Source organism: Micromonospora sp. HUAS YX12 (genome assembly GCF_040215685.1).
GTDB lineage: Bacteria > Actinomycetota > Actinomycetes > Mycobacteriales > Micromonosporaceae > Micromonospora > Micromonospora tulbaghiae.
In genome coordinates this window covers 1687128-1743895 of the sequence record NZ_CP157974.1, presented here as the reverse complement: position 1 = coordinate 1743895, position 56768 = coordinate 1687128, and the positions used below count along the sequence as shown (strand labels likewise).

The following is a 56768-nucleotide window of genomic DNA, read 5'->3' as shown; positions in this document are numbered from 1 at the left end:
CTCTGCCTGGGCGCCCCGGAGGACGTGATCGGCCTGCCGCTGCTGGAGGGCGGCCTGCGCCTGGTCGACTTCACGGCGAGCCCGAGCGAGCTGACCGAGCAGGAGACCGACAAGATCCCGCCGCTGCTCGCGCTGCACTCCGGGCGGCTCGCCCGCGGCCTGCTGCGGGTGCAGGGGCCCGGCTCGGACGCCGGCCGGACGGTCGACGCCATCTCCACGCCGGTGCTCACCGACGGCGCGGTGGCCGGCTCGCTCACGTTCCTCTCCGCGGTCTGACCTCTCCGCGGTCTGACCCGGCGCACTTCACCCGGGCCGGTCCTGCTCCTACGATGGGCCTCGGCCCCACCGTACGACGACATCCCTCGATGCCCGAGGACGCCCCCGTGCCCCGCACCCCACAGCCCCGACGCCGCCACCGTCCGCTGGCGCTGGCGACGCTGCTCGCCCTCGCCGCCTGCGGCACCCCGCCCGAGCTGCGGGCGCCACCCGCCGCCGCCACGCCCGTCCCGGTCCCGTCGGCGTCCGCCACGCCCAGCCCGAGCGCCACCCCGACCCCACCGGCGCCGGTCCTCCCGCCGACGCTCTCCCCGTCCGTGCCGGCCTCGGCGGTGCCCTGCCGAGGGCGGCCGTCCGGCGACCGGATCGTCGCGCTGCTGCGCGGATCCGCCGGCGTGCTGCCCCGCGACGTCCGGGTGACGGTGGCGACCGGTCCGCTCTGCGCCGAGGGCTGGCAGTACACGGTGCTGACCGTCACCGGGCACGAGGAGCTGCAGGTGGTGACGCGCGGCGAGACCGGCACGCCGAGGCTGGTCACCGCCGGCACGGACGTGTGCGGCGTCGAGGTGCGGACCGTGGCGCCGGCCGGCATCCGTACCCTGGCCTGCGGCGGCACGCCGGGTGCGTAGGCTGGTCGGCATGCCGGGAACACCGCCGACCCGCTTCGTCTACCTGGGCCCCGAGGGCACCTTCGCCGAGCAGGCCCTGCGTACGGTGCCCGCCGCCGAGCGCGGGGACCGCACGCCGGCCCGCAGCGTCGGTGAGGCACTCGACGCGGTACGCGCCGGGGAGGCGGACGCGGCGCTGGTGCCGCTGGAGAACTCCATCGGCGGCGCGGTCGGGGTGACGCTCGACGAACTGGTCGAGGGCGACCCGCTGGTGATCACCCGCGAGGTGGTGCTGCCGGTGGAGTTCGTACTCGCCGCCCGCGTCGGCACCTCGCTGGCCGACGTCCGCTCCGTCGCGGCCCACCCGCAGGCGTCCACCCAGTGCCGGGGCTGGCTGCGGCAGCACCTGCCCGACGCCACGGTGGTCGACGTGCTCTCCAACGGCGCGGCCGCGGCCGGTGCGGCGAGCGGCGAGCACGACGCCGCCATCTGCGCCCCGATCGGCGCGACCCGGCACCGGCTCACCGTGCTCGCCGACAAGATCGCCGACCACCCGGACGCGGTCACCCGGTTCGCGCTGGTGTCCCGCCCCGGCCCGCCCCCGCCGCCCACCGGCGACGACCTCACCTCGCTCGCGGTGTGCCTCGCCCACGACCGGGTGGGCGCGCTGCTGGCGGTGCTGATGGAGCTAGCGGTTCGCGGCGTGAACATGACCCGGATCGAGTCCCGCCCGACCGGCGAGGCGCTCGGCCGCTACGTGTTCTTCCTGGACTGCGCCGGGCACGTCGCCGACGTACGCCTGGGCGAGGCGTTGCAGGGGCTGCGCCGGGTCTGCGCGGACGTACGGTTCCTGGGGTCGTACCCCCGGCACCGCTGGAGCACGGCGGCGGGTGACCAGCAGGCGCCGGCGCCGCCCGGTCTCACCGACGCCGACTACGCCGACGCGGCGGCCTGGGTGGCCCGGCTGCAGGCCGGCGAGCTGAGCTGACCGGCCCGGGGCGACCTCGGCGGACGCCCCGGGCACCGGAGGGTCACTGAAGCAGGCCGCCGAGCACGCCGCCCTGCTGCTGGGAGCCGCTGCCGGCCACCGGAGGCTCCTCCGAGGGCTGGACCACGACGAAGCCCTGACCGGCGAAGCTCATCGTGAACGCCTCACCGGTGCTGCGGCCGAGCAGGGTGCCGAGCCCGAGCTGCTCGGCGCGGTGGTAGCCGGTCTGGAGGTTCGCCGACCAGCAGACCGCCGCCTGCGGGTCCACGTACGTCGGCGCGTCCACGTTGAGCACGACCGGGGTGCCCTTGGTGGTGATGGCGATCCGGCCGTGGCCGGTGAAGACGCAGTTGAACAGGCCGGACGAGGACGCGAAACCGGCGCCGCCGACCATCTTGATGTCGTACTGGAGCGTCGAGTCGAACGCCAGCACGCTGGAGCCGTTGATGGACAGCGCGTCGCCCGGCTCCAGGTCGATGACGTGCACGTCCTTGGCGAAGTCGGCGAGGAAGACGTCTCCGCGCCCGGAGACCTTCATCAGCGGCACGCCCTCACCGGTGAGCCGCTGCTTGATGAACTTGCCGATGCCGCCCGAGCCGAGGGCCTGGAACTGCACCTGCCCCTGGTAGGCGACCATCGACCCGACCCGGGCCATCGCCTCGCCGTTCAGCTCGATCTTCAGCATCTTGGAGTTCTGCAACCGCATGCCCGGCTGCTGGGACTCCTTCTCAAGGTTCTCCGCGGAGAACAGCGCGCTGCGCATGGGTTTTCCTCCTGCATCAGGATGTGCCTGATCCGCAGGTTAGGGGACCGGCGCAACCGGCGGGATCAGCCGGGCGGGGACGCGCCGGAGGCCGGTCAGCCCCAGCCCAGGGCGTGCAGGCGCTCGTCGTCGATGCCGAAGTGGTGGGCGATCTCGTGCACCACGGTGATCGCGACCTCGTCGACGACGTCGTCGTCGCTGTCGCAGATCGCCAGGATCGGGTTGCGGTAGATCAGGATGCGGTCGGGCAGCACACCGGAGTAGTCCCAGCCGCGAGAGGTGAGCGCGTGCCCCTCGTACAGGCCGAGCAGATCCTCGCCCGGCGGCGGGTCGTCCTCCACCAGGATGACCACGTTGCTCATCAACCCGAGCAGTTCCTCGGGCACCTCGTCGAGCGCCTCGCCGACCAGTTCCTCGAACCGGTCCCGGCTCATCTCCACGGCCACGCGGCCCGGTCACTCCCTCCGGATCGGGCACACGGCACGGCGAGGGCGTCCCGCAGGACACCCCCGCCGTGCCGTACGCGATGTCAGGCCAGACGGGCGTTCAGCGTGATCTGCGCGCCCGGCGACAGCAGCCGGGAGATCGGGCAGTTCTCCTTGGCCGCCTCGGCGAGCTTGGTGAACTCGGCCTGGTCGATGCCCGGAACCTGGCCCACGGTCTCCAGGTCGATGCGGGTCACGGTCATGCCGGCGTCGGTCTTGTCGAAGTGCACCTTGGCGGTGGTCTCCACCGCCGTCTCCTGGGCGCCGGCGTCGGCGAGCTGCTTGGAGAGAGCCATCGAGAAGCAGCCGGCGTGCGCGGCGCCGATCAGCTCCTCGGGGTTGGTGCCCTCGCCCTCCTCGAAGCGCGACTTGAAGGAGTAGTTGCCGGACAGGCCGCCCTTGCCGGTGCGGACGGTGCCGGACCCCTCGGTGAGGTTGCCCTGCCAGCGAGCGGATGCGGTACGGATAGGCATGGCACCGACGCTAACCGAAAGCGGGCCGCCCCGCACCGGACCTCGGGTCGCGGTCCCGGCCGCCGGGAGCGGGCTGTGCCATGATTCGACGCAGGCCCGCGTACGGGAAGGGTGGCCATGTCGCAGGATCTCCCCGTTCCCCGGCAGGACAAGCGAATCCCCATGCAGGACAACCGGTCCGACGACACCACGATCGTCGAGTGGGGCGACGCCGAGCCGGAGTCGCCCGGCCGGGCCGGGCGCTCGCTCGCCGCGCTGGGCCGGGACCGCCGCCTGCCGCCCGTGCTCACCGGGCTCGGCGCGGTCGCCGCCATCGCCTCGCTGATCGGTGAGTGGCTGGCGATCACGGTGCCGGCCGAGACCCGGGGCGACGACGCGCCCACCCGGCTGACCAGCGGCATCTCCGAGATCGGCGGGTTCGGTACGGCGTACCTCGTGGGCCTGCTCGGGCTGTCGGTCGCGGTGGGGCTGGCACTGCGCGGCGCCCCTGCGGTACGGCAGCACGCCCGGCTGGCCGGGCTGGGTCTCGCGACGGGCGTGCTCGGGGTGCTCGTCGCGACCGCCGCCTCCCTGGAACAGCTGGCCCGGCGCATCCTGTTCTTCGTCGGTGAGCAGCGGCTGGAGGTCGAGCACGGACGCGGCCTGGTCAGCGGGTTCGTCGCCGTCGCGCTGCTGGCGGCCGCGCTGCACCTGGCCGGCCGGGCGGCCGGCGGGGCGCCCACCGACGGGGAGCCGGACGACGACCGGCCCGACCGCCGCCGCCGCCGGACGGACGAGGACGACGTACCCCCGGCCCCGGCGGACCTGACGGTGCAGCCCACAGTGCCGTTCGCCGGTCCCGAACGGCCGTACTGAACCAGGTCCGGCAGCGCGTCCGGCGGCCACCGGAGCTTCGCCGCCGATTCGCCGGAAAGCCGTGGTTGCCGCCCGTTCCGCGAGATACGGTTGCTGCCCGCCGTCCCATGGTCGCGGCACCGAGGACCTGGTCGGCCGGCGTGACGGCGGCGGGCGAAGGAGGAACCATGACCCGCCCGGGACTGCCCAAGCTGATCGCCACCGACCTGGACGGCACGCTCGTCCGCAGCGACGAGACCGTCTCCGCGTACACCCATCGGGTGCTGGACCGGGTGCGGTCCGCCGGGATCCCGGTGGTCGGCGCGACCGGCCGCGGACCGCGCCTGACCGAACTCACCCGCAACGACATCCGGGCCGCCGACTTCCTGGTGATGGCCGGCGGCGGCCGGGTGGTGGACCAGAGCGACCCGGAGGGGCCTCTGGTGCTGCGGGACGAGCGGCTGCCCGGCGAGGTGCTGGCCCGGATCCTCACCGACCTGGAGGCCGCCGTCGGGCCGCTGACGGTGATGGTGGAGGCGTCGGACGAGCACGACGCGCCGCTCTGGGGCGACTACCACCCGAGCTGGCCCTACCCGGACCGGTTCGAGGCGCGCAGCCGGGTCGAATGCCTGTCCTGCGACGTGATCAAGGCGTTCGCGCGTACCACCGACCACCACGTGGACGAGCTGCTGGCCGCGGCACGGGCGATCGTGCCGCCGGACGTGGCGACGCTCACCCAGGCCGGGCTCGGCTTCATCGAGATCTGCCCGCCCCACACCGACAAGGCCAGCGGGCTGAGCGTCATCGCCGAGCGGCTCGGCGTGGACCCGGCCGACGTGCTGGTCTTCGGCGACCAGCCCAACGACCTGCCGATGTTCGACTGGGCGGGATGGGCCCGGGTGGCGGTGGCGAACGCCCACCCGGAGGTGCGCGCCGCGGCGGACGAGATCACCTTGCGCAACGACGACGACGGGGTCGCGGTCTACCTGGACCGGCTACTCTCCCGGTGATGGAAGATCCACCTCGGCTGGTCGCCTCCGACATCGACGGCACGCTGCTGCGCGACGACCGGACGCTCAGCCCGCGTACCGCCGCGGTGCTGGCCCGCATCAACGCCGCCGGCACGCCGGTGGTCCTGGTCACCGGCCGTCCGATCCGCTGGCTCCAGATGGTGTACGAGCAGCTCGCCGAGCCGCTGCCGGCGATCTGCGCCAACGGCGCGGTGGTGTACGACCCGGTCACCGACCAGGTGCTGCGGGCCGACCCGCTCGCCCCGGAACTGCTGGCGGAGGTGGCCCGGCGGCTACGCGCCGAGGTGCCCGGGGTGAGCTTCGCGGTGGAGATCGTGGACAGTCGGCAGATGCGGCACGAGGCGCACTACCCGCTGCGCTGGGACGCCGACCTCGACGCCATCCGGGCCGTGGAGTCGCCCGAGGAACTGCTGGCCGCGCCCGCGGTGAAGCTGCTGGCGCGGGCCGGTGAGCAGGACCCGGACGTCTTCGTGCGGGTGGTGGCGGGCGCGCTGGAAGGGCTGGCCGAGGCGACCCACTCGTCGTACAGCGGGCTGATCGAGATCTCGGCGGCCGGCGTGACCAAGGCGGCCGGTCTGGCCTGGTACGCGACGCGGCTGGGCATCGACGAGCGGGACGTGCTGGCCTTCGGCGACATGCCCAACGACGTACCGATGCTGGCCTGGGCCGGACGGGCGGTGGCCGTCGCCAACGCCCACCCGGCCGTGCGGGAGATCGCGCACGAGGTCACCGGGCCGAACACCGAGGACGGCGTCGCGGCGTACCTGGAGAAGGTCTTCGGGGTGGACTGACCGGCCGGGGCGCGTGACGCGCCCCGGCCCGCGAGTCACAGGTACTGGCCGGGCGCGTGGCCCTCGCCGCCGGGCATCCCCGGCATGCCCGGGATCACACCGCCCGGGCCGCTCGGCAGCGCCTGGCGGCCGGAACGCATCTGCTCCAGCTGGACACGGGCGGCCATCTGCTGGGCCACCAGCGCGGCCTGGATGCCGTGGAACAGCCCCTCCAGCCAGCCCACCAGCTGGGCGTGCGCGATGCGCAGCTCACCCTCGCTCGGCGCCTGCTGCTCGGTGAACGGCAGCGAGATCCGCTCCAGCTCCTCGCGCAGCTCGGGGGCGAGGCCCTCCTTCAGCTCGACGATCGAGCGCTCGTGGATCTCCCGCATCCGGTGCCGGCTCGCGTCGTCGAGCGGCGCCGCCTTCACCTCCTCCAGCAGCTGCTTGATCATGCTGCCGATCCGCATCACCTTGGCCGGCTGCTCGACCAGACGGGTCGGGTCCTCGCCCTTGCCCTCGTCGGTCTGCACCGTGCCGACCGGGCGGCCGTCCGGCCCGACCACCACCACGGTGCCGGGGATGCCATCGTTGCCGTGTTCGTCGTCGTGTCCGCCGGAGTGCGCTTCGGTCATGGCACCCATCTTTACCCACGCCGACCACGTGCACGCGGCCGGACCTCCGGGACGCTACCGTCGCCGCATGCTCTCCGACCCGCGCGAGGTGCTGACCCGCCCGTCCCCGCCCCCGGACGCCACGGTCTCCTACGGCGACCACCCGGACCAGTGCGCCGACCTGCGCCTCCCGGCGGGCGACGGGCCGCCCCGGCCGCTCGTGGTCGTGGTGCACGGCGGCTTCTGGCGGGCGGAGTACGACCGGACCCACACCGGCCCGATGGCGGCGGCGCTCGCCGCGCTCGGTCACCCGGTCGCGCAGATCGAGTACCGGCGGACCGGCCGGCCGGACGGAGGCTGGCCGCACACGCTCACCGACGTCCGCGCCGGGATCGCCGCGCTGCCGGAACTCGCCGCCGCCGCGCTGCCCGGCCGGGTGGCGCCCGTGCCGCCGATCCTGGTCGGTCACTCCGCGGGCGGGCACCTGGCCCTGTACGTGGCCGCGCACGCCCCGGAGACGGTCGGCGGAGTGCTCGCGCTGGCGCCGGTGGCCGACCTCGCGCAGGCGTACCGGCTGGACCTGGACGGCGGGGCGGTGGCCGCGCTGCTCGGCGGCGGCCCGGACGACGTGCCGGACCGGTACGCGGCAGCGGATCCGTCGGAATTCGTACCCACGCAAACACGCACGGTAGTCATCCACGGCGATCAAGATGTCCAGGTTCCGGTCGCGATCAGCCGGTCCTGGGTGGCCGCAGATCAGGCCGCCGGAGGCTCGGCCACGCTCGTTGAGCTGCCCGAATGCGAGCATTTCGGGCTGATCGCGCCGGGCTCCACCGCATGGCCCCGGGTGGTCGAGGCGTTGCGGTCGCTTCACGATGATCTTCCGGGCATTGACGCAGCGTCGTCGACCAGGTAGAACGCCGGAGGGGTGTGCACCATGGCCACCCCGTCGGGAAGGAAATCGGTGGCACAGATGAACCGCAGGCGGGCGCTGCAACTGCTGGCCGCGCTGGGTACCACCGGACTGGCGGCGGGTTGCGGCTCCGGGGACGACGACGGGGAGCAGACCGGATCCGGCAGCCCGATCAAGGTCGGGATGATCGTGCCCGGCAGCGGGGCGAACAAGGCCATCGGCGACGAGATCACCAACGGCTTCCAGCTCTTCCTCAGCATGCGCGGCCAGCAGATCGCCGGCCACCCGGTCACGCTCGTGACCGCCGAGGAGGGCGAGACCGCCGCCAGCGGCAAGGCCGCCGTCGACCGGCTGCTCTCCGAGGGCGTGCTCGCGCTCACCGGCGTGGTCAGCCCGACCGTGATGACCGGCATCAAGGACGCGGTCGAGGAGGCACGGGTGCCCCTGCTGGGCTCCAACGCCTCCCCGTCGACGCTCCAGGGCGTCGTCTACATCTGGCGCACGTCGTACGTGCTGACCGAGCCCGGCGAGGCGCTCGGCGAGTACCTGCGCCAGAAGCTGGACGCCTCCAGCCGGATCGCCATCTTCGGCACCCGTGGCCCGGGCAGCCAGGACGTCATCGAGGGACTGCGGCGCGCGTACGAGCGGGGCCGCCGGCTCACCGAGGAGCCGATCTTCACCGACGACGACCCCAACCCCACCCGGTCGCTCTACTCCGGGCCGATCCGCAAGGCGCTCGGGCGCAAGCCGGACGCGGTGTTCTGCCACTACTCCGGCACGCAGGCCGTGCAGTTCGTCAAGCAGCTCTACGCCCAGGGCTACCGGGGACCGATCTACGCCCCCGGATTCCTCACCGAGGGCGCCGCGCTCGACCAGCTCGACGACGGGGAGAAGGGCCGCGAGCGCAGGCTGATCCAGTCGTACGGCATCGAGACCGCGCTGAACTACTCGGCCGACCTCAACAACACCGCGAACCGGATCTTCGCCTCGGCGTACCGGAAGACGTTCAACTCGGCGCCCACCACGTACGCGATGGCCTCCTACGACGCCGCGCTGGTGCTGGACAAGGCGATCCGGCTGGCCGGTTCGAACCCCTCACCGCAGCAGGTCAACCTGGCGCTGGGCAAGGTCGGCCAGGTGGACAGCCCGCGCGGCACCTGGCAGTTCAACCAGACCCGTACGCCGCAGCAGAAGTGGTACCTGCGGCGGGTGCAGACCGACGGCCGGCTGCTCTCCAACGTCGTGATCAACGAGCTGGCGACGCTGGGCTGACCGGCCCCCGTACACGCGCAAGGGCGGTCTCCCACCGGGAGGCCGCCCTTCGCGTCGAGGCGTGGCTCAGTGCCGCAGCTCGGCGATGCAGCACTTCACGCTGCCACCGCCCTTCTTCAGCTCGGCCAGCTCCACCGGGACCGGGTGGTAGCCGGCCGCCTTCAGCTTGCCGGCGAGCCGGGTCGCCTCGTTGTTCAGCACCACGTTGAGCCCGTCGCTGACCAGGTTCAGGCCGAACGCCAGCGCGTCCTCGTCGTCCGCGACGATCGCGTCCGGGAAGAGCTGGGCCAGCACCTTCTGACTGGCGGCGGAGAAGGCCCCCGGGTAGTAGACGACGTTCTCGTCGTCGATCGAGGCCAGCGCGACGTCCAGGTGGTAGAAGCGCGGGTCGACCAGGTGCAGCGAGACCACCGGCCGTCCCAGCGCCTCCTGCGCCTCGGCGTGCGCGGCCGGCTCGGTCCGGAAGCCGTACCCGGCGAGGATCAGGCCGCCGTGCGCCTCCGGCAGGTACGCGAAGTCGCCCTCACCCTCGTTGGTCTCGCTCGGCGCGATGAACCGCCAGCCCTGCTCCTCGTAGAACGCCCGGTGCGCGGCGGCCTCGGCGGACCGCTGCTCGTGCTTGAACCGGGCGCCGTAGACGGTGCCGTCGACCACGAAGGCGCCGTTGGCCGCGTAGACCATGTCCGGCAGGCCCGCCTCGGGGGTGAGCAGGTGCACCTCGTGGCCCAGCCCGACGAGCGTCTCCCGCAGCCGGTCCCACTGCTTGACCGCCAGGTCGGCGTCGACCGGCGTGGTCACGTCCATCCACGGGTTGATCGCGTACTCGACCGTGAAGTGCTCGGGCGAGCACATGAGATATGTCCGCTTTCGCGAGACTCGCTGCTGGTTCACGGTCACCAAGAGTAGGTACGGTACAACTTTGGTAACAGCCACAAGCATTGCTTCCCGGGAGCAGAACGTTGCAGATAGACGCGGTCGACCAGCGAATCATTGCGTTACTCGTCGCGGATGCTCGCGCGTCGTACGCGGACATCGGCAGCCGGGTGTCACTCTCCGCCCCCGCCGTCAAGCGACGGGTCGACCGTCTCCGATCCGCCGGGGTGATCCGGGGATTCACCGCCGTCGTCGACCCGGCCGCGGTCGGCTGGACGACCGAGGCGTTCGTGGAGCTGTTCTGCGCCGGCCGGACCACCCCGGCGCAGATCGGCGCCGCCGCCCGCCGGCACCCCGAGGTGGTCGGCGCGTACACCGTCTCCGGCGAGGCGGACGCGCTCGTGCACCTGCGCGCCGCGGACATCTCCCACCTGGAGGAGGCGCTGGAACGACTGCGCGCCGAATCGTTCGTCACGTCGTCCCGCAGCACCATCGTGCTCTCCCGGCTGGTCGAGTCCCCCGGCGTCGGCCCATCCACGCCTTGACCTCAACCTCGCTTCATGTCGTGCACTGACACCGGTGACCGGCGAGAGGCGAGGGGGCGGTATGCGTGCGGTGTGGCTGCGGGAGTTCGGCGGACCGGAGGTGCTCGTGCCCGGGACGGCACCCGACCCGGCACCCGGACCGGGCCAGGTGCTCGTCGACGTGGCACACGCGAACATCACGTTCGTCGAGACGATGTTCCGGGCCAGCGGCTTCGGGCCGTTCGGCGCCGAACTGCCGGTGATCCCCGGTAACGGGGTCGGCGGCACGATCACCGGCCTGGGACCGGGCGTCGACCCGGCGCTCGCCGGCCGCGTCGTGGTCACCGCCACCGGCGGCACCGGCGGGTACGCCGAGCGCGTCGTGGTCGACCAGGGCGCCCCGGTCGCCGTACCCCCGGGGTTGGCGCTCGACGCGGCGGTGGCGCTGATGGCCGACGGCCGGACCGCCCTGATGCTGGCCCGGGCGGCCGGGCTGCGGCCGGGCGACCGGGTCCTGGTCGAGGCGGCGGCCGGTGGCGTCGGATCGCTGCTCACGCAGCTGGCGGCGACCGCCGGCGCCACGGTGGTGGCAGCGGCCGGCGGCGCCCGCAAGGTGGACCTGCTCCGCGCCGCCGGCCTCGACGTGGTCGTCGACTACCGGCAGGCCGACTGGACCGACCGGGTCCGGGACGCCGTGGGCGCCGTCGACGTGGTGTTCGACGGTGTGGGCGGGCCGCTCGCCCGGGAGGCGTTCGACCTGCTGGACCCCGGCGGGCGGATGCTCAGCTTCGGGCTGGCCGGCGGCGCCTGGGCGGACATCCCGGCCGAGTCCGCCGCCGCACGCGGGGTGACGCTGCTGAGCCCCCGGCCCGGCCCGGACGAGCTGCGCGCCCTCACCGAGGCGGCACTCGCCGAGGGCGCGGCCGGGCGGCTGCGGCCGCTGATCGGGCAGCGCTTCCCGCTGGAACGGGCCGCCGCCGCGCACGCCGCGATCGAGGCCCGGGAGACGGTGGGCAAGACGCTGCTCGACGTACGCTGATCCGCGTTCAGAGGTACATGCCGGTGCGGTGCTCCTGCGCCCGCGCCGGCTTGTCGCCCTCGCCGAAGAAGCGCTTGCCGCCGAACTCGCCGTGCAGACGGTCGTCCAGCTCATCGGCGAGACCGGTCATCACCTGCACCGCGAGCATCAGGTGGGTGGCCTGGAAGTTGCGGCCGAAGACCGGGATCGAGGCCCAAACCGTGTCGTCGGCGCAGTAGAGCCGGCCGATCGGCATCCGGTTGGTCAGCTCGGAGAGCTTCACGTAGAGGCGCTCGGTCGGCTCGACCTCGGTCAGCACCGGCGAGAAGACGTCCACCAGCGGCGGGTTGTCGCGTACCCGCACGAAGACCATGGCCGAGCCGGCCCGGATGTTGATGTCACCGTCGGAGTCGACCTGGAGCTGGTCGGACGCCGACTTCAGCATGGTCGACACGACGGTGCGGACCCGCTCCTCCAGCGCCAGCACGTCGTTCTCGCCGGACTGCGCGGCCGCCGCCGCGGCCAGCGCCTCGTCCAGGTCGGCCTCGACGTCACGGTCCGGGCCGAACTCGCTGCGGGCGGTACCGAGCGGTTCCACCGGCAACGCCTCGCCCTCGGCGTCGTGCACCAGGTAGACGAGGAAGGCCGGATGCGGGGCGCCGTAGACGTCCCGCAGCGTCCGGGACAGCACTGCGGCCAGCCGGGTCGCCTCGTCGGTGCCGCAGTGCAGCCCGAACTGCTCGCCGGAGCCCGGCACCACACCCGGCGGTGACCAGCCGAGCGCCACCATGTCGGCCACCGCCGCGCGGTCCAGCCGGTAGCCCTGCGGCAGCGTGGCGTTGCCCACCGCGCGGGCCGAGAGACGCCCCTCCTCGCCCGCGTCCACGCTCACCGAGTAGACGGCGTCCCCGGTGCCCGACGCGGTCGGGTCGAGCGTGACCTCCAGGTGCCCGCCGGAGGGCAGTCCGCGCAGCCGGTCCGCGAGCGACCGGGCGAACTCCCGCCAGGCCTCGGTGACCTTGGCCCGCAGATCGGCCGTGGTCGGCTCGTCGAGCAGGATCGACTCGTGGTGCTCCGGCGCGCTGCCGGTGGCGTGGTGCTCCGGCGTGCCGCCGGCAGGCTCGTCGACCGGCGCCGAGGGGTGGTCTGCCGTCATGATCGCCTCCGTCCGTTGACGCCACCCTACCCACGCGCCGAGGGGACCGAATCCCGCGCGAGGCGCTAATCCCCAGGCGTGGAACCGCCCAGGTCCACCGGCCAGGAACCGGCCAGCGCACTGAGCCGCTCGGCCGCCACGGCCGGGTCCGCGCCGCGCCCCACCGCCAGCCCCAGCAGGTACGCGGTGACCGGCGCACCCGGCCGGACCACCTGATGGGCCACGTCCCGGGCCACGTCGAGCACCGTCGGCACGGGCACCCCCGCCGGGTCCAGGTCCAGTTCGGCGCAGACCGCCGTGACCCAGTCGTCCAGCACCGTCATCTCGTCCACTCCTCCGCCCGGCGTACGTCCTCGTCAGTGTCGCAGTCGAACCAGGGCGGCGGCCCCGAGCCGGACCACGACACCTCCCGTACGGCGAGGCCGGCCAGCAGCCCGCGCACCGGCGCCCCGTCGAGCGAGCCGCCCCGCGTCGCGGCGAGCCGGTCGAGGGCCGCTCGCAGGACCGGCAACCGCCAGACCGCGCAGAGCTGCTGGCGGCGGCCGTCCCCGTCCACGTAACAGGCGAGCGCGGCGGACCGACCGTCCAGGGTCTCCCGCCAGGCGGCGGCCGGTGCGTCTTCCGGCCCGGCGGCTGCCGCTTCCGGCCCGGCGGCTGCCGCGTCGAGCGCGGGCGGCGGGTCGTCGCGGGAGTGACAGGCGGCGAGCGCGCGTCGCAGCTCGGCCACCGCTGCGGTGGTGAGCAGCGGCAGGTCGGCGGCGAGCAGGGCGACAGTCGTCGTGCCGGGATCGAGCAGCGCCAGCCCGGCCGCCGTGGCGGCCACCGGACCGCCCCCGGGCGGCTCTTCCCGGGTGGTCCGGACTCCCCTGGGCAGCGGGCCGGACGAGCCGACCACGATCCGCTGGTCCGCGTCGGCCACCGCGGCCAGCACCCGGTGCAGCATCGGCCGGCCGCCGACCGCGCGGGCCGGCTTGTCCACGCCGCCCATCCGCCGGGCCGCGCCACCGGCGAGCAGGATCGCCGCGTACCCCGTCACCGCCTCACAGTAGCCACGGCCACGACCGCCGCCTCCCGGCCCGGGTCGGCGCCCGGCGTTGTCCGGCGGTTTTCCGACGTTGATCGACTGCTTTTCGCCGGAGTGGTGGCATCCATGGCCCTCCGACACCGCCACTGCGCCGAACTGGCGTCGATCATCGGGCCTGGGGCCGGGGTGGGGCCGGGGTGGGTGGGTGAGGGTGGGAAGACCTGGGGCGACGTGCGGGCGGCGGGGCGCCCGGGGAGGATGGCGGCATGGGACGGGCGACGGATCGGCGTGGTGTGCTGCGGATCGACCTCGACGCGGCCGGGGACGGCCGGGGACGGATCCGGCGGCAGGACACCCTGGCCGTGGAGGAGCCGCTGGAGATCCGCGTCGGCGCGGCCGGTCCGGGCCGACGCCGGCCGCTGGCGGTCACGATGCGTACGCCCGGCGACGACCTGGACCTGGCGATCGGCTTCCTGCTCACCGAAGGGCTGATCCGGTCCGCGGAGGACGTGCACACCGCGCAACTCTGTGCTGGGGCGGAGACCCCGAACACCTACAACGTGGTCGACGTGGTGCTCTCGCCCGGCGTGCCGGAGCCCGTCACCGACCCGGCGCGCAACTTCTACACCACCAGCTCGTGCGGCGTGTGCGGCAAGGCGAGCATCGAGTCGGTGCGGACCCGCTCGCAGTTCGCGGTGCGGGACGACCCGCTGGTGGTCACCGCCGACCTGCTCGCCGGGCTGCCGGACCGGCTCCGCGCCGCGCAGCGCGCCTTCGACCGCACCGGCGGCCTGCACGCCGCCGGCCTCTTCACCCCCGACGGGGAGCTGGTCGTGCTGCGCGAGGACGTCGGGCGGCACAACGCGGTCGACAAGGTGCTCGGCTGGGCCACCCGGGACGGGCGGCTGCCGCTGGCCGGGCACGTGCTGCTGGTGTCCGGACGAGCCAGCTTCGAACTCACCCAGAAGGCGTGGATGGCGGGCGTGCCGCTGCTCGCGGCGGTGTCCGCACCGAGCACGCTCGCCGTCGAGCTGGCCGAGGAGGCCGGGATGACGCTCGTCGGCTTCCTGCGCGGGCCGACCATGAACGTCTACACCGGGGCGGCGCGCGTCGGCGGGTGACGGCCCGGGCGGCGCCGGCGTGGCGGGCGTCGGCGGGTGATCGCTCACCGGCGTGGCCGGCGTCGGCGGCGCCGCAGCACCGCACCGTCGTCGGCACCGGGCCACCCGTCCAGCGCGGACGGGGCGACTCCGCGCCGGAGCGCCTCGTCGAGCAGCACCGCGAGCGAGTAGCCGGGGTGCGCCGACAGCACCCGTTCCAGGGCGACAGCTGCCAGTGCCCCGTGCCCCGAGCGCCAGGCGGCGAACGCGAGCAGGCAGCCCGGCGCGGCGATCAGGTCCGGCTCGGCGCGTCGCAGCACGTCCGTCCAGAGGCTGATGTCCTCGTCCCGGCCGTCGGTACGGGACCAGGCGCGGTCGCGTACCGGGACGTGGGTGAGGAGCACTGTCAGCCAGGCCACCTCGTCGTCGTCCAGCCGCTCGCCGCGCCGCTGCCGGCGAAAGGCGGCTCGTACGGCTGCCGTGCCCGCCGTCCGCACCGCACGCGGCGCCGCACCCGATGCGGGGCCGTCCGCCGGAACCAGCAACTCCCCGTCCCAGCCGGCGCCACCGGCCGGAACCGGCGACTGTGCGCCCGGCCCGGAGCCGTCGGCCGGTGCGCCGCCCACCGGGCTTTCCGCCGACGGTGCGGACTGCCGTCCGGTGAGCGCGGCCAGGCGGAGACGGGCCCGACCGGTGGCCCGGCGCATGGCGAGCCGGACCGGCCCGTCGAGCGGGGACACCTGCGCGGCGAGCGCGGCCCGGTCGGGCAGGGCCACCTGACCGGCGAACACCGCCGCCGCGCTGACCTGGCTGGCGGCCGGGTCGTACGGGGTGCCCTCGGGCGGGCAGCAGGACGGCTCGGCGCACAGGTACGAGAACCAGCGGCCCTCGGTGACCCGCAGCGCGTCGAGCACGACCACCCCGGTGGCGGTCAGCGCGTCGCCGATCGCGTCCACGACACCTGTCACCCGGGCGGCCGGACCGTAGCCGACGACAGTGGCGGCGTCGGCGTCCTGCCGGGCCACCACCTGCGCCAGGTGCCGGGCCGCCGGGCCGGGGTCGGCTCCCGGTGCGGGCAGGTCGCCACGGGCGGCGAAGACGACGCGCCGGCCGCGTACGGCGACCACCACGACGCTGTCGGCGGGATGGAAGCCGAGCAGATAGGGCACGGCCGCGACCATGTCGGCCGGCGAGCGGACGGAGAGGCGCGCTGGCTCGGTGGAGTTCATGCCGAGAGCCTGGGCGGTCGCGGGCCGCCACGTGCGCCCCTGTGGACGACACGCGGTCCGTCCACAGATACGGAGCGTATCGGCCCAGCTCAGCGGCGATCGGTGGCGTCGCTCGGCACACGGATGTCCGGGGTAACCGCTACCTTGCGCTCATGGACCTGGCGTACCTGCGGGCACACCCGGAGCACCTGCCGACCTTCCTGACCCACCAGCGGATCCGGGAGACCCCGGTCTCCGGCGGTGACATCTGCGCGGCCTCCCGGCTGACGCTCGACGACGGGCACTCGGTGTTCGCCAAGACCTGGCCGGAACGGGCGGCGCGTCCGCTGCCGGAGGGCTTCTTCGCCGCCGAGGCGGCCGGGCTGCGCTGGCTGCGCGAGGCCGGCGCGGTCCCCGTACCGGATGTGCTCGTCGCCCTGCCCGACCTGCTGGCGCTCGACTGGGTGGAGCCCGGCGAGCCGACGCCGGAGGCCGCGGAGGCGTTCGGCCGCGACCTGGCCGGGCTGCACCGCGCCGGGGCACCAGCGTTCGGCGCGGACCGGCCCGGGTTCATCGGCGCGCTGCCGCAGGACAACACGCCCGACCCCGGTCCCTGGCCGGACTGGTTCGCCCGGCGCCGCCTCCTGCCCTACCTGCGCATGTCGGTCGACGGCGGCGCGCTCGACGACGCCGGGGCGGCGCTCGTCGAGCAGGTCGTCGACCGGATCGGCGAGTTCGGCGGTGACGAGCCGCCAGCCCGGCTACACGGCGATCTCTGGCCCGGCAACCTGCTCTGGGGCGCCGACGGCCGGGTCTGGCTGGTCGACCCGGCCGCGCACGGCGGCCACCGCGAGACCGACCTGGCGCAACTCGCCCTGTTCGGCGGCCCGCCGCACCTGGACCGGATCATGGCCGCCTACCGGGAGGCGTGGCCGCCGGCCGACGGGTGGCGGGAACGGGTGCCGCTGCACCAGTTGCATCTGCTGCTCGTACACACCGCGATCTTCGGCGCGGCGTACGCGGACGCGGTGCGCTCCACCGCCCGTGCCGCCCTCCGGGGGCCCGACCGCGCTACGGTCGACAGATGAGCGCCCCCCGGACGAGCGACGGCGTCCTCGCCGACCGGTACGGCCGCGTCGCCCGGGACCTGCGGGTCTCGCTCACCGACAAGTGCAACCTGCGCTGCACGTACTGCATGCCGGCCGAGGGCCTGCCCTGGCTGGCCGGGCCGCAGCTGCTCACCGACGACGAAATCATCCGGCTGGTGGGTGTCGCGGTGTCCCGGCTGGGCATCACCGAGGTGCGCTTCACCGGCGGTGAGCCGCTCATCCGCCCGGGCCTGCCGGGCATCGTGGCGGCGGTCGCCGCGCTCACGCCCCGGCCGCGTATCTCGCTGACCACCAACGGCATCGGCCTGGCCCGGATGGCGCCGGCGCTGCGCGCCGCCGGGCTGGACCGCGTCAACGTCTCGCTGGACACGCTGGACCGGGACCGGTTCACCGCGCTGACCCGCCGCGACCGGCTCGCCGACGTGCTCGCCGGTCTGGCGGGCGCGGCGGACGCCGGGCTGACCCCAGTGAAGATCAACTCGGTGCTCATGCGCGGCACGAACGACGACGAGGCGCCCGCGCTGCTGCGGTTCGCGCTCGCGCACGGCTACGAGCTGCGGTTCATCGAGCAGATGCCGCTCGACGCCCAGCACGGCTGGGACCGCTCGACCATGGTCACCGCCGACGAGATCCTGGCCTCGCTGCACGCCGCGTTCACGCTGACGCCGGACCCGTCCGAGCGGGGCGCGGCACCGGCCGAGACGTGGCTGGTGGACGGCGGGCCGGCCCGGGTCGGGGTGATCGCCAGCGTGACCCGGCCGTTCTGCGGCGACTGCGACCGCACCCGGCTCACCGCCGACGGCCAGGTGCGCAACTGCCTGTTCGCCACCGAGGAGTCGGACCTGCGCGGCGCGTTGCGCGCCGGCGCGGACGACGAGGAACTGGCCCGGCGCTGGCGCGCCGCGATGTGGGCCAAGCGGGCCGGGCACGGCATCGACGACCCGACGTTCCTCCAGCCCGCGCGCTCGATGTCCGCGATCGGAGGCTGAGGGTGGAGCTGACCGTCCGCTACTTCGCCGGCGCCCGCGCGGCCGCCGGACGATCCGAGGAGACCGCATCCGCCGGCCGGTCCCTGGACGAACTCCTCGATGACCTGGCCGCCCGGCACGGCGAACGCCTCGCGGTGGTGCTGAAGGCGGCGAGTTTCCTGGTCGACGGCGTGGCCTGTCATGATCGACGGGCACTGTTGCCGGCCGGGGTGACGGTGGACGTGCTGCCGCCCTTCGCGGGCGGCTGAGGGGGACACACGTGCTGGCCATGGCGACATTCCTGGGCTTCGTCGTGCTCGTGATCGGCCTGATCCACTTCTACCTGTGGAAGCGGCTGGTCCGGGACACCACGCGCCCAGGGCGGTGGCGCCGGGCCGGTGGCGTGGCGATCGCGGCGCTGGCGGTGCTCGTACCGGTGACCATGGCCGGCACCCGCAGCGGCTGGTACTGGCTGGCCTGGCCCGGATACCTCTGGGTCGCGCTCATGTTCTACCTGCTGGTGCTGCTGCTGGTGCTGGAGGTGCCGACCGCTGTGGCCCGGCTGGTGCTGCGTCGCCGGGCCCGCTCGGCGGTCGCCGCCGGCCCGGAGCCCGAGCCCGCACTCGTGGGCGCGGCGACGGCGGACGGCGCGGCCCCGCCGCCGGTCGACCCTGCCGACGCGCCGCCGGCCGGAACCCACGCGCCGGACCACGACCCCTCCCGGCGGCTGCTGCTCGCCCGCGGAGCGGCGATCTTCGCCGGGCTCACCGCCGCCGGAGTCACCGGGTACGGCGTCCGCACCGCGATGGGTCCGCCGCAGCTCGACCGGGTGCAGATCCCGCTGGCGAAGCTGTCCCGCAGCATGGACGGGCTGCGCATCGCCACCGTCTCCGACATCCACCTCGGGCCGCTGCGCGGGCGGGCACACACCGAGCGGATCGTCGCGATGATCAACCGGATGGACGCCGACCTGGTCGCCGTGGTCGGTGACCTGGTCGACGGCACGGTGGCCGAGCTGGGCACGGCCGCCGAGCCCTTGCGTGACCTGCAGTCCCGGTACGGCAGCTTCTTCGTCACCGGCAACCACGAGTACTACTCCGGCGTGGAGGAGTGGATCCGCGAGGTGGACCGGCTCGGCCTGCGCGTGCTCCAGAACGAGCGGCAGGAGATCCAGGCCCGGGGCGGCGTGCTGGACCTCGCCGGGGTGAACGACGTGAGCGCCGCCGGCACCGGGGCGGCCGCACCCGCCGACTACGCCGCCGCCCTCGGCGACCGTGACCCGAGCCGGCCGGTCGTGCTGCTGGCGCACCAGCCGGTGGCCGCGCAGGAGGCCGCGAAGTTCGGCGTCGACCTCCAGCTCTCCGGGCACACGCACGGCGGCCAGATGGTGCCGTTCAACCTGGCGGTGAAGCTCGAACAGCCGGTGGTCTCCGGCCTAGGCGAGGTCGACGGCACGAAGGTCTACGTCACCAACGGCGCCGGCTTCTGGGGCCCGCCGGTGCGGGTGGGCGCGCCTCCCCAGGTGACGCTCGTCGAGCTGCGCGCTCAATAGCGTGCATGGGCCGCCGAGTCCAGCACCGCATTGCTCAGGTCACCCGTACGCGTGGCGACGGGCGGGCGGGGGACCGGACGTGACAGGATGCGGCGTGCCTCCGTTCAGCGCCGCACCCCCCGGTGGCCTCCCGCCGTACGTCGCGGATCTGCACATCCACTCGAAGTACTCCCGCGCGTGCAGCCGTGACCTGACCCTGCCGAACCTGGCCTGGTGGGCCCGGCGTAAGGGCATCGGCGTGCTCGGCACCGGCGACTTCACCCATCCCGCCTGGTACGACCACCTGCGCGAGACGCTGCACCCGGCCGAGCCGGGCCTGTACCGGCTCTCGCCCGAGGCGGAGCGGGACGTCGCCCGGCGGCTGCCGCCCCGGCTCGCCAGTGAGGCGGAGGCGGACCCGGTCCGGTACATGCTGAGCGTGGAGATCTCCACGATCTACAAGCGCGACGACCGGACGCGCAAGGTGCACCACCTGATCTACCTGCCGGACCTGGACGCGGTGGCCCGGTTCAACACCGCGCTGGGCCGGATCGGCAACCTCGGCTCGGACGGCCGGCCGATCCTCGGGCTGGACTCCCGTGACCTGCTGGAGATCACGCTGGAGGCGAGCCCGGACGGCTACCTGGTGCCCGCGCACATCTGGACGCCCTGGTTCTCCGCGCTCGGCTCGAAGTCCGGCTTCGACGCGATCGCCGACTGCTACGCCGACCTGGCCGAGCACATCTTCGCGGTGGAGACCGGCCTGTCGTCCGACCCGGAGATGAACTGGCGGGTCGGCAGCCTGGACCGCTACCAACTGGTGTCGAACTCGGACGCGCACTCGCCGCCCGCGCTGGCCCGGGAGGCAACCGTCCTGACCGCCGCCCGCGACTACTTCGCCATCCGCGAGGCGCTGCGTACCGGCGACGGGCTCGCGGGCACCGTGGAGTTCTTCCCGGAGGAGGGCAAGTACCACGCCGACGGGCACCGCCTGTGCGGCGTGAACTGGTCGCCGGAGCGGACCCGCGAGGCGGGCGGACGCTGCCCGGAGTGCGGCAAGCCGCTGACGGTTGGCGTACTCAGCCGGGTCGAGGAGCTGGCCGACCGCCCGGCGGGGCACCGTCCGGCGCACGCGCGCGAGGTGACCCATCTGGTGCCGCTGGCCGAGATCCTGGGCGAGCTGAATCGGGTCGGCGCGCGGTCGAAGAAGGTCGAGGGCAAGCTCAACGAGCTGATCGCCGCGCTCGGCCCGGAGCTGGAGATCCTCACGCGTACGCCGGTCGAGGAGATCGGCCGCGTCGGCGGCGAGCTGCTCGCGGAGGGCATCGGCCGGCTGCGCCGCGGCGAGGTGCGCCGGGTGCCGGGCTACGACGGCGAGTACGGCGTGATCACGCTGTTCGACCCGGCGGAACTGGGCGCGTCGGGTTCCCGGGCCGGGCAGGAGACGCTGTTCGACGTACCGGTGCCCGCGCAGCGGCGGCCCGCGGAGCCGGCGCCGAAGCCGAAGGCCAAGCGCCCGGCGGCGACCCGGCCGGAGCCGAAGCGCACGCCGCCGCCCGCACCCCCGATCGCGCCGCCGCCGTCCCCGCACGAGCCGTTCGAGCCGATGCTCGCCGGAATGGAGGAGGTCGGCACCGGCCTGCTGGACCGGCTGGACGCGATGCAGCGGGTGGCCGCGTCAGCGCCGGGGGGTCCGCTGCTGATCGTGGCCGGTCCGGGCACCGGCAAGACCCGGACGCTCACCCACCGGATCGCGTACCTGTGCGCGGAGCTGAACGTCTTCCCGGACCAGTGCCTGGCGATCACGTTCACCAGGCGAGCGGCCGAGGAGCTGCGGCACCGGCTGGACGGGCTGCTCGGCCCGGTCGCCGAGGACGTCACAGTCGGTACGTTCCACTCGCTCGGCCTGACCGTGCTGCGGGAGAACGCGGCGGCGGCCGGGCTGCCGCCGGACTTCCGGATCGCCGACGACGCGGACCGGGCGGCGGCGCGCGCCGAGGCCGGTGACGACGACGAGCGGTACACGGCGCTGCTGCGCAAGCGGGACCTGGTCGATCTGGACGAGCTGCTCACGCTGCCGGTGGCGCTGCTGAAGGGCGACCGGAAGCTGGTCCGGGAGTACCGCGAGCGGTGGAAGTGGATATTCGTCGACGAGTACCAGGACGTCGACGCGGTGCAGTACGAGCTGCTGCGGCTGCTCAGCCCGCCGGACGGGAACCTGTGCGCGATCGGTGACCCGGACCAGGCGATCTACTCGTTCCGGGGCGCCGACGTGGGCTACTTCCTGCGCTTCTCGCAGGACTTCACCGACGCCCGGCTCGTCCGGCTGAACCGCAACTACCGCTCCTCGGCGCCGATCCTGGCCGCCGCCGTGCAGGCCATCGCGCCGTCGTCGCTGGTGCGCGGCCGGCGCCTCGACCCGGCCCGGCTCGACCCGGAGGCGCCACTGGTCGGCCGGTACGCGGCGAGTTCCGCCTCCGACGAGGCCGACTTCGTGGTCCGTACCGTGGACGAGCTGGTCGGCGGCCTGTCCCACCGCTCGCTGGACTCGGGGCGGATCGACGGGCGGGCCACCTCGCTGTCCTTCTCCGACATCGCGGTGCTGTACCGCACCGACGCGCAGGCCGCGCCGATCGTGGACGCGCTGGCCCGGGCGAACATCCCGGTGCAGAAGCGCTCGCACGACCGGCTGCGTGACCGGCCCGGCGTGCCGGCCATCGCCCGCGAGCTGCGCCACGCCGGTCTCGACGGTTCGCTCGCCGCCCGGGTACGCCAGGCCGGGCAGATCCTGGCCGAGCGCTTCGCCGTGCCGACGCTCGACGGCTCCGGCGCGGTACGCCCCGAGGACGTCCGCACGGCGGTGGACCTGCTCACCCCGCTGGCCCGGCGCTGCGGCGACGACCTCGACCTGTTCCTCAACCAGCTCGCCACCGGCGCGGAGGTGGACGCGCTCGACCCCCGTGCCGAGGCGGTCACGCTGCTCACGCTGCACGCCGCGAAGGGGCTGGAGTTCCCGGTGGTGTTCCTGGTCGGCGCCGAGGACGGTCTGCTGCCGCTGCGCTGGCCCGGCTCCGAGCCGGACGACGACGCGGTGGCCGAGGAGCGGCGGCTGTTCTTCGTCGGGCTGACCCGGGCGCAGGACCGCCTCTACGTCAGCCACGCGGGCCGCCGGGCCCGGCTCGGCGCGGAACGCGACACCCGCCCGTCGCCGTTCCTCGACGTGATCGACCCGGCGCTGTTCGAGCGCCTGGACGCGACCGAACCCCGCCGCCCGAAGGACCACCAGCTCCGGTTGATCTGACCGGCGCGCGTCCGGCGGGCCACGAACGCGGGCCGGGCCCCGCACCGGGGCTGCGCTGGCCCGCGCGGTTCAGGTGAGAACGGCGGCGAGCCATGCGCCACCGAGCAGCGCCGGGCCGAACGGCACCGGCGTGTCCCGGCGTACCCGGCCGGCGGCGAGCAGGACGAGCACCGCGACTCCGGCGAGCACGTGCGGCAGGAGCAGCCCGAGTCGCAGCGCCGGCCAGCCGAGCCAGCCCAGCGGCAGCCCGAGCGCGGCGGCGAGCTTCACGTCGCCGAAGCCGAGCCGGGCGCGGGGCAGCAGCGCCAGCAGCGCGTACCCGATGAAGGAGAGCGCGGCCCCGGCCACCGCGACGGCCAGGCGGCGCGGTTCGCCGGTCGCCGCTGCGGCAGCGGCCGGGCCGAGGCCGCCGCCGAGCGCGACCACGCCGACGAGCGGGTCGGGCAGCCGCAGTGCGGTCACGTCGGTGACCGCGAGGACCAGCCCGGCGGCGGCGACCGGCAGCAGCGCGGGCAGCGCCGGATCGGCCCCCCGGGCGGCGGCGAGCCCGCCGAACACCACGGCGCCGACCAGGGCGAACGCGCTCCGGCGCGGAGCGCCACCGGCCGGCACGGTGACGAACGACCGGCCGACCGGCACGGCCGCCCACCCGGCCGCCGCGCCGAGCAGCGCGACCCCCGTCACCAGCAGCGCCGACACGGGCCGGGACGCTACCGCCCGGCCGGCTCCGCGGATGCCCCGTCGACGGCTGGTGGCGGGGACCGGCGGGGTCGCTCGGTGCTCACCACCACCGCCACGCCGACCACGATGACCGCGCCGCCCATCAGCACCTGCGAGGTGACGGGCTCGGCGACGAACAGCGCGCCGAGCGCCACCGCGACCACCGGGTTCACGTACGCGTACGTGGAGACCAGGGAGATCGGCGCGTGGGCGAGCAGCCAGACGTACGCGGTGAAGGCGACGAGGGAACCGGCCACCATCAGGTAGGCCAACGCTGCCCAGGACCGCCCGGTCACCTCGGCGAAGGAGAAGCCGCGCAGCTCGCCACGGGCCACGCCGACGAGCGCGAGTACCGCCGCGCCGGCGACCATCTCGTAGACGGTGGCCACGAACGGGTCGGCGGGCATCAGGATCCGCCCGGACAGGTACGAGCCGACCGACCAGCTCGCCGCCGCGACGACCACTGTGAGCGCCCCGGCCACCGGCACGCCGTCCACCCCGTCGCGGGGCAGCACGAGCAGGACCAGGCCGGCGAAGCCGAGCGCCACCCCGAGGAACGTCCACGGTCGCGGGCGGTCCCCACCTGCCGTCCGCAGCAGCACCACGAGCAGCGGCACTGTGGCGACGAGCAGCGCTGCGACACCGGAGGGTACGGCGGTCCCGGCCGGACCGGACTCGGCGAGCACCACCAGACCGTTGCCGCCGGCCAGCAGCAGCACGCCGACGAGCGCGGCGGAGCCGACGCGGCGCGCGGGCACCCGCAACGCGCCGGGTCCGCGCCGCAGGCGCAGCACCACGGCGAGCACCACCGCGGCGGCGCAGAACCGCATCGCCGCCGAGATGAGTGGCGGCAGGGACTCGACCGCGACCCGGATGCCCAGGTAGGTCGAGCCCCAGAGCAGGTAGACCAGCACGAGGGCGGTCCAGATCAGTGCGGTGCGGGCCGGTGGCGTCGCGGAATCGACGACGTCAGTCGCACTCTCGGGGCGTGAGCTCATCGTGGGACCACGCTACGGTGACCACGGCGTCGGCGTCCCCAGTTGGTGGCCGGCCTCTCAGCACTGGCGTACGCAGGAGGCGTTCATGTCGAACTTCGGTCCACCGGGCGGCGGCTCTCCCGAGCCCTGGGGACGGCCCGACGACGGCTACGCCCCGCAGCCCGATCCCCGCTACGCCCCACAGGGCGACCCGCGTTACGCACCGCAGCCCGACCCGCAGTACGGCCCACCGCCGGGCGCGCGGCCGTACGGGCCGCCCGCCGATCAGTACGGGCCGCCCGCGCAGCAGTACGGGCCCGCCGACCAGTACGGCCCGCCCACACAACGCTACGAGCCGGGTCCGGCCTGGTCCCCCGGGCCGCCGCCGCAGGGCCACCCGGGCGACCCCTACGCCGGGCCGCAGTACGGCGGTGGCCAGCCGCCGTACGCCGAGCCGGCGCCGCCGAAGCGCGGGAAGGGCCCGCTGCTGGTGGTCGTGATCGTGCTGGCCGTGCTGCTGCTGGGCGGCGCCGGGGCGTACTGGATGCTGGGCCGGGACGAGCAGACCCCGACCGGCGGCACGACCGCTGCCACCCCGCCTGCTGCGGATCCGAGCGAGGCGCCGCCGAGCGAGCCGGCTGACACGACGCCCACGACGGCGGCCCCGGCCTCCTCGACCGATCCGCGCTTCGTCAAGGCGGGCCAGTGCGTCGCCAACGAGGGTGGCGGCGGCCAGCCGAAGCTGGTGATCGCCGACTGCGCCCCGAAGAGGTACGAGGTGCTGCGCCGCATCGACGGCGCGACGAGCGGCAAGAAGGACGCGGAGGCGAAGTGCGGGAAGGTGGCCGGCTACACCGACTGGTACTTCTTCGACAGCGAGCTGGACACGCTCGACTTCGTGCTCTGCCTGAAGCGCCGCTGAGCGTCGGCGCCGCAACCGGGCGGGCCGCAAGCCAGGATCGGTAACCAAAACTAGGGCTGTCTAGCATCCACGCTAGACAGCCCTAGTTTTATGTCGAGGCCGACACGCGGTAGCCGCCTCTACGCGCATCTAGCCTGGTCGCTAGAGAACCCGATACTGTGCGATTCGTGGATCCGGTCCGCAACCCGTACGCACCGGGCGCCGGCCAGCGCCCGCCCGAACTCGCCGGGCGGGGGCGGGAACTGGACGTCTTCGACGTGGTGCTGGAACGGATCGCCCGCGGCCGCCCCGAACGCAGCCTGATGCTCACCGGCCTGCGGGGAGTGGGCAAGACGGTCCTGCTCAACACGCTGCGCTCCGAGGCGATCAACCACCTCTGGGGCACCGGCAAGATCGAGGCCCGGCCGGACCAGTCGCTGCGCCGGCCGATCGCTGCCGCGCTGCACATGGCGGTCCGCGAACTGGCCCCACGGCACCGCGCCCCGGACCGGATCGACGCGTTCCTCGGTGTCCTCAAGGCGTTCGCGCAACGCTCCGCGCCCACCGGGCGGGGCGGCGCGGCGCCCAAGCTGCGCGACCGCTGGCAGCCCGGCATCGACGTGCCGGCGAGCAGCGGACGCGCCGACTCCGGCGACATCGAGATCGACCTGGTCGAGCTGCTCAGCGACGCGGCGGCGGTCGCCACCGACGTCGGCACCGGCATCGCGATCTTCATCGACGAGATGCAGGACGTCGGCGCGGAGGACGTCTCCGCGCTCTGCGCCGCCTGCCACGAGCTGTCCCAGCTCGGCGCGCCGCTCATCGTCGTGGGCGCGGGGTTGCCGCACCTGCCGGCCGTCCTAAGCGCCGCCAAGTCCTACTCCGAGCGGCTCTACCGCTACCAGCGCATCGACCGGCTCGACCGGATCGCCGCCGACCAGGCGCTCTGCGCGCCGGCCGAGCGGGAGGAGGTCGAGTACGAGCAGAAGGCGCTCGACCTGCTCTACGAGAAGTCCGGGGGCTATCCCTACTTCGTCCAGGCGTACGGGAAGGCCACCTGGGACCACGCGCCCCGCTCCCCGATCACCGCGGCGGACGTCCGGGTCGCCGCGCCCGAGGCGGAGGCCGAACTGGCGGTGGGGTTCTTCGGCTCCCGGTTCGAGCGGGCCACGCCCGCCGAACGCGAGTACATGCGCGCGATGGCCACGCTGGCGCTGGTGGACGGCGAGGAGGGCGGCCGGGACGACATGGACGCGGCGGTGCCGACCGCCGAGATCGCCCGCGCGCTCGGCCGCAAGCCGGCCAGCCTCTCCCCCGCCCGGGACGCGCTGATCAAGAAAGGGCTGATCTACTCCGGCGAGCGGGGAACCGTGGCGTTCACAGTGCCGCACTTCGGCCGCTACCTGCGCACCCAGCCCGCCTGACCGCTCCGGCCGCGACCGCTCAGACCCGCGACCAGGGCGGCGGGAAGACGACCTCGCCCGCCGGCGGTGGCGGCTCTCCGCTCGCCGACGGCGGCAGCACCAGCGCCTGCCACGGCTCCCCCAGCCCGGACCAGGGACTGGTCAGGCCCAGCCGGTCCGCCGGGCCGAACCCGAACCGCCGGTAGTAGGCCGGATCGCCCAGCACCACCACGAGCCGCTCGCCCAGCTCGGTCGCGGCGTCCAGCGCCGCCTGCACCGCCGCCGTACCGTGCCCCATCCGCTGCCGGTGCCGCGCCACCGCCACCGGACCCAGGGCCAGCGCCGGCCAGGTGCCGCGTTCGGTGCGTACGCCGACGCGCGTGAGCAGCGCGTACGCCACCACCTCGCCGCCGTACTCGGCGACCATGGCCAGCTCCGGGATCCACGCCGGGCTGTGGCGCAACTCCTCGACCAGGCCGACCTCCGGTGGGGTGGCCACATCGGGCCGGGCGAAGGCGGCGGCCAGCACCCGGGCCACCGGCGCCTCGTCGGCGGGGCTCTCCGGGCGCAGTCGCAGCGTCGTCACCCGCGCGACCTTACCGAACGCGACCGGTCCATCCGCGACGGTCGCTGAAATCGATACCGTTCGGACGTCCACGTCGGCCGATACCTTTCGTGTGTTGCGGGGATGACGACGCCCTCGACGGGGTAAGACTGAGCCATGAAGCCCGTGCGCTCCCTCGCCCGAGTCATGTTGAGCGGCATCTTCGTGGTCAGCGGCGCCCGCAACCTGCGCAACCCGGAACGCCTGGTGCAGGCCGCGGAACCGGTCACCGGGAAGGTCGCCCCGCTGATCCAGAACGTGCACCCCCGCATCCCCACCGACACGGTCTCGCTCATCCGGGCCAACGCCGCCACCCAGCTCGTCGGCGGCCTGATGCTCGCCACCGGCCGGTTCACCCGTCCGGCCGCGCTCGTGCTCGCGGGCACGCTGGTCCCGACCACCGCCGCCGGCCACCCCTTCTGGAACAACGACGACCCGGCCGCCCGCAACAACAACCAGATCCACTTCCTGAAGAACCTCGGCCTGCTCGGTGGCCTCCTCCTCGCCGCCGCCGACACCGAGGGCAAGCCGGGCCTGCGCTGGCGCGCCGGCCACCGGATCGACCACTCACGCCGCTCGGTCAAGCGCGCGGTCCGCACCGCGCGCCGCGAGGCGAAGATCGCCGTACGCTCCGCGGCGACCGCCCGCCGCATGCCCGGCTGACCAGGCATTCCGTACGGCCTACCACCCCCGCAAGGCCACCAATCACCTGAACCGTCCGAGACCCGTTAACGCGGTGGAAATGTCAAAAACACGTGTGGGATCGGACACGGTCGCGTAACGCGGGAGGCAGCAACGTGAGGCGCCGTTCTAGGCTCCGTTCTGGACCTGGACGGGTGCGACGATCTTGGTACGGGGGTGGCCACGCCATGCCGACGACAGTCGGTAGACGGACCAACCGCCTCGCCCCGGCCTCCCGCGTCGACCGCCGGATCGTGGTGCGTCTCGGCGTCGTCGCCGCCGTGTCGTACGCCGCGTGGCTCGCCATCGGCGCCTTCGGACGGCCGTACAACTTCTTCGACATGAAGATCTACCACGGCGCCGTGCTGTGGTGGGCCGGCGGCAACGAGCTGTACGACTTCGTCGCGCCCTCGACCACGCTGGGCTTCACCTACCCCCCGTTCGCCGCCCTGGTCATGCTGCCGATGTCCTGGCTGCCGGTCGACGGCGCCGGCTTCGTCAACGCGCTCGCCAGCATCGGCGCGCTCGCTGTGGTCCTCGCCGCGCTGCTGCGCCCCGTCGTGGACCGGCTCGGCTGGCCGCTCTGGTTCACCGTCGGCATCGCCACCCCGCTCGCAGTCGCCATCGAGCCGTCCCGGGAGACGCTCGGCTACGGGCAGGTCAACCTGCTGCTCTTCGCGCTGATCATGGCGGACATGGTGGGCCTGCGCTGGCGGGCCAAGCGGGGCACCCACTACGAGACGGCGGATTCGCCGCTGGCCCGGTTCGTCTACAGCGGCGCCTGGGCCGGTGTGGGCATCGGGCTCGCCACAGCGGTCAAGCTCACCCCGGCGTTGTTCGTGGCCTACCTGATGCTCACCCGGCAGTGGCGGGCCGCGCTCACCGCCGTCGGCACCGCGATCGGCGTGACCATCGCGACGTTCGGCGTGCTCGGTGAGGAGTCCCGCGCGTACTTCGCCGACGTGCTCTGGCAGACCGAGCGGGTCGGCGCGGCGGACATGACCGCCAACCAGTCCCTCGCCGGTCTGCTGGCGCGGCTCTACGACTCCATCGAGACGCCCGGCCTGCTCTGGCTGGCGTTCTCGGTGCTGATCCTCGCGCTGGGCCTGTCCCGGGCGATGAGCGCCCGGGCCGACGGAGACGAGCTGACCGCGTTCACGCTGGTCGGGCTCACCGCCAACGTGATCAGCCCGATCTCCTGGTCGCACCACCTGATCTGGGTCATCCCGGCGATCATCGTGCTGGCCGACGCCGCGGTACGCCGCCGCGAAGCCAGCCGCGGCCTGCCACCGCGCGGCACCGGCGGCCCCTCGGCCAACGGCGTGCCGGCTCTGCGCCCGCCGATCTGGTACCCGACGCTCACCGGGCTCCGCCACGGCGTCGGCGCGCTCGGGCTCTACCTGCTGTTCCTGATCTCACCGATCTGGCCGTACGAGCACCAGCTCCCCGAGGTGTCCCACTACCAGGACGGCCTGTTCGGCGCACTGATGGAGAACTCCCTGGCCATCGCGCTGATCGTGCTCGTCGCGGCGCTGCCGTGGCGCCCCGGCGCCGAGCCGGCGTTCTACCACGAGCGGCTGGGCCGCACCGCCGCGCTCGCCTCCCGGCGCTGAGCGCTCAGGGGCAGTTCACCCACTCCTCGGTGCCGTCGTCGAAGACCTGCCGCTTCCAGATCGGCAGCCGCGCCTTCACCTCGTCGACCAGCCGCGCGCAGGCGGCGAACGCGGCCGCCCGGTGCGCCGTGCTGACCGCCGCCACCAGTGCCACGTCCCCGATCTCCAGCGGGCCGATCCGGTGCGACACCGCCACCGCGTACACCTGCGGGTCGGCCGCGATCTCGGCCGCCACCTCGCGCAGCACCGCCTCGGCGGTGGGGTGGCCCTCGTACTCCAGCCGGGTGACCCCCCGCCCGTGGTCGTGGTCGCGGACCACGCCCTGGAAGGACACCACCGCGCCGGCCCGGCGGTCGGCGACCGCCGTCTCGTGCGCGGCCAGGTCGAGCGGCCGGTCGGTCACCGCGCCGAGCACCACGCCTGCTTCCACTGTCACGACGTCTCCCGTCGGCTCGTTCGCGCTCACCCGAATCGCTCCCCAGGGGTCAGTGGCAGCGGCACGAGCGGCACCCGGTCACCGGCCGCGCCGCTGGTGCCGGGCCGGATCACCGCGAACCCGTCCGCGCCGGCCAGCCCTCGCAGCATCGCCGAGCCGACGTGCCGCACCGGGTACGCGGTGCCGGCGACGCGGTCCCAGCGGGCCAGCGCCAGATGGGTGTAGTCGCCGCGCCCGGGGATCGGCTCGGCCAGTGTCACGTGCGGCAGCACCGGCATCGGCCGGCCGGTGAGACCGGCGAGCAGGGGCGCGACGAGCGACACGAGCGCCACCACGGCTGACTGCGGGTTGCCGGGCAGACCGGCCACGAACCGCACCCGCCCGTCGCCGTCCACCAGCCGGGCGAGCAGCATCGGGAAACCCGGACGCACCGCCACGGTGTTCACCACGTAGTCGGCGCCGAGCGCCTCCAGCGTCGGGTGCAGGTGGTCGACCGGGCCGTGCATGGTGCCGCCGGTGGTGCAGACCAGATCGGCGTTGGCGAGCGCGCCCCGCAGCGCCGCCACGTGCGCGGGCAGCGTGTCGGCGACCGGGCCGACCACGTCGGCCGCGCGCACCTGGCAGCCGTAGCGGCGCAACCAGGCCGGCACCGACGGACCGAGCGCGTCACGGACCCGGCCGGCGCCGGGCGGACCGGAGGTGAGCAGTTCGTCGCCGAAGACCAGCAGCGCGGCCCGGGGTGGACGGCGGACCCGCAGCGTGTCGAGCCCGCAGGAGGCGGCCAGGCCGATCACCGCCGGGTCCACGGGCGTGCCGGCGGGCAACAGTTCCTCCCCGAGGTGCGCCTCCTCGCCCGGCTCCCGCCACTCCGGCGCCGGGCGGGGCGTGCCGGACACCAGGCCGTCCGCCGTACGCGTCGACTCCTCGATCCGCAGGATCGCGGTCGTGCCCTCGGGAACCATCGCGCCGGTGGCGATCTCCACGGTGCTGCCGTCGGCCTCCAGCGCAGGTGCGGTGTGCCCGGCGAGCACCCGGCCGACCACCCGCCACGGCCCCGGGCCACGGACCGCCCAGCCGTCCACGCTGGAGGTGGGGAACGCGGGCAGGGCGGTACGCGTGGTCAGCGGCTCGGCCAGGGTGTGCCCGTCGGACTCGGCCAGCGGACGGGCGACCGCGGGGAGCGCGGCGGACAGGCCCACCGCGTACACCCGGGAGCGGGCCTCCTCCCACCCGGCCGGGGGTGGCGTGCCCGCCTCGGCCGCGGCGGCTTCGGTTTCCGTGCTCATCCGGCGAGCCTAGCGCCGGGGCACGCGCCTCGCGGGTTCAGTGGTCGCCGCCGCGAAGCTGGTCGACGGCGTGCCGCAGGATCGGCCCGAGCACCGCCAGACCGTCGCGGGCGCCGCCCCGCGAACCCGGCAGGTTGACCACGAGCGTCCGGCCGGTCACCCCGGCCAGCCCTCGGGACAACGCCGCCGCCGGCACGGTGTCGCGGCTGTGCGCGCGGATCGCCTCGGCGATGCCGGGGATCTCGTAGTCGAGCAGCGCGCGCGTCACGTCGGGCGTGCGGTCGGTCGGGGTGATGCCGGTGCCGCCGCTGGTCAGCACCACGTCGACACCGTCGTCGCGGGCCGCGCGCAGGGCGTCGCCGACCGGTTCGCCGTCCGGCACCACCACCGGAGCGTCGACCTCGCACCCCAGTTCGCGCAGCCCGGTCACGAGCAGCGGGCCGCTGGTGTCCTCGTACACCCCGGCGGCGGCCCGGTTGGACGCCACGATCACCCGGGCCCGGATCACGGCCGGTCCTCCGGCCGGACCCACTCGCCGGTCTTGCCGCCCTCCTTGCGGAGCACCCGGACGGCGTCCACCGACGCGGCCGGGTCGACCGCCTTCACCATGTCGACCAGGGCGAGCCCGGCGACCGCCACCGCGGTCAGCGCCTCCATCTCCACGCCCGTACGGTCGGCGGTCTTCGCGGTGGCGGTGATCTCCACCGTGTCGGCGGTGAGGTCGAGGTCGACTGTGACGCCGTGCAACGCGATCGGGTGGCAGAGCGGGATCAGGTCAGGCGTGCGCTTGGCGCCCATGATGCCGGCGAGCCGGCCGACGGCCAGCGCGTCGCCCTTGGGCAGGCCGTCGCGGCGCAGCAGTTCCACCACCTCAGGGGTGGTGCGGAGGCGGCCGGCGGCGACCGCGAGCCGGCCCGAGACCGGCTTGGCGGAGACGTCGACCATCCGGGCCGCACCGGCCGGATCGACGTGGGTGAGCTGCGCGGGTTCGGTCACGGCCCGACCCTATCCGCCGGGTACGACGCCGCGGGTGCCCCCGGCCCGCGGCGGGGAGGAGCGTCGTGCCGGGTGCCGATACACGACGCCCCTCCCTCACCTACCCACCGCCGATTCGCTGGGGGGAACTGACGGTGGGGGCCTCGTTCGGCCGGGTCCGCTCTGGCGGTGAACCCACCCCGTGGCCGATGCCGGGGACGCTAACGAACGCCGCGATAAGAAATCGATAAGCCGGTTCAGTGGCTCATGCCGAGGAGCAGAGCGCGGACGCGCTGCTGTTCCGGCCCACCGATTCGCTCGAAGATCGCCAGCGCCCTCCGCCACAGCCGGCGCGCTTCGTCCGGGTCCTTGTCCACCAGGAGGCTACCGAGCCGAGCCAGAGCGCGGCCTTGTTCCTGTGGGTGTGCGATACGGCTGGCCAACTTCAGAGCCTGCTCGTGCAGGCGAATCGCTTCCTGCGGGTATCCCTGGGCCCCGGCGGTCGTGCCGAGTTCGTTCAAAGCGGCGCACTGAGCGTGGCGTTCACCATTGTCGAGCGCCAACCGCAAGGCCGTTTCGTGCTGGTGACGAGCCTCGTCCAACCGGTCGAGCTCGCGTAGGGCGATGCCGAGATCCACCCGAAGCTCCGGCTCGCCGTAGCGGTGGCCGGTCCGATCCCGTAGCCGCAGCGAAGCTTCCATTATCCGAACAGCAGGTTCGAAGTCCCCCATCCTCGACCTGACCATGCCGATGTGCCCCAGAGCATTGAGCAATTGAAATTGGTCTGATGCGGATCTCGCCAGGAACAGGTGCAGTCGATGAAGTTGCAACGCCTCCTGGTACCTACCGATTGCTGCCAGCGCGATGCCGTGATTCGGTAGCACGAGATCGATCCAGGCATGGCGGCCCAGCAACACCTCCCGTCGTAGATACGCGCCCAATTGCGCCGCCGCCTCGAGTTGCCCGGTCAACCAGTAGACGACCGTAAGATTGGCACGGAAGCGAGCCGCGTTACGCGTGTCGCCCAACTCCTCGTAGATCTCAACCGCTGATTCCACCAGTTTGGTCGCTGCGGGATAGTCACCGGTTCGCACGTAGGCGGAGGCGAGGTAGTTCTGCATCTGGGCGGTTGCCTCTTGATCGCCCAGACGCTGGGCGGAGCGCAAGCCACACCGGTGGGTCGACAGCATGTCATCGAAGTACGTTCTTATGTAGAAGAAGCGCCAAAGCGAGCGCGCCAGCCGCCAGGAGAACTCGTCGCTACCCGTTTCCGTGGCGTACGCGACGAGAGCGGTAAGGGTAGTCCGTTCGCGTTCCAGCCACTCTACGTCCGGGCTGATCGCCGCGACCAGATCCGGGCGGGAAGGTGGTTCGGCGGCCAGTTCGCTCCCCCTCAGGCGCGGCTCCAGCTCCGCCGCCACGGACAGCGCGGCGTGAAGACACAGCTCGAGAAGCCGGTCCGTCGCCTCCCGTAGAACCCGCGGGGGGTCGATGCGCCGCGAGAGCCCGCTGGCGTACTCGCGAACCAGGTCGTGCAACCGATAGCGCCCGTTTGCCTTCTCCTCGAGCAGATGGCGATCCACCAAGTCGTCAAGAACCCGCTCGGTCTCGGGAAGCGGGAGATCGGCCAACGCCGCCGCCATCGGTGAACTCAGATCGTCGCCGGGATGGAGCGCGAGAAGCCGGAACACCTGCCGGCTTCGCTCATCGAGCGGTTCGTAGGAGGTGGAGAACGCGTCGACCAACGTCCGGTCACCTACTGCGATCTGGCCTAGCCGACCGCGTTCATCGGCGAGTCGGGCCGCCAGATCCGCAACCAGCCAACTCGGGCGGTGCGCCAACCGTGCTCCGGCAAGCCGTATGGCCAGGGGAAGACAGCCGCAGCGGCGTACCACCTCGTCTGCCGCCTCCGCCTCCGCTCGCACCCGGTCTGCACCAGCAGTGGAGGCAAGCAGGGTGACGGCCTCGGCAGGGGTCAGGACTTCCAGGGACTCCGGAACTCCAAGTTCGGTTGCGAGCAGCCTCGACCGTGTGGTGATCAGCACCACGGTTCCCACGCCTTCAGGCAACAGCGGGAGCACCTGCTCAACGCTCGCCGCGTTGTCCAAGACCAGCACCGTCCTGCGTTGTGCCAACTCACGGCGCCAGAGATCGGCTCGATCCTCGAAGTCGGTCGGCACCCGCCCTGGAGGCACGCCCAACTGCCGAAGCAGGGTCAACAGCACCGCCTGCGGTTCCAGAGCAGCAGTTTCTCCATGCCCTCGCAGGTCGACGAACAACTGGCCGTCCGGATGCTGCGTTCCCAACATCTCGGCCAACCGGACTGCGAGAGTCGTCTTGCCGCAGCCTGCCATCCCGTCGATCACCTGGATGACGGCCGCCTGCTCAGAACGCCTCCTGATTTCGCGCAGCAGCCGGTCCAGCACGTCCTGTCGGCCGACGAAATCGGTTGTCGGCCGAGGAAGCCAACTTACGGAAGGTGCCACCCGAGGGCTGCTGGACGCCGACCGGTCACGCGAGTCCGGCAGTCGTCGACCGGTCTCAAGTGCCTTTCGATGCAGCTCGTCCAGCCGTGAACCCGGCCGCACGCCCAATTCTTCATCCAGCGCCGCACGAGTGGACCGGTAGACGGCGGCCGCTCCGGCCGAGTCCCCACTGGCAAGCAGAGCTTCCATGAGAACCGCCTGAAGCCCTTCCCGGGTGGGTTGACGGGCGGCATGAGGTCGAAGAAGCCGGATGGCATCCTCCGGTTGCCCGGAGCTCAGGTGGAAGCCGGCCAGGAGCACCAGCGCAGCCTCGTGTTCCCGCTCGGCCAGTTCGCGGCGGGCGGACAACACCGGCCCCAGCGGCAGCCCGGGAAGAAGTAAACCCGACCAGTTGTCGACGGCATCGGTGAGCACACGGATTGCGGCGCTTGCGTGGCCTGCGTCGGCCAAGGCACGCCCATGGGCGATCTGACGCTCGACCCGGGCCAGGTCGACGGCGTCCGGACTGATCAACAGTTGGTATCCGCCCGGTCGGCGAACGACCATCGCTTCTCCGTCGGCATGCACGAACGTCCGTCTGAGGTTGGCCGCATATGTGCGCACGTTAGGTAAGGCGGACCGGGGAGGCGAGTCCGGCCACAGCTCGTCCACCAGCTTGTCGAGGGTGACGAGCCGACCCGCATGTACGGCGAGCATCCCCAGGACAAGCTGCTGCTTCGGGGTACCGAGGTGCACCGAGCCGCCCTCGTAGTACGCCGCCAGGCCACCGAGGACCCGAATCTTCACGCCGTCCGACTCCGGATTTCGCGAACTCAATTACGCTGGTTGAAATCCTAGCCTTCACTGCGGGCCGTCGCTGACCGGCTACCCGAGGAGCGGGGACGCTACCGATGCGGCCATTGAGGCATGAAAGCTGCGCCGCCCGACGGTTGTATTCCCTCCAAAGGGTCGCCCAGGCTGACAGGATCACGCGAGGTGCGGCCGACCCTGGTTGCAATCCGCAACCGGGCAAGCACCGGCAGGCTGCTTATGACTTCGCTCTGCATCACCGTGATGGACAGAACGTCATTAATCAGCACAGACTTAGCTGATATTGCGCATAGCGACATTTATGTCTTCTAACCAGGAGCTTTCCTCTCCTAAGCTTCTTTCGAGGTTTTACCCCGCCGTAAACGCTTCGAAAGAGCAGGAAAGGAGTTCGGCGATGCGCGGTAGCGAGTGGCACTGAAAATGCGGCACTTCTCGCCGAGAAACTCCTCGCGGTAAGCTCTTGGTCACGTCGCTGGCAACCCACCAGCACGTGCGTCAGCCTCTCAGCCCTGGGAGCTGCATGAGTCGCACCGCCGGACGACGCGATGCTGGGACCGATCGACGTCTGCTGACGCTCGTCGGTCTCATCGTCGTTCTCGCGTCAGGCGTGGTGGTCGGTGCCATCGCCTCCCTGCCGCGAACTCTTCCCGATTCGGTCCGGGATATCGGGACCTTCGCCACGCTCATCTTCATGATCACGCTGGGCGGTGTCGTCAAAGCGTCGATCCGGGTCCGCTCCACCACGCACTCCATCGCCTGGGTGGAAACAGCTGTGGTGATCGGTGTAGCGATCGCACCGGCCTCCTGGGTCGTCGCCAGCACCGTGCTGGGTGTCGCCGCGTCCTCGATCATCCTGCGTCTGCCGGCAATCAAGTCGGCCTTCGGAATCGGGAAGAACGTGCTGATCGCAGGCGGCACGGTGGCCGTTACATCGGTCCTCGACTGGCCGGGTGAGTCGCCGTCGATAGGTGGCCTCATAGGCACCCTGGCCATCGTCTACCTAGTAGCGGCACTACTCGATGATCTCCTGGCCATGCCGGTCATCGCGCTCGCGTCCGGGACACCCATCGTCCGCCAGTTCCGCACCGACCTCGACCTGCGGGTCGCCGGCTTCGCGGTCCGATTCCTCGTCGCCGCGTGCACAGTACTCATCCTGCGGGCAGACCCCCGATTGCTGCTCGCCGTGCCACCGCTCGTCCTCAGCCTGCACCTGGCCTACTCCGCCCGGATCCGCACCCGCACCGAGCAGCAGGCGTGGCAGCGCCTGGCCCGCACCACCGACGCCCTCAACGTGGTCGACCTCGACCAGGTACTCACCACCGCGGTCACCGAGGCCAGCGAACTCTTCTCCGCCGACGAGGTCGAGATCGAGCTGCGCGACGGCGGACGCACCGTCCGGGGCAACGGCACGGACATCGCGTACGACGGAACGGCCCCCCAGCCCAGCGCCGTCGACGGTCAGGTCATGCCGGTCCCGCTGGAGGGCCACGACCGCACCGACGACGTCGGCGTGCTGCGGCTGCGGTTCGCCGGCCCGGTCGAACTCTCCGAACGCGAGCAGTACACCCTGCGCACCTTCGCCTCCGCCCTCTGCACCGCGGTCCGCAACGCCCAGGCGTACGCCGAGCTCGCCCGCATCGCCGAGGACCACGCCTACGCCGCCACCCACGACGCCCTCACCGGCCTGTCCAACCGGCGGCACCTGCTCGACGAGGGCAGCGCCCAGCTCACCACCCGGCACGCCGACGGCGTCACCGCCCTGGTGCTGATCGACCTCAACCACTTCAAGGAGGTCAACGACACCCTCGGGCACGGCGCCGGTGACCAGGTGCTGATCCAGGTCGCCGAACGGCTGCGCGGCGCGGCCCGCCCCGACGACCTGGTCGCCCGGCTCGGCGGCGACGAGTTCGCCGTACTCCTGCGCGGCCTGCCCGCCCCGGCCGTCGCCGCCCACCGCGCCGAGGCCCTGCTCGCCGCGCTGCACGACCCGCTCGACCTCGACGGCATGCGGATCAGCGTGGAGGCCAGCGGCGGCATCGCCGTCGCCCCCGCCACCGGCGGCATGGCGGAACTGCTGCGCCGCGCCGACGTGGCCATGTACCAGGCCAAACGCGCCGGTCAGCGGGTCGCCACCTACGCGCCGGCCCGCGACACCGCCGACCTGAGCCGGCTCACCCTCGGCGGCGAACTGCCCCGCGCTGTCGCCGACCACGAGTTCACGGTCAACTTCCAGCCCATCGTCGACCTGGCCGGAGGCGAGGTGATCGGCGCCGAAGCCCTGGCCCGCTGGCACCACCCCACCCACGGGCTCATCGACCCGCTGCGCTTCCTCGAAGCGGTGGAACGCTCCGGGCTGCTCCCCGCGTTCGCCGAGGCGATCCTCGACCAGGCGCTCATCGCCGCCGGCTCCTGGCGCGACGCCGGCTTCGACCTGCCCGTCTCGGTGAACGTGTCCCCGCGCAGCCTGCTCGACGCCCGCTTCCCCGGCGCCGTGCTGGCCCGGCTGCGCGCCCACGACCTCCCGCCGGACCGGCTCGTGCTGGAACTGACCGAGACGCTCACGCTCAGCCAGCTCGACGTGGTCGACCGCGTACTCAGCCGCCTGCGTGACTCCGGCGTCCGGCTGGCACTCGACGACTTCGGCACCGGATACTCGTCGCTCTCCCTGCTCTCCCGCATCCCCGTACACGAATTGAAGATCGACCGCAGCTTCGTCGGCGCCATGGAGACCGCGCCCGAAGCCGCCGCCGTGATCCGCTCCACCCTCGACCTCGGCCGCAGCCTCGACCTCACGGTCGTCGCCGAGGGCGTCGAGAGCGAACCGCAACGCCGCGCGCTCTGGGAACTCGGATGCGCCGCCGGGCAGGGCCACCTGTTCGCCCGGCCACTGCCCGCCGCCGCGCTGCTCGCCGCCCTCCAGCGCGGCCACGGCGGCCGGACCGGCGCGCTCGCACCCGCGCTGCACGACGCCGGCGCTGTCATCCGCCTCCCCGGCCGCCGCACCGGCCGCACCCGCCCGTCACCCCCCGCCGCCACCGACGCCCGGCAACCCTGACCCGGCCGGGCCACCCCGCCGGTCTGCCACACTGGCCCGCGTGACCGCCCACGCCGACCCGGCAACCCCCGTCTCCCGCCGCTGGTCGGCACTCGACACCGCCGCCGGCGGCCTCGCCCTCGACCTGGGCCTCTACGCCGCCGCCACCGTCTTCGCCGCGATCACCGCCGCCACCTCCACGCTCCCGCCGCACCGCGCCTGGGGCACCGTCGCCACCATCGGGTACGCGCTCGCCACGCTCGCCGCGACCACCCAACTGCTCGCCCGCCGCCGCAACCCCGGCACACCCCTGGCCGGCCTGCCCGCACGGTGGACCGTCGCCGCTCTCACCTGGGCCGCCACCGCGCTGCTGCCGATCGTCACGCAGAGCATCGAACGCGCCGGCGGACGCACCGACCGCGCCCAGGAGGAGGTGATCGTGGTCGAACACGCCGGCGCCCGCCTCGCCGAGCACGGCACCCCCTACCTCGGACCCGACGCCATCGCCGCCCTGCCCCCCGGCGAGCAACTCCTCGGCTACACCCCCTACCAGCCCGGGATGGCGCTGTTCGGGCTGCCCCGAGCCGCCGTCGACGCCTGGTGGACCGACTCCCGCGTCTGGTTCGCCGTCGTCACCGCGCTCACCCTCGTCGCGCTCGTCGCCACGCTGCGCGCAAGGCGCGGCCCGGCCGCACCCCGCCGCGACGCCGCCGTGCTGCGCGCCGTCCAGGCCGCCACCGTCCTGCCCGTCTGCGCGCTCACCCTGGCCACCGGCGGCGACGACCTCCCCGTACTCGCGCTCTGCCTTCTCGCCCTCGCGCTCGCCGCCGCCGGACGACCCGGCCGGGCCGGCCTCGCGGTCGGCGCCGCCGGCGCCCTGAAACTCTTCGCCTGGCCGGTCGCCGTCGTGCTGATCTTCTGGGCCGCCACCCGCCGCGCCGCGACCCGCACCGCCCTCGGCGCCATCGGCCTGCCCGTCCTCGCGCTGGTCCCGGTACTGCTCGTCGACCGCGACGCCCTCGTCGAGAACGTGCTGCGCTTCCCGCTCGGCCACGGCCTCGTCACCAGCCCCGCCCAGTCACCGTTCCCCGGGCACCTCATCGCCGAGACACTCCCGGCCGGCCGCGCCGTCACCGCCGTGCTGCTCGTCGCCGCCGGACTGGCCATCGCCGTCCGGCTGCTGCGCCGCCCGCCCCGCACCGCCGCCACCACGGCCCTCATCTGCGGGTACGGGCTGCTCGCCGCGATCCTGCTGATGCCCTCCACCCGCTTCGGGTACCTGCTCTATCCGGCCGCGCTGCTCGTCCTCGCCCCGGCGCTCACCCGACCGGACGACCCGGCGGCATTCCCGGCAACCGCCCCGCGCGAACCGGCCGGAAGGCGTACACCTGAGGGATGACCACCTACCGCGACCGGGCCGAGGCGGGACGCGAACTCGCCGAACGCCTCACCGACCTCGCCGGTCGGCCCGACGTCATCGTGCTCGGCCTGGTCCGCGGCGGCGTACCCGTCGCCCAGGTGGTCGCCGACCGGCTCGGCGCGCCACTGGACGTGCTCGTCGTCCGCAAGCTCGGCGTGCCCTGGGCACCAGAGGTCGCCTACGGCGCACTCGGCCCCGGCGGCGTCCAGGTCCTCAACGAGATGGTCGCCGGCCGGATCAGCGAGAACGACCGCGCCCAGGTCCGCCGCCGCGAACAGGCCGAACTGGAACGCCGCGAACAGCGCTACCGCAGCGGCCGCCCACCGCTCGACCTCACCGGGCGCACCGCCGTCATCGTGGACGACGGACTCGCCACCGGCGCCACCGCCCGCGCCGCCGTCCAGGTCGCCCGCCACCTCGGCGCCGCCCGCGTCCTGGTCGCCGTCCCGGTCGGCTCCGAGCAGGCGTACGACATGCTCGCCGCCGACGCCGACACGGTCGTGACCTGCCAACTCCCGCACGACTTCGCCGCCGTCGGCGCGTACTACGAGGACTTCCACGAGGTCTCCGACGACGAGGTCACGCAGGCGCTGACCGCCACTGCGTGAAAACACCCGGTACCGTCGTTGTCATGCAGATGACCTGTCCCAAGTGCCGCGGAGAAATGCGCCAGTACGAGCGCAGCGGAGTAGTCATCGACCAGTGCGGCGAATGCCGGGGCATCTTCCTCGACCGCGGCGAGCTGGAAAAGCTGTTCGATGCCGAGGCCAACTGGAACCAGCAGCACGGCGGCACCCGGCAGGCCGCGCCCTCCGGAGCCGGCTACCCACCGCCCCCGCCGCCCCCGCCCGCCGCCGCGCCGCACCAGCCCGGCTACGGCGCCGTCCCCCCGCCCCCTCCTCCGCCGCCGCCCGGCCACGGCTACGCGCAGCCCGCGTACGGCCACGGTCAGCAGCAGCACTACGGCTACCACGGCCACTACCGGCGCAAGAAGAAGCACGGCTTCCTCGGCGAACTGTTCGACTGACCGCCGGCCACGCGCACGCCGGGCCGGTGCACCGCATCGACCCGGCGCGCTCGTCGGCGTGCCGTGCCCGCCACACCGTGGCAGGCTGCTCGCCATGAGCCCGATCCGGCAGCACGAGGCGCTGGCCCAGGCGTACGACGGCATCACCGCCGTGGTCACCCCGCTCGACGACGCCGGTCTGCAACGGCCCACCCGGTGCCGCGGCTGGCTCGTCGCCGACCTGCTCCACCACGTGCTCTGCGACGCTCAGCGCGCGCTCGTCGCCCTGGCCAGCCCCGCACCGGGACCGGCCGACGTGGACGACGTCAGCTACTGGCGTGCGTTCGCCCCCGGCGACGACGACGCGGGCGCACGGCACGCCTGGTGGGCCCGCCGCTCCGCCACCGCCTTCGACCGGCCCACCGGCGTGGTCCGCCTCTGGGCCGACACCGCACCCGCCGCCGTCCGCGCGGCCGCCGCAGCCGACCCCGACGGGTACGTGACCACGCAGGGCCACGTGCTGCGCGTACCCCATCTGCTCGCCACCCTGACCACCGAGGCGGTCATCCACCACCTGGACCTGGTGGTGGATCTGCCGGACGCGCCGCGGCCGGCGGCCGACCCGACGCGGGTCGCGGTGACCACGATGGACGGCCTGGTCAGCGACGACGCGGTACGGCCGGCCGGCTGGGACGACCACGACTACCTGCTGAAGGCCGCCGGGCGGGTGCCGCTCACCGACCGGGACCGGCTGGAGCTGGGCGAGGCCGCCGGCTGGTTCCCGCTGCTCGGCTGACGCCGCTCAGACGATCGCCATGTCGACGAAGCGCGACAGGTGCAACTGGGCCGCCACCGTCACCGTGTCAGTGGGACCATTTCTGTGCTTTGCGACAATAAAGTCCGCTTCGCCCGCTCGCGGCGATTCCTTGTCGTAGTAGTCGTCGCGGTGCAAGAGGATAACAACGTCGGCATCTTGCTCGATCGAGTTGTGCGCGGCGATCCCGTTGGCGATGAAGTTGTGTGTGCCGAGCACCGTGGCGTCGTAAACGTCCTTCTCGCCGACTGACTCGATCGAGACGATCTCGTCCCAGAAGATGTCGTTCGTGGCGTGCAGGTCGAGATCCGCAGAGTCCAGCACCGCGGCCACCTTGGCGAGACGGGACCGGCTGGGTGCACGCTTCCACATCGCGCTGCCGGAGAACTGGGTTCCGACGGCCGCCGCGAACTCCCGGTGGCTCATTTTGCGCTCCGCCAGGACCTCCCGAACCCGTGACCACACCTCCCTGGGAACGGTGTCCACGTTCGGGTTACTGATGACGGATTCGAGAATCACCAGCAGCGCCGCGCAGCTGTTGGCGCGCTCACCGTGCACACCGATTTCCCGAAGGAAGCGGAGCTGGTCGTCTCGGCCGGAGATGTCCAGGGTGTACTGCGGCCGGTGTCCAGCGACCGGTACCTGCCGCAGTCGAGCCGAGATTCCGTAGCGAAGCAGCAGGCGTGAGATGTCCTCCAGCATGCGCCGCGACGTGGAGGAGAAGTAGACCCGTCCGCCTCGGCCGGACTTGTTGACGGTCACGGACCCGTCGGTGGCCCAGAGGTGCCGAAGGAAGAGGGTGATCTGCTCCTTGGGCAGACCGAACACCGCTTGAGGTACGAACTTCTCGTGGGACCGCAGCCCGAACAGCCCCAACCCGTCCAGCCACTCGGCGATCGGATTCCGCCGCCCGCGAGCGAGCCGGAATGGTGCCGGTAGCCGGAGCGTGGTCACTCGGGCAGCCGGGTAGTCGTCTCGCACAGCCGTGATCCCGAAGTGCGTCGCGGCCTCAGTCACGGCCGCCAGGTTGGCCTCGTCACAACTGGCGTAGCGGATCGGCTGCCGGCGGACGAACGAGCCATCCCCGAGGAGGTGTGCCAGCATGACCACCGCCGACTCGGCCCACGGCTGGATGTTCAGCGGCGGCGGAATGTGCCGAGGCGCGGCGAGCCGCGTTCCAACCGTGAGTTCCTCCAGTGGCACCCACCCGCCGAACGTGAGGAAAGGATGGTTGGCAGTCGCTTCCACCTGTTTCCCGGAGGCGAGGGTCATCCGGAACACCTCGCGCGTCCCACTGGGAAACGCGTGGGTGAGCGTTCGGGGGGTGTAGCGGAGACCTTCATCGAGGGCCCAAACAGGAACGTCCCTGACGTTCCCGGCAAGGAGCGCCCCGAGAGTGATCTCCGAGTTGTCATCGGCTCGTACGAGCCTGGTGTCGGCCGTCAGGCAGCCCGATTCACGCAGGTCGGACAACTGCGGACGCTTGTCGGTGCGCTGCTCGGGGCCACGGTTCAGCTGACTCACCGCGATCACCGGGCATTCGACCTCCTTGGCCAGCAGCTTCAGGCCACGGGACAGGTCCGCGACCTCCTGCTGCCGGCTCTCCGTGCGCTTCGGCGAGGTCATAAGTTGGAGATAGTCGACAACGATCAGCTTCAAGTCGTGCTTCTGCTTGAGCCGCCGCGCCTTCGCCCGGATCTCCATCAGGTTCATGCTCGGCGTGTCGTCGACGAAGAGCGGCGCCTCGCTGATCTCACCCATGCAGCGGGCCAGCTTGGTCCAGTCGTCGTCGGAGAGCTGCCCGCTCCGCAGGACGTGCAGAGGTACACGTGCCTCGGCCGAGAGGAGTCGCATGACGATCTCGACCTTGCTCATTTCCAGCGAGAAGATCGCCGCCGCCTGGTTGGCGCGAATAGCCGCGTTTCGGGCGAAGTCCATGCTCGCCGTGCTGTTGTGCGTCGGAATCATCGAGCGGCCCGCCAGATACAGATGGTCGGGATTGTCGACTGTCACGCAGCGCACCGGGACGCTCGGCACCCGGCGGACGTCCACGACGAACCGCGAGTGGGAGCGGACGTCCGAGGACGACCGGCGCCGGACCGCATGGGCGGTCCGCTTCCGCTGCAGCCGGAAGACCGTGTCCGGGGTGGAGAAGTTCAGCGTGTACGCGATCGAAGATTCCTCGGTGCGGCCGCGCACCCTGCGCTCGGTCATGGTGCACCGATAGCCCAGGCTGACGACGAGTTCCCGTACTCCGTCGATCAAGCGTCGCGAGGTGGACGTGTACTGAAGGTTCCCGGTCGGCGCCACGGTGCCGTCGGTGTCCATGAGCCCGGCGAGCAACGCCCGGCGCTGAGGTTCGGAGGCGCGTAGGTAGTCCTGCGGAATGTGCTTGTCGTAGGCCACCCCGACTCGGCGGAGCAGGGCCAGGAAGGAGCCGTTCCGCTCGTGGCACTCGGCGCAGCGGCGGGTTCCGGGGTTCTCCCGCAGGGCACGGGTGGAGCCGCCGCAGTCGACGCAGGTGCGGTCCACCGTCCTGGCCGGCGTGGGCAGATGCACGCTGTAGACCATGGGCCCGCTCGGGCGTACCAGGAAGCCGTCCTGGGCCACGAGGTCGACCATCTCGGCGTCCGCGGTGGTGAAGCGGCTGGCCCCGGTGTGCCCGTCGCCGAGCCACACCCCAAGGGTGTACGGCGGGACGGTCAGGTCACGTTCCGGAAGTCGGAGCGGTGCGCAGTTGCGCACGGCGTGGTTGAGACGGCGGTCGGCCGTCTCGGTGCGCAGCGTGGCCGCGATCTGCGCCGTCGTGACGATTCCGTCGTGTTCGGCGCGGCTGCCGGCGTTGACCTGTCGTTCCGCTCGGGCGCGGAGGCCGGAGATCAACGCGCCCACCGGGTAGCCCGGCGTCGTCCAGTTGTGCGTCTTGCCTTTCCGGGTCACCGGGCGGGCAACCCGGCCGTTGGAACCCACCTTCTGCGCCACCGTGTGAAGCACGTTGCGGAATTCCGGGCCGACCTGTTCCAGGGTTTCCGCGAGAGAGACCAGGCGATGCGGTTCGGCGGATGCGGCCACCTCGGCCGCCCGTACCTTCGCCAACGCCGGCTCGGGCCAGTGGCGTCGCCGGAGTGGCTCGGGCTGGCGGCGGCTGGCCCGGGTCGTGGTCTTCCACAGGTGCTCGGCGTCCGCCACGATGACCGAGCCGTCGGAGAACTCGACCTCGTAGCAGGGGCGGTCGTACATCACGTCGAAGACGTTGGTGATCGCCGTCGGGGTGCCGTCCGCGGCGAGGAGCTGCTCGCCGACGCGCACCTCACCCATGGTGGTCCAGCCCTGTGGGGTGGGCAGCGGGGTGTCGAGTGCGAGCGCCTTACCGAGACCAGGCCGCCCGGCCACGATGATGAGCTGGCCGGCGTGCAGGCCGTTGAGCAGGCGGTCGAGGTCGGTGAATCCGGTCGGCACACCGGTCATCACCCCGCCCTGGGCGCCGACCGCCTCGATCTCGTCGAGCGTCGGCTGGAGCATGTCGGCCAGGACGGCGAAGTCCTCGCTGACGCGCTTCTCGGTGATCTCGTAGACGGCCTGCTGGGCGAGGTCGACGATGTCGTCGACGTCGCGGCTGCCGCTCGGGCCGGTGCCGTAGCCGAGCTGCACGATCCGGGTGCCGGCCTCGACCAGCCGGCGGAGCACTGCTCGTTCGCCGACGATGCGGGCGTAGTAGGCGGCGTTCGCGGCGGTGGGCACGCTGGCGATCAGCGTGTGCAGGTAGGGGGCGCCGCCGATCCGGGCGAGGTCGCCGGAGTCGGCGAGCGCGGCCGCCACGGTGATCGGGTCGGCGGGTTCCCCGCGCCCGTAGATGTCCAGGATCGCGTCGAAGATGGTGGCGTGGACCGGGCGGTAGAAGTCGCCTGTCTTCAGGATCTCCACGACGTCCGCGATGGCGTCCTTGGAGAGCAGCATGCCGCCGAGTACGCACTGCTCGGCGGCGACGTCCTGGGGTGGTGTCTTCTCGAACGGCGCATCGCGCGGCGGCGGCTCGGGCGGTTGCCCCCCGGTCCGGTCCGCACGCGTCTCGTCGGTGACCGACACGGGTTCCCCCCTCGCTGCGTCGGATCGAGTCCAGCTGTATCGCTGGGGTATGACAACTCTCCGCCGACCCTCCGGTCGATCGGGGGTCATCGCCCGGCGGTCGGGGGACCACGATACGGAACCCGAGGTCAACCGCTCAACAAGGCCGGTGGATGAGCCTCGGGACAACCTGTGGACGCATGGGGACAGGCATGTGCGCAGGGTGTGCACAGGGGTGTGGAAAAGTGATGGGGAATTCCGGGCTTATCGCCTCTGAGCTGGGCTTTTCCTATCCCCACCCTGTGGACGGAAGATTTCCGGCCGAGCTTTGTCGTCGTTCGTCCCGTACTATCGCTGCGAACGGCGACACCTGGGACAGCGGGTTTATTTTCGGGTTGAGAGAGGTCACGCTCCGGCCGTGAGACACCGGGACTGGGGAAGCGGGGAGGACAGCCCGCGCGAGCGACGGCCGAGCGGTTCCTGGGACGAGCCCGCCGGACCGCGCCGGGTCGGCTCGTACGCACCGGAGGGCTACCGCACGGCGAGCCGGCGGCGGGCGATCGAGCGTGGCCAGGACGAGCCGGTGGAGACGTACCTTCCCCGTTGGGTGCTGGAGTCCGGGGTGAGTCGCGCGGACGGCGGCGGGCGGCATGCCGCGCCGGACGACGACGAGGTGGAGACGCCGTCCTCGGGCGGTGGTTGGCGGGCGGACGCCGGCCCGCGTCGCGATCTGCGCGCGATCGGTGCGGGTCCGTTGTCGGACCACACCGCCGAGTGGACGATGGACGCCCCGCAGGAGCGGGGGTACGTGGGCAACCGGCGGGCGGACGAGGACGACGAGCCGGTGTCGGGGCCGGCGCCCCGGAGTCGTCCGCGTCGGGCGGCGACGCGCCGGCCGCAGGTGACCTGGTCCGGGCTGCCGGAGTCGGCGGGTGCGAGCGAGGAGCCGGCGGGATCGGACGGTGAACGGCCGGCGGGTCGGCGTCGCCGGTCGGCGTCGGGTTCCTCCTGGCCGCCGGCGGCGGAGTCGGACTCCACGTGGTCGCGGCCGGCGGTCCCGGACGGCGCGTGGTCCCGCTCGGGGACGGATGCCGAGTGGCCGGCGGCGTCGGATGCGGGCCGGTCGGCGTCGAACGCCACGGAGTCGGACCCGACCTGGGGACAGACGGCGGCGAGGGCGGCGGCGTCGGGGTCGGCGCGGCCGCAACCGGCGGCGGATCCGTGGCAGCGCCGCCGGAGCGCCGAGCGTGAGCCGGTGGAGCCGCCCGCTGTCGATCCGTGGGACGCGTCGGGGGTGCACGCCTGGGACCGGCCGGTGCCCGCGACCCGCTGGGAGCGGGCGGAGAGCCGGTGGGACCGTACGGAGCACACGGGTGAGTGGGACCGGTTCACCGACACCGGTTTCCTGGAGCCGGTGCGGGACACCGACGACCGGTACGCGGAGGCCGATCCGTGGGACCGTTCGGCGCCGTCGGTGCGGGAGGGCTGGGCGTCGCCGGACCGGGCCGAGGCGTTCTGGTCGGGTACCCGGCTCTCCGGTGACGATCCGCGGTGGATGGAGACGCCGTCGACGGCTCCCCGCTCGCCCGCGGTGGCGTACTCGGCGCCGCGTCCGCGTACCGTGCCTCGCCGTCGCCCGGTGGAGCCGGCGGCGTCGACGTTGCGGCGGCGGGTGGAGACGATCGGCGGCGGTTCGTGGGGCCGGCGGCTGGAGGACGACCTGCTGGACCCGGATCCGGGTGGTCCGTTGCGGCCGCTGGTCTACACGGCGGCCTGCTATCTGGTTCCGGCGGTGCTGCTCGTGATCGGTCTGCTGTTCCTGAGCGGCCAGCCTCCGGCGGGGTGCGTCACGGACATCACCGGCGGTGGTTGTGACTCGCCGCGTGCGCACGCGCTGGAGTCGCTGTTGTCGGCGGCGCCACGGTTCGGGCTGGCGATGGTGAGCAGTCTGGTGGTGGCGGTGGTGCTGCGGCAGGTCGGGACGACGTGGCGGTCGGCGACCGTGGCGCTGGCGGCCGCGGTGGTGGGTGGTGGCCTGTCCACGGTGGTGATCAGCGCGGTGACCGGCACGCCGCTCGGTTGAGCGGCGAGGATGCGGAAAGGCCCGCACCGGCGACCGGTGCGGGCCTTTCGCGTCGTGCTTCGGGTGTCAGCCCTTGACCACGTTCAGGTCGAACTTGGCGGTCACCTCGGGGTGCAGCCGGATGCTGACCGGGTAGGAGCCGAGTGCCTTGATGTGGCCGGGCAGCTCCAGCCGGCGGCGGTCCAGGGTCGGGCCGCCGGCGGCCTTGACGGCGTCGACGATCTCGGCCGGGGTGACCGAGCCGAAGAGCCGCCCGCCGTCGCCGGCGCGGGCCTTCAGGTTGACCTTCAGACCCTCGATCTGGGCCTTGACCTCGGTGGCGTGGCCGAGGTCGCGGATCTCGCGGGCCGAGCGGGCCCGCTTGATGACCGTGACCTGCTTCTCCGCGCCCTTGGTCCAGGCGATCGCGAAGCCCTGCGGCAGCAGGTAGTTACGGCCGAAGCCGTCCTTCACCTCGACGATGTCGCCCGGAGAGCCGAGGCCGGACACCTCCTGGGTCAGGATGATCTTCATGTCCGTGCCTCCTCTCAGCGGGTCGTGGCCGTGTACGGCAGGAGCGCCATCTCGCGGGCGTTCTTGACCGCACGGGCGATCTGCCGCTGCTGCTGCGAGGTCACGCCGGTCACCCGTCGAGCGCGGATCTTGCCGCGGTCGGAGATGAACTTGCGCAGCAGCGCGGTGTCCTTGTAATCGATGTAGGTGATCCCGTCCTTGTCGAGCGGGTTCACCTTCTTCTTCGGCTTGCGAAGTGCCGCAGCCTTGGCCATTGCTCGTGCTCCTGGTTTGCGATCGCGGGCGCTCGGCGCCATTAGAACGGAGGCTCCTCGTCGAAGTTTCCGCCCGAACCACCGCGGGAGGGGGCGGGGGCAGCAGAGGCCCAGGGGTCGTCGAAGTTGCCTCCGCCGCCGCCCTGGCCGCCACCACCACCGAAGCCGCCGCCACCGCCACCGGAGCGGGACATCTTCTGCACCTTCGCCGTGGCGTAGCGCAGCGACGGGCCGATCTCGTCGACCTCCAGCTCGATGACGGTGCGCTTCTCACCCTCACGGGTCTCGTACGACCGCTGGCGCAGTCGGCCGGACACGATCACGCGAGCGCCGCGCTGCAGCGACTCGGCGACGTTCTCGGCGGCCTGGCGCCAGACCGTGCACGAGAGGAACAGCGGCTCGCCGTCCTTCCACTCGCCGGAGGCCTTGTCCATGAAGCGGGGCGTCGAAGCGACCCGGAACTTGGCGACCGCCGCGCCGGAGGGGGTGAATCGCAACTCGGGGTCATCGGTCAGGTTGCCGATGACCGTGATGGTGGTGTCTCCTGCCATGACCATCTCCTCGCGCACTCATCTTTGTGCCGTTCAGGCTCTCAGAGCCGTACGACAGCGTGGATGAGGCTTGTGATCCGGACGTGCCGGGTCTAGATGCTCAGCGCATCTCCGGTCGGATGACCTTGGTGCGCAGCACCGACTCGTTGAGTCGGAGCTGACGGTCCAGCTCGCCAACGGCCTCCGGCGTCGCCTGGAGGTCGATGACGGCGTAGATGCCCTCGGCCTTCTTGTTGATCTCGTACGCGAGGCGCCGGCGGCCCCACACGTCGGTCTTCTCCACCGAGCCACCCGCGGTCCGGATCACGTTCAGGTACGTGTCGAGCGACGGGGCGACGGTGCGCTCCTCGAGGCTGGGGTCGAGGATCACCATGACTTCGTAATGACGCAAGACGTGCTCACCTCCTGTGGGCTAAGCGGCCACGGTCCTTCCGTGGCAGGAGGTCGTGCGTCGCTGCCGTGGCCGGTGCCGGGGGAACCCGGCCGGACACACGGACAACCGGACCAGGATAGCCGGTCCGGACGATCATGTCCGGGCCGGTGGTCCCGGTGCGGCGACAGGGGCCCACCTCCGGCCACGAGAGCCGGCAGGTGGACCCCTGTACACGGGACCGCGGGGCGTCCCGTCCGCATTCCTTGGGTGGGACCTGGGGAGGAACGACCACACCGATGAGGTTGGATCGAAGGCGCCCCGCGGAGCTTTATCGTGTTGTCACCTGGTCTGACCATACAATGGCTCTCGTCACCACTTGGGGCAAATGGAAGAATTGGTCCTACTGCTGGCCCCCGTACCGGGATGACGAGCGGATCCCGCCCCGTCGTGCCGGGCCGCACGGCGGGGCGCCCCGTTTCCGGGGGTCCACCCTCGCCCGTCCGTGCTGTGGACCACGTGCGGGCGGAGCGTCGACCATCGATCCCACCTCGGACAACGACCGCCGGGCCCGGTGGTGACGCGTTCGACCCGCCGGGCGCCTCGCGCGAGCGCGCCGACCGTCGCAGGCGCGACGTAGGCTGCCCTGCATGCGAATCGGAGCCCACGTCGATCCGACCGACCCGCTGGCCGAGGCGGCCGCCCGGCAGGCCGAGGCGGTCCAGTTCTTCCTGGCCGACCCGCAGGGCTGGAAGGCCCCGAAGCCGCGCGAGGACGCCGCGCGCCTGCGTTCCGCCGACGTCGACCTCTACGTGCACGCGCCGTACGTGATCAACGTGGCCACGCTCAACAACCGGATCCGCATCCCCAGTCGCAAGCTGCTGCTCGCCCACGCCACCGCCGCGGCGGACGTCGGGGCCAAGGGGCTGATCGTGCACGGCGGCCACGTCAACGCCGGCCACGACGTCGCCGTCGGGTTCGACAACTGGCGCAAGACCTTCGCGTACGCGGCGGACTCGGGCGGCTTCCCGCTGCCGGTGCTGATCGAGAACACCGCCGGCGGCGACAACGCCTGTGCCCGGCACCTGGACTCGCTGGCCCGGCTCTGGGACGCGCTCGGCGACCACGAGGTCGGCTTCTGCCTGGACACCTGCCACGCGTACGCGGGCGGCGAGGAACTGCTGGGCCTGGTCGACCGGGTGAAGGCGATCACCGGGCGGATCGACCTGATCCACGCGAACAACTCCAAGGGCGCGTTCAACTCGGGCCAGGACCGGCACGACAACCTCACCGGCGGCACCATCGATCCGGAGCTGCTGGTGGCGGTGATCCGCGCGGCGGGCGCGCCGGTGATCGTGGAGACCCCCGGCGGCGTCGAGGGCCAGGCCGCCGACATCGCGTTCCTGCGCGGGCAGTTGGGCGCGGCGGCGTGACGACCGAGCAGTCCGGCACCACCGGCCGCCGGTCCGGCGCCGAGCCCGGGCCGGACGGCGGCGCGGCCGCGCAGGACCGGCCGGACGAGAAGGAGGCAGCCGACGCGCCCTCGGCCGGCAAGGCCGAGGCGGCCGGCAAGGCGGACGCCGGGCCCAGGGCTGGCAAGGCGGACGCCGAGCCCGGGGCCGGCACCCCGGACGAGGCCGCCGGGAAGAAGGCCGAGGCCCGGGACGAGGCCGCCGGCGAGAAGGCCGAGAGCGGGGACAAGGCCGCAACGGGTACGGCCGGCGACGAGCCCGCCGATCCCTGGTCCGCGTTCGGGCCCGCGCCGGAGCCGGTGCTCGGCCGGGCCCGCCGGGCCGTCCGCGCGGCCGGCCGGTTCCTGGTGCACGAGTGGACGCTCGCCGCCGTCGCCGCGCTGGCCCTGGCCGCGGCGATGACCTGGCCCACGCTGCGCTATCCGCGGCACACGCTGCCGCAGGACTACTGGGATCCGAGCCTGCAGGCGTGGCAGATGGCGTGGTCCGGCCACATCCTGCGGACCGACCCGGCGATGCTGTGGCACGCGAACACGTTCTATCCGGAGAACTGGAGCTTCGCGTTCTCCGACACGCTCCTCGGGTACGCCCCGGCCGGCCTGATCGGGGTCGGCCCGGAGCACGCCGTGCTGCGCTACAACATCATGTTCGTGCTGGCCCACGCGCTCGCCGCGTTCGGCGCGTACGCGCTGGCCCGGCAGCTCGGCGCGGGCCGCATCGGCGGCGCGGTGGCCGGTGCGGGCTTCGCCTACGCGCCGTGGCTGCTGGCCCAGGCGGGGCACCTGCACATCCTCTCCAACGGCGGCATCCCGCTGGCGCTGGCCATGCTGGCCCGGGGTCACGGCTGGTCGCTGCGGTACGGCTACCGGCCGCGCCGCCGGCACGCGGGCTGGGCGTTCGCCGGGTGGCTGGTGGCCGCGTGGCAGCTCAGCCTGGGGTTCGGCATCGGGCTGCCGTTCGCGTACATGCTGGCCGGGACAGGTGTGGTCGCGGTGGTGCTGTGGTTCGTGCGGCGGCGCCGGGTGAGGCGTCCGTTCGGCCGGCGCCTGTTCCTGGCCGACGTGTTCGGCGGGCTCGCCTTCGCCGCGGTGGGTGCGGCGCTGGCGGTGCCGTACTTCAAGGTCGCCGAGCTGCACCCGAACGCGGAGCGGACGCTCGGTGACATCGGGCTCTACTCGCCGCCGGCGAGCGGGTTCTTCACCGCGCCGGCCGAGTCCCGGGTCTGGGGTGGGCTGCACGAGGGCGCCCGCGCCGTGCTGCCCTGGCATCCGGAGATGACGCTGCTGCCGGGCTTCGCGCTCTACGCGCTCGCCGCCGGTGGCCTGTTCTTCTCGGTCTGGCGGGTCCGGCACCGGATCTTCCTGCTGGCCGGGGTGCTCGTGACGATGGCCCTGGCGATGGGCACCCGGTTCTTCGGCGGCCGGTTCACCTACGTGCCGTTGTTCGACTACCTGCCGGGCTGGAGCGGGCTGCGCACGCCGGGCCGGATGATGCTCTGGACCACGCTGCTGCTGGGCCTGCTCGCGGCCGGCGCGGTCACCGCGTTCTGCATGCGGGTACGCGAGCTGGCCGCTGAACGGGTGCCGCCGTGGCCGGGCCCGTGGCTGCGCCTGGCCACGCTGCTGCCGTTGGCGCTGGTGCTCGTGGAGGGGCTGAACGCCACGCCGCAGCCGGTGGTGCCGCGGCAGCCGGCGGCGATGCGGACCGTCGACGGCCCGATGCTGGTGCTGCCGAGCAGCCAGAACCTGGACCAGCCGGTGATGCTCTGGTCCACCGATCGGTTCCAGCCGATGGTCAACGGCGGTAGTGGTTTCACGCCGCGTTCCCAGGCTCGGATCCGCGAGGCGACAGTCAGCTTCCCGGACTACGCGAGCGTCGACTACCTGCGGCAGATCGGCGTGAAGAACGTGGTCGTGTTGCGTGACGAGCTGGACGGCACCCCGTGGGAGGGGTTGCTCGACCGGCCGGTCGACACGCCGGGAGTGACCCGGGAGCAGGCCGGCGACGCGGTCGTGTTCCGGCTGTAGGCCGGCACACGACTGCCTCGGTCACACCGGAACGGGTTCGGCGGGCCGTTCGGCGGCGCGTGCCCGCCATCGCTGATGCCAGGGTGCGTCGGGCGCGCCGTCGAGCACCCCGCCGTCCGGGTCGTCGGCGTAGGTGTGCCGGACGACGTCCAGTTCGGGCCGCAGGATGTCCCGGATGACGAACCCGCAGAGCACCGCCACGGTGATCAGGCGCAGGCTCGACGCCAGCACGAAGACGCCCTCGGGGAAGACGGGCCGGGACATGGCCGTGCCGAGCAGTTCGCCGTAGAACGCGGCGAAGTAGCAGACCTCGGCGACCTGCCAGGCCAGGAACGCGCCCCAGCGCGGCCGGGCGAGCACCGCGAGCGGCAGCAGCCAGAGCACGAACTGCTGGGACCACACCTTGCTGAAGATGAGGAACGCGGCGACTACCAGGAAGGCGAGCTGGGCCAGCCGGGGGCGGCGCGGCGCGAGCAGCGCCAGTCCGGCCACGCCGAGGCAGGCCAGGCCGAAGAGCAGGTACGACAGCCAGTTGAGGGTGGGGATGTTCGCGTTGAGCCACTCGAAGGGCCCGAGTTGGCCGGGTGAGGACGGGCTGATCCGGCCGTCCAGGTAGCGGCCGATGTACCAGAGCGTGCCCCAGTCGATGGGGCGTGTGGTGTTCAGGTCGAAGAAGCGTTCCCAGTTCTCCCGGTAGGGGATCGCCACCGGCAGGTTCACGGCCACGAGCGTCACCAGCGCGGTCGCCGTGGCGACGAGCCCGGCCAGCAGTTTGCCGGCGCGCAACGCGAGGACCAGGATCGGGCCGAGGATGAACAGCGGCCACATCTTGGCCGCGCCGCCCAGTCCGATGAGGACGCCTGCTACTCCGGGCAGCAGCAGCGCGTACCGGTCGGGCCGGGCGCGCGCCCAGGCCAGCAGGCCGAACGCGGCCAGGCCGATGGCGAGCAGATCCCAGTTGACGGTGGCGGTGAGCAACAGCGCCGGGGAGAGCGCGAACAACGCGGCGTCCCAGGGTCGTCGTCGGCGCAGGCTGAGGATCACCGCGACGGTGGCGACCGCGAGCGCGCCGAGTACCAGCGCGTTCAGGTTGTAGAACCACTGGCCCTGGTTGATGGCGGGGTTGTCGGCGCCGAGGGCGTGCACCGGCAGGCCGAGCGCGCCCATGAAGTACCCGGTCAGCACCGGGTACTCCACCGGGTGGTCGGCGTAGGGCACCTTGCCCTCGTTGAGCCCTTCGGCGTAGTAGAGCGCCAGCACGTCGGTGTAGCACATCCGGGTGTACTGGATGTTGTTCTGCCAGGCGCCGTCCTGGCAGGGCGACTTCTGCACCCAGTGCAGGGCCAGCGTCAGGCACACCAGCGCCAGCACGATCCGGCCGGCGGTCCAGAACCGGCTCTCCCGGCCGGCGGGCCGGTCCAGGGCGGCGGCGTGGTCGCCGAGCGGTCCGCCGATCAGACCGGAGGCGCCCCGGACGAACCAGTCCGAGCGGGACGGGTGGTCCACCGTCTCTGCGGATCGTGGCGCCGGCTCGGACGCGCCGGGCTCATCGATGCCTGCGGGCGACTGGGTGCTCATGGAGAGGCATCCTGCCGTACACCGGGGGTCGCCGTCCCGTCGCGCGCGGAGAAATTCCGGTACGCGAAACGCGGCGGCGGCCGGACCCGAGGTCCGGCCGCCGCCGTCAGGTGGTACGCGTCAGTTCTGTCGTGTCGGTGGTGTGCTCGGTAGCAGCCCACCGCCGCCACCGCCGCCACCGGGGCGTCCACCGCCTCCGGGGAGCCCGCCCCCGCCGGGGTTGTTGCCACCCTGGTCGCCGCCACCGGGGGTGCCGCCGCCGGGCGTGCCGCCGGGGCAGAACAGGCCCAGCGGGTCGCAGTTCGGGCCGCCCGGCTGGCCGGGCTCGTTCGTCGTCGGCGGCGCCTCGCCGTTGCCGGTGTCGTCCTCGCCGACGTTCGCCGCGGGCGGGAACTCCTCCTTGTCCTTGCCCTTGAGCGCGTCGTTCATGAAGCGCTGGAAGATGTCACCGGGCATCCGGGCGCCGCTGATGTCCCGGCCGTCCTTGTACTTGATCGCCTTGCGGTCCTTGACGTTGCCGACCCAGACGGCGGTGGCGAGTTGCGGCGTGTAGCCGATCATCCAGGCGTCACCGTTGCGGGTGGTCTTGTCGCCGAGTTCCCAGGTGCCGGTCTTCTCGGCGACCTGCCGGCCACCTTCGAGCCGTTTGTTGATCTGGCCCGGGTACTGCTTCAGCACGGAGGTGACGTCGGCGGCGATGTCCCTGTCGATCCGCTGCTTAGGGTCGAGCTTCTCGCCCCCGAGCGTGTCCCACTTGCCGGTGTCCGGGTTCTGCTTCTCCACCTTGCGAATGAAGTGCGCCTTGTTGTAGACGCCCTGGTTGGCGAAGGTGGCGACGCCGTTGGCGTGGTCGAGCACGGTGATCGGGTACTGGCCGTAGCCGATGACGTGGAAGAACGGCGACGGAGCCAGGTCCTTCGGGTCGGCCTTGGTCAGGTCGTGCGCCTTGGCCGGGCTGGTGTCGGTCTGCCACATGGTGGTGACGCCGGCCTGCTTGGCCATGTCGAGCACCTTGTCCGGGCCGATCTTCTCGGTGATGTAGTAGAACGGCACGTTCAGCGACTTCAGCGTCGACAGTTCGAGCGTGCAGGAGTTTCCGCAGGAGACCTTGTCCGCGCCGGCGTTGCTGACCTTGAACTTGGTGCCCTCCGGCGTGAACCCCTCGCCCTTCCACCGGGACTTGAGCGAGATGCCTTCCTTCAGCGCCGCGGCGAGCGTGTAGATCTTGAAGCTCGAACCCGGCGAGTGACCGCCGCTGACCACGCCGTTGTCGACGTTCTTCCCGGCGTAGTCGGTGCCGGTGCCGTTGTCGCCGCCGTAGTAGGCGAGCACCCGGCCGGTCTTCGGGTCGATGGCCACCACGGCGGCCATCAGGTTCGGCGGCTGGCCGGCGAGTTCGGAGCCCTTCTTGGCCCGCTGGGCCGCGGCGAGCGCCGCCTCCTGCATCTTCTGGTTGATGGTGGTGGTGATCTTGTAGCCACCCCGGCTCAGCGCCTTCGCGCACAGCGGCTTCTTGTCGGTCGCCTCGGCCTCGTTGTCGGTGCAGAGCTTCATCTCGCGCAGTTCCTGCGAGACGTAGTTGACGATGTTGCCGTACGGGGTGTCGATGCCGAAGCCGCCGCCGCTGTTCTTCGACGGCTTCTGGATGTTCTTCGGGTACTCGGTGGGGTGCTGCGGCATGTTCGGCGCGTCGAGCCACTTCTCCGTGATCATGCCGTTGATCACGTAGTTCCACCGGTCCAGCGCGGCGGTCGGGTTGATCGCCGGGTCGTAGCCCTGGTGGGTGGCGCTCGGCTCCGGCTGCTTGATCAGCGCGGCGAGCACCGCGGCCTCGGCCACGGTCAGGCTCT

General features: G+C 72.8%; 52 protein-coding genes (2 of these 52 cut by a window edge). 28 read left to right on the top strand and 24 right to left on the bottom strand.

Annotated elements, in window-relative coordinates; genetic code table 11:
• The 3 genes from ABIH81_RS08680 to pheA all read left to right on the top strand — a co-directional run.
• Positions 1 to 276: the 3' portion of a hypothetical protein gene (locus ABIH81_RS08680; protein ID WP_318336171.1), read on the top strand. 174 nt of this gene lie to the left of the window's left edge; 276 of the gene's 450 nt are visible here — the last part of the coding sequence; the start codon falls outside the window, past its left edge; its stop codon occupies positions 274 to 276.
• An 89-nt stretch (positions 277 to 365) separates the two neighbouring features.
• A complete protein-coding gene (locus tag ABIH81_RS08675; RefSeq protein ID WP_349879819.1) occupies positions 366 to 905 on the top strand; it encodes a hypothetical protein in 540 nt (179 codons plus the stop codon).
• A 10-nt stretch (positions 906 to 915) separates the two neighbouring features.
• On the top strand, positions 916 to 1872 hold the full coding sequence (gene pheA / locus ABIH81_RS08670; protein ID WP_349879818.1) for a prephenate dehydratase: 957 nt from the start codon (positions 916 to 918) through the stop codon (positions 1870 to 1872).
• 43 nt (positions 1873 to 1915) lie between these two features.
• On the opposite strand, the gene ABIH81_RS08665 is transcribed toward pheA, so the two are convergent.
• From ABIH81_RS08665 to ABIH81_RS08655, 3 genes are all read right to left on the bottom strand, one after another.
• Complete coding sequence (locus tag ABIH81_RS08665; RefSeq protein ID WP_064448083.1) at positions 1916 to 2635, bottom strand: AIM24 family protein; 720 nt, start codon at positions 2633 to 2635, stop codon at positions 1916 to 1918.
• 95 nt (positions 2636 to 2730) lie between these two features.
• Complete coding sequence (locus ABIH81_RS08660) at positions 2731 to 3075, bottom strand: metallopeptidase family protein (RefSeq protein ID WP_349881044.1); 345 nt, start codon at positions 3073 to 3075, stop codon at positions 2731 to 2733.
• Between the two features lie 89 nt (positions 3076 to 3164).
• Positions 3165 to 3593: an OsmC family protein gene (locus tag ABIH81_RS08655; RefSeq protein ID WP_013289315.1), complete on the bottom strand. Its 429-nt coding sequence runs from the start codon at positions 3591 to 3593 to the stop codon at positions 3165 to 3167.
• Between the two features lie 117 nt (positions 3594 to 3710).
• Here ABIH81_RS08655 and ABIH81_RS08650 point away from each other — a divergent pair, with 117 nt between their 5' ends.
• From ABIH81_RS08650 to ABIH81_RS08640, 3 genes are all read left to right on the top strand, one after another.
• Positions 3711 to 4448 carry a hypothetical protein gene (locus ABIH81_RS08650; protein WP_349879817.1) on the top strand — a complete coding sequence of 246 codons (738 nt, stop codon included), beginning with the start codon at positions 3711 to 3713 and terminating at the stop codon, positions 4446 to 4448.
• Positions 4449 to 4615: 167 nt separating this feature from the next.
• Positions 4616 to 5437 carry an HAD family hydrolase gene (locus tag ABIH81_RS08645; protein ID WP_349879816.1) on the top strand — a complete coding sequence of 274 codons (822 nt, stop codon included), beginning with the start codon at positions 4616 to 4618 and terminating at the stop codon, positions 5435 to 5437.
• Positions 5437 to 6249 carry an HAD family hydrolase gene (locus ABIH81_RS08640; protein ID WP_349879815.1) on the top strand — a complete coding sequence of 271 codons (813 nt, stop codon included), beginning with the start codon at positions 5437 to 5439 and terminating at the stop codon, positions 6247 to 6249. The genes ABIH81_RS08645 and ABIH81_RS08640 overlap by 1 nt, the downstream gene beginning before the upstream one ends.
• A 35-nt stretch (positions 6250 to 6284) precedes the next feature.
• Here the strand turns inward: ABIH81_RS08640 and ABIH81_RS08635 are convergent, their stop codons facing one another.
• The gene (locus tag ABIH81_RS08635) at positions 6285 to 6872 is read right to left on the bottom strand and encodes a bacterial proteasome activator family protein (RefSeq protein ID WP_349879814.1); all 588 of its coding nucleotides are present in this window, start codon (positions 6870 to 6872) and stop codon (positions 6285 to 6287) included.
• 58 nt (positions 6873 to 6930) lie between these two features.
• On the opposite strand from ABIH81_RS08635, the gene ABIH81_RS08630 reads away from it, so the two are divergent.
• Both ABIH81_RS08630 and ABIH81_RS08625 read left to right on the top strand, forming a co-directional pair.
• A complete protein-coding gene (locus tag ABIH81_RS08630) occupies positions 6931 to 7758 on the top strand; it encodes an alpha/beta hydrolase (protein WP_349879813.1) in 828 nt (275 codons plus the stop codon).
• Between the two features lie 48 nt (positions 7759 to 7806).
• A complete protein-coding gene (locus tag ABIH81_RS08625; RefSeq protein ID WP_349879812.1) occupies positions 7807 to 9027 on the top strand; it encodes an ABC transporter substrate-binding protein in 1221 nt (406 codons plus the stop codon).
• A gap of 66 nt (positions 9028 to 9093) precedes the next feature.
• On the opposite strand, the gene ddaH is transcribed toward ABIH81_RS08625, so the two are convergent.
• Positions 9094 to 9927 carry a dimethylargininase gene (ddaH, locus tag ABIH81_RS08620; RefSeq protein ID WP_349879811.1) on the bottom strand — a complete coding sequence of 278 codons (834 nt, stop codon included), beginning with the start codon at positions 9925 to 9927 and terminating at the stop codon, positions 9094 to 9096.
• 59 nt (positions 9928 to 9986) lie between these two features.
• Between ddaH and ABIH81_RS08615 the strand changes: the two genes are divergently transcribed.
• Positions 9987 to 10445, top strand: coding sequence for an Lrp/AsnC family transcriptional regulator (locus tag ABIH81_RS08615; protein ID WP_013289323.1), 459 nt, complete (start codon positions 9987 to 9989; stop codon positions 10443 to 10445).
• 61 nt (positions 10446 to 10506) lie between these two features.
• Positions 10507 to 11463 (top strand): zinc-binding dehydrogenase, encoded by a 957-nt coding sequence (locus ABIH81_RS08610; RefSeq protein ID WP_349879810.1) that lies wholly within the window; start codon positions 10507 to 10509, stop codon positions 11461 to 11463.
• Between the two features lie 7 nt (positions 11464 to 11470).
• On the opposite strand, the gene ABIH81_RS08605 is transcribed toward ABIH81_RS08610, so the two are convergent.
• The 3 genes from ABIH81_RS08605 to ABIH81_RS08595 all read right to left on the bottom strand — a co-directional run bounded on the left by ABIH81_RS08605 (position 11471) and on the right by ABIH81_RS08595 (position 13634).
• Positions 11471 to 12598, bottom strand: coding sequence for a hypothetical protein (locus tag ABIH81_RS08605; RefSeq protein WP_349879809.1), 1128 nt, complete (start codon positions 12596 to 12598; stop codon positions 11471 to 11473).
• Between the two features lie 65 nt (positions 12599 to 12663).
• Positions 12664 to 12921 (bottom strand): DUF6457 domain-containing protein, encoded by a 258-nt coding sequence (locus tag ABIH81_RS08600; RefSeq protein WP_349879808.1) that lies wholly within the window; start codon positions 12919 to 12921, stop codon positions 12664 to 12666.
• Positions 12918 to 13634, bottom strand: a complete 717-nt coding sequence (locus ABIH81_RS08595) for an NTP transferase domain-containing protein (protein WP_349879807.1) — start codon at positions 13632 to 13634, stop codon at positions 12918 to 12920. Before ABIH81_RS08595 ends, ABIH81_RS08600 begins: the two co-directional genes overlap by 4 nt.
• A 254-nt stretch (positions 13635 to 13888) precedes the next feature.
• On the opposite strand from ABIH81_RS08595, the gene fdhD reads away from it, so the two are divergent.
• Positions 13889 to 14743, top strand: a complete 855-nt coding sequence (gene fdhD / locus ABIH81_RS08590) for a formate dehydrogenase accessory sulfurtransferase FdhD (RefSeq protein ID WP_349879806.1) — start codon at positions 13889 to 13891, stop codon at positions 14741 to 14743.
• Positions 14744 to 14787: 44 nt separating this feature from the next.
• On the opposite strand, the gene ABIH81_RS08585 is transcribed toward fdhD, so the two are convergent.
• A complete protein-coding gene (locus tag ABIH81_RS08585; protein ID WP_349879805.1) occupies positions 14788 to 15951 on the bottom strand; it encodes a DUF4192 domain-containing protein in 1164 nt (387 codons plus the stop codon).
• A gap of 152 nt (positions 15952 to 16103) precedes the next feature.
• Here ABIH81_RS08585 and ABIH81_RS08580 point away from each other — a divergent pair, with 152 nt between their 5' ends.
• The 5 genes from ABIH81_RS08580 to ABIH81_RS08560 all read left to right on the top strand — a co-directional run bounded on the left by ABIH81_RS08580 (position 16104) and on the right by ABIH81_RS08560 (position 22839).
• Positions 16104 to 17018, top strand: coding sequence for a fructosamine kinase family protein (locus tag ABIH81_RS08580; RefSeq protein WP_349879804.1), 915 nt, complete (start codon positions 16104 to 16106; stop codon positions 17016 to 17018).
• Entirely contained in the window at positions 17015 to 18028 is a 1014-nt protein-coding gene (gene moaA, locus ABIH81_RS08575; RefSeq protein ID WP_349879803.1) for a GTP 3',8-cyclase MoaA, read from the top strand. Before ABIH81_RS08580 ends, moaA begins: the two co-directional genes overlap by 4 nt.
• Before the next feature lie 2 nt (positions 18029 to 18030).
• Positions 18031 to 18276, top strand: coding sequence for a MoaD/ThiS family protein (locus ABIH81_RS08570; protein WP_013289332.1), 246 nt, complete (start codon positions 18031 to 18033; stop codon positions 18274 to 18276).
• A 20-nt stretch (positions 18277 to 18296) separates the two neighbouring features.
• Positions 18297 to 19559, top strand: coding sequence for a metallophosphoesterase (locus ABIH81_RS08565; protein ID WP_349879802.1), 1263 nt, complete (start codon positions 18297 to 18299; stop codon positions 19557 to 19559).
• Positions 19560 to 19653: 94 nt separating this feature from the next.
• On the top strand, positions 19654 to 22839 hold the full coding sequence (locus tag ABIH81_RS08560) for a UvrD-helicase domain-containing protein (protein ID WP_349879801.1): 3186 nt from the start codon (positions 19654 to 19656) through the stop codon (positions 22837 to 22839).
• A 69-nt stretch (positions 22840 to 22908) separates the two neighbouring features.
• Here the strand turns inward: ABIH81_RS08560 and ABIH81_RS08555 are convergent, their stop codons facing one another.
• Positions 22909 to 23538: an A24 family peptidase gene (locus ABIH81_RS08555; RefSeq protein WP_349879800.1), complete on the bottom strand. Its 630-nt coding sequence runs from the start codon at positions 23536 to 23538 to the stop codon at positions 22909 to 22911.
• Between the two features lie 11 nt (positions 23539 to 23549).
• Positions 23550 to 24557, bottom strand: coding sequence for an EamA family transporter (locus ABIH81_RS08550; protein ID WP_349879799.1), 1008 nt, complete (start codon positions 24555 to 24557; stop codon positions 23550 to 23552).
• Positions 24558 to 24642: 85 nt separating this feature from the next.
• Here ABIH81_RS08550 and ABIH81_RS08545 point away from each other — a divergent pair, with 85 nt between their 5' ends.
• Both ABIH81_RS08545 and ABIH81_RS08540 read left to right on the top strand, forming a co-directional pair.
• Entirely contained in the window at positions 24643 to 25458 is an 816-nt protein-coding gene (locus tag ABIH81_RS08545) for a flagellar basal body protein FliL (protein ID WP_349879798.1), read from the top strand.
• 167 nt (positions 25459 to 25625) lie between these two features.
• Positions 25626 to 26861, top strand: coding sequence for an ATP-binding protein (locus tag ABIH81_RS08540; RefSeq protein WP_174536195.1), 1236 nt, complete (start codon positions 25626 to 25628; stop codon positions 26859 to 26861).
• Positions 26862 to 26880: 19 nt separating this feature from the next.
• Here the strand turns inward: ABIH81_RS08540 and ABIH81_RS08535 are convergent, their stop codons facing one another.
• On the bottom strand, positions 26881 to 27426 hold the full coding sequence (locus tag ABIH81_RS08535) for an N-acetyltransferase (protein WP_349879797.1): 546 nt from the start codon (positions 27424 to 27426) through the stop codon (positions 26881 to 26883).
• 135 nt (positions 27427 to 27561) lie between these two features.
• On the opposite strand from ABIH81_RS08535, the gene ABIH81_RS08530 reads away from it, so the two are divergent.
• Both ABIH81_RS08530 and ABIH81_RS08525 read left to right on the top strand, forming a co-directional pair.
• A complete protein-coding gene (locus tag ABIH81_RS08530; RefSeq protein WP_349879796.1) occupies positions 27562 to 28107 on the top strand; it encodes a DoxX family protein in 546 nt (181 codons plus the stop codon).
• A gap of 206 nt (positions 28108 to 28313) precedes the next feature.
• Complete coding sequence (locus ABIH81_RS08525; RefSeq protein WP_349879795.1) at positions 28314 to 29738, top strand: glycosyltransferase 87 family protein; 1425 nt, start codon at positions 28314 to 28316, stop codon at positions 29736 to 29738.
• Between the two features lie 4 nt (positions 29739 to 29742).
• On the opposite strand, the gene ABIH81_RS08520 is transcribed toward ABIH81_RS08525, so the two are convergent.
• The 5 genes from ABIH81_RS08520 to ABIH81_RS08500 all read right to left on the bottom strand — a co-directional run bounded on the left by ABIH81_RS08520 (position 29743) and on the right by ABIH81_RS08500 (position 35707).
• On the bottom strand, positions 29743 to 30174 hold the full coding sequence (locus ABIH81_RS08520; RefSeq protein ID WP_349879794.1) for a molybdenum cofactor biosynthesis protein MoaE: 432 nt from the start codon (positions 30172 to 30174) through the stop codon (positions 29743 to 29745).
• A gap of 26 nt (positions 30175 to 30200) precedes the next feature.
• Complete coding sequence (locus tag ABIH81_RS08515; RefSeq protein WP_349879793.1) at positions 30201 to 31460, bottom strand: molybdopterin molybdotransferase MoeA; 1260 nt, start codon at positions 31458 to 31460, stop codon at positions 30201 to 30203.
• Between the two features lie 37 nt (positions 31461 to 31497).
• Positions 31498 to 31968: a MogA/MoaB family molybdenum cofactor biosynthesis protein gene (locus ABIH81_RS08510; RefSeq protein ID WP_349879792.1), complete on the bottom strand. Its 471-nt coding sequence runs from the start codon at positions 31966 to 31968 to the stop codon at positions 31498 to 31500.
• Entirely contained in the window at positions 31965 to 32456 is a 492-nt protein-coding gene (moaC, locus tag ABIH81_RS08505; RefSeq protein WP_349879791.1) for a cyclic pyranopterin monophosphate synthase MoaC, read from the bottom strand. Before moaC ends, ABIH81_RS08510 begins: the two co-directional genes overlap by 4 nt.
• Positions 32457 to 32692: 236 nt before the next feature.
• Positions 32693 to 35707 (bottom strand): tetratricopeptide repeat protein, encoded by a 3015-nt coding sequence (locus tag ABIH81_RS08500; RefSeq protein ID WP_349879790.1) that lies wholly within the window; start codon positions 35705 to 35707, stop codon positions 32693 to 32695.
• A gap of 544 nt (positions 35708 to 36251) precedes the next feature.
• On the opposite strand from ABIH81_RS08500, the gene ABIH81_RS08495 reads away from it, so the two are divergent.
• From ABIH81_RS08495 to ABIH81_RS08475, 5 genes are all read left to right on the top strand, one after another.
• Entirely contained in the window at positions 36252 to 38786 is a 2535-nt protein-coding gene (locus tag ABIH81_RS08495) for an EAL domain-containing protein (RefSeq protein WP_349879789.1), read from the top strand.
• A gap of 40 nt (positions 38787 to 38826) precedes the next feature.
• Positions 38827 to 40164, top strand: a complete 1338-nt coding sequence (locus ABIH81_RS08490) for a glycosyltransferase 87 family protein (protein WP_349879788.1) — start codon at positions 38827 to 38829, stop codon at positions 40162 to 40164.
• On the top strand, positions 40161 to 40793 hold the full coding sequence (locus tag ABIH81_RS08485) for a phosphoribosyltransferase (RefSeq protein ID WP_349879787.1): 633 nt from the start codon (positions 40161 to 40163) through the stop codon (positions 40791 to 40793). Before ABIH81_RS08490 ends, ABIH81_RS08485 begins: the two co-directional genes overlap by 4 nt.
• Positions 40794 to 40816: 23 nt before the next feature.
• Positions 40817 to 41212 carry a zf-TFIIB domain-containing protein gene (locus ABIH81_RS08480; protein ID WP_349879786.1) on the top strand — a complete coding sequence of 132 codons (396 nt, stop codon included), beginning with the start codon at positions 40817 to 40819 and terminating at the stop codon, positions 41210 to 41212.
• A gap of 94 nt (positions 41213 to 41306) precedes the next feature.
• Positions 41307 to 41987, top strand: coding sequence for a maleylpyruvate isomerase N-terminal domain-containing protein (locus ABIH81_RS08475; protein ID WP_349879785.1), 681 nt, complete (start codon positions 41307 to 41309; stop codon positions 41985 to 41987).
• A gap of 6 nt (positions 41988 to 41993) precedes the next feature.
• Here ABIH81_RS08475 and ABIH81_RS08470 read toward each other — a convergent pair whose 3' ends face one another.
• A complete protein-coding gene (locus ABIH81_RS08470) occupies positions 41994 to 45962 on the bottom strand; it encodes a replicative DNA helicase (RefSeq protein ID WP_349881043.1) in 3969 nt (1322 codons plus the stop codon).
• Positions 45963 to 46488: 526 nt separating this feature from the next.
• Between ABIH81_RS08470 and ABIH81_RS08465 the strand changes: the two genes are divergently transcribed.
• A complete protein-coding gene (locus ABIH81_RS08465) occupies positions 46489 to 48153 on the top strand; it encodes a hypothetical protein (RefSeq protein WP_349879784.1) in 1665 nt (554 codons plus the stop codon).
• Between the two features lie 66 nt (positions 48154 to 48219).
• Here the strand turns inward: ABIH81_RS08465 and rplI are convergent, their stop codons facing one another.
• From rplI to rpsF, 4 genes are all read right to left on the bottom strand, one after another.
• Positions 48220 to 48666: a 50S ribosomal protein L9 gene (rplI, locus tag ABIH81_RS08460; protein WP_349879783.1), complete on the bottom strand. Its 447-nt coding sequence runs from the start codon at positions 48664 to 48666 to the stop codon at positions 48220 to 48222.
• Positions 48667 to 48680: 14 nt separating this feature from the next.
• Positions 48681 to 48920 carry a 30S ribosomal protein S18 gene (gene rpsR, locus ABIH81_RS08455; RefSeq protein ID WP_013289355.1) on the bottom strand — a complete coding sequence of 80 codons (240 nt, stop codon included), beginning with the start codon at positions 48918 to 48920 and terminating at the stop codon, positions 48681 to 48683.
• 41 nt (positions 48921 to 48961) lie between these two features.
• Positions 48962 to 49489: a single-stranded DNA-binding protein gene (locus ABIH81_RS08450; protein ID WP_018788497.1), complete on the bottom strand. Its 528-nt coding sequence runs from the start codon at positions 49487 to 49489 to the stop codon at positions 48962 to 48964.
• Positions 49490 to 49571: 82 nt separating this feature from the next.
• Positions 49572 to 49862, bottom strand: a complete 291-nt coding sequence (gene rpsF, locus ABIH81_RS08445; RefSeq protein ID WP_013289357.1) for a 30S ribosomal protein S6 — start codon at positions 49860 to 49862, stop codon at positions 49572 to 49574.
• Positions 49863 to 50491: 629 nt separating this feature from the next.
• Between rpsF and ABIH81_RS08440 the strand changes: the two genes are divergently transcribed.
• Entirely contained in the window at positions 50492 to 51274 is a 783-nt protein-coding gene (locus ABIH81_RS08440; protein ID WP_349879782.1) for a deoxyribonuclease IV, read from the top strand.
• On the top strand, positions 51271 to 53340 hold the full coding sequence (locus ABIH81_RS08435) for a hypothetical protein (protein ID WP_349879781.1): 2070 nt from the start codon (positions 51271 to 51273) through the stop codon (positions 53338 to 53340). The genes ABIH81_RS08440 and ABIH81_RS08435 overlap by 4 nt, the downstream gene beginning before the upstream one ends.
• Before the next feature lie 21 nt (positions 53341 to 53361).
• Here ABIH81_RS08435 and ABIH81_RS08430 read toward each other — a convergent pair whose 3' ends face one another.
• Together ABIH81_RS08430 and ABIH81_RS08425 are read right to left on the bottom strand one after the other, a co-directional pair.
• Entirely contained in the window at positions 53362 to 54918 is a 1557-nt protein-coding gene (locus ABIH81_RS08430; protein WP_349879780.1) for a glycosyltransferase 87 family protein, read from the bottom strand.
• A 120-nt stretch (positions 54919 to 55038) separates the two neighbouring features.
• Positions 55039 to 56768 carry the 3' portion of a transglycosylase domain-containing protein gene (locus ABIH81_RS08425; protein ID WP_349879779.1) on the bottom strand. It continues 1099 nt past the right edge of the window, so only the last 1730 of its 2829 coding nucleotides appear in the window; its start codon lies beyond the right edge, outside the window; the stop codon is at positions 55039 to 55041.

Excerpts from the sequence above, each read along its gene's own strand:
- ABIH81_RS08675 (WP_349879819.1), top strand. The coding sequence starts at position 366 with ATGCCCGAGGACGCCCCCGTGCCCCGCACCCCACAGCCCCGACGCCGC.
- pheA (WP_349879818.1), top strand. The coding sequence starts at position 916 with ATGCCGGGAACACCGCCGACCCGCTTCGTCTACCTGGGCCCCGAGGGC.
- ABIH81_RS08665 (WP_064448083.1), bottom strand. The coding sequence starts at position 2,635 with ATGCGCAGCGCGCTGTTCTCCGCGGAGAACCTTGAGAAGGAGTCCCAG.
- ABIH81_RS08655 (WP_013289315.1), bottom strand. The coding sequence starts at position 3,593 with ATGCCTATCCGTACCGCATCCGCTCGCTGGCAGGGCAACCTCACCGAG.
- ABIH81_RS08650 (WP_349879817.1), top strand. The coding sequence starts at position 3,711 with ATGTCGCAGGATCTCCCCGTTCCCCGGCAGGACAAGCGAATCCCCATG.
- ABIH81_RS08645 (WP_349879816.1), top strand. The coding sequence starts at position 4,616 with ATGACCCGCCCGGGACTGCCCAAGCTGATCGCCACCGACCTGGACGGC.
- ABIH81_RS08640 (WP_349879815.1), top strand. The coding sequence starts at position 5,437 with ATGGAAGATCCACCTCGGCTGGTCGCCTCCGACATCGACGGCACGCTG.
- ABIH81_RS08635 (WP_349879814.1), bottom strand. The coding sequence starts at position 6,872 with ATGGGTGCCATGACCGAAGCGCACTCCGGCGGACACGACGACGAACAC.
- ABIH81_RS08630 (WP_349879813.1), top strand. The coding sequence starts at position 6,931 with ATGCTCTCCGACCCGCGCGAGGTGCTGACCCGCCCGTCCCCGCCCCCG.
- ABIH81_RS08610 (WP_349879810.1), top strand. The coding sequence starts at position 10,507 with ATGCGTGCGGTGTGGCTGCGGGAGTTCGGCGGACCGGAGGTGCTCGTG.
- ABIH81_RS08605 (WP_349879809.1), bottom strand. The coding sequence starts at position 12,598 with ATGACGGCAGACCACCCCTCGGCGCCGGTCGACGAGCCTGCCGGCGGC.
- ABIH81_RS08600 (WP_349879808.1), bottom strand. The coding sequence starts at position 12,921 with ATGACGGTGCTGGACGACTGGGTCACGGCGGTCTGCGCCGAACTGGAC.
- fdhD (WP_349879806.1), top strand. The coding sequence starts at position 13,889 with ATGGGACGGGCGACGGATCGGCGTGGTGTGCTGCGGATCGACCTCGAC.
- ABIH81_RS08585 (WP_349879805.1), bottom strand. The coding sequence starts at position 15,951 with ATGAACTCCACCGAGCCAGCGCGCCTCTCCGTCCGCTCGCCGGCCGAC.
- ABIH81_RS08580 (WP_349879804.1), top strand. The coding sequence starts at position 16,104 with ATGGACCTGGCGTACCTGCGGGCACACCCGGAGCACCTGCCGACCTTC.
- moaA (WP_349879803.1), top strand. The coding sequence starts at position 17,015 with ATGAGCGCCCCCCGGACGAGCGACGGCGTCCTCGCCGACCGGTACGGC.
- ABIH81_RS08565 (WP_349879802.1), top strand. The coding sequence starts at position 18,297 with ATGGCGACATTCCTGGGCTTCGTCGTGCTCGTGATCGGCCTGATCCAC.
- ABIH81_RS08550 (WP_349879799.1), bottom strand. The coding sequence starts at position 24,557 with ATGAGCTCACGCCCCGAGAGTGCGACTGACGTCGTCGATTCCGCGACG.
- ABIH81_RS08545 (WP_349879798.1), top strand. The coding sequence starts at position 24,643 with ATGTCGAACTTCGGTCCACCGGGCGGCGGCTCTCCCGAGCCCTGGGGA.
- ABIH81_RS08530 (WP_349879796.1), top strand. The coding sequence starts at position 27,562 with ATGAAGCCCGTGCGCTCCCTCGCCCGAGTCATGTTGAGCGGCATCTTC.
- ABIH81_RS08525 (WP_349879795.1), top strand. The coding sequence starts at position 28,314 with ATGCCGACGACAGTCGGTAGACGGACCAACCGCCTCGCCCCGGCCTCC.
- ABIH81_RS08515 (WP_349879793.1), bottom strand. The coding sequence starts at position 31,460 with ATGAGCACGGAAACCGAAGCCGCCGCGGCCGAGGCGGGCACGCCACCC.
- ABIH81_RS08495 (WP_349879789.1), top strand. The coding sequence starts at position 36,252 with ATGAGTCGCACCGCCGGACGACGCGATGCTGGGACCGATCGACGTCTG.
- ABIH81_RS08485 (WP_349879787.1), top strand. The coding sequence starts at position 40,161 with ATGACCACCTACCGCGACCGGGCCGAGGCGGGACGCGAACTCGCCGAA.
- ABIH81_RS08480 (WP_349879786.1), top strand. The coding sequence starts at position 40,817 with ATGCAGATGACCTGTCCCAAGTGCCGCGGAGAAATGCGCCAGTACGAG.
- ABIH81_RS08475 (WP_349879785.1), top strand. The coding sequence starts at position 41,307 with ATGAGCCCGATCCGGCAGCACGAGGCGCTGGCCCAGGCGTACGACGGC.
- ABIH81_RS08470 (WP_349881043.1), bottom strand. The coding sequence starts at position 45,962 with ATGCTGCTCTCCAAGGACGCCATCGCGGACGTCGTGGAGATCCTGAAG.
- rplI (WP_349879783.1), bottom strand. The coding sequence starts at position 48,666 with ATGAAGATCATCCTGACCCAGGAGGTGTCCGGCCTCGGCTCTCCGGGC.
- rpsR (WP_013289355.1), bottom strand. The coding sequence starts at position 48,920 with ATGGCCAAGGCTGCGGCACTTCGCAAGCCGAAGAAGAAGGTGAACCCG.
- ABIH81_RS08440 (WP_349879782.1), top strand. The coding sequence starts at position 50,492 with ATGCGAATCGGAGCCCACGTCGATCCGACCGACCCGCTGGCCGAGGCG.
- ABIH81_RS08430 (WP_349879780.1), bottom strand. The coding sequence starts at position 54,918 with ATGAGCACCCAGTCGCCCGCAGGCATCGATGAGCCCGGCGCGTCCGAG.